This window comes from Kaistia soli DSM 19436 (assembly GCF_900129325.1).
Lineage (GTDB): Bacteria > Pseudomonadota > Alphaproteobacteria > Rhizobiales > Kaistiaceae > Kaistia > Kaistia soli.
In genome coordinates, this window is the sequence record NZ_FQUP01000007.1 from 115196 (window position 1) to 169216 (window position 54021).

The 54021-nt window shown below is 65.8% G+C and carries 57 protein-coding genes and 1 tRNA gene (2 of these 58 only partly in view); 19 read left to right on the forward strand and 39 right to left on the reverse strand.

What is annotated here, in order from left to right; all coding sequences use genetic code 11:
• The 11 genes from yegS to BUB39_RS22255 all read right to left on the reverse strand — a co-directional run.
• Window positions 1-109 carry the beginning of a lipid kinase YegS gene (gene yegS / locus BUB39_RS22205; RefSeq protein ID WP_073058079.1) on the reverse strand. 812 nt of this gene lie to the left of the window's left edge, so the window shows 109 of its 921 coding nt (coding positions 1-109); it begins with the start codon at window positions 107-109; the stop codon falls past the left edge of the window.
• Window positions 109-1611, reverse strand: a complete 1503-nt coding sequence (locus BUB39_RS22210; protein WP_073058080.1) for an aldehyde dehydrogenase family protein — start codon at window positions 1609-1611, stop codon at window positions 109-111. The genes yegS and BUB39_RS22210 overlap by 1 nt, the downstream gene beginning before the upstream one ends.
• Window positions 1608-2147, reverse strand: a complete 540-nt coding sequence (locus BUB39_RS22215) for a (2Fe-2S)-binding protein (RefSeq protein ID WP_244540348.1) — start codon at window positions 2145-2147, stop codon at window positions 1608-1610. The genes BUB39_RS22210 and BUB39_RS22215 overlap by 4 nt, the downstream gene beginning before the upstream one ends.
• Window positions 2116-5256 carry a molybdopterin cofactor-binding domain-containing protein gene (locus BUB39_RS22220; protein WP_073058081.1) on the reverse strand — a complete coding sequence of 1047 codons (3141 nt, stop codon included), beginning with the start codon at window positions 5254-5256 and terminating at the stop codon, window positions 2116-2118. The genes BUB39_RS22215 and BUB39_RS22220 overlap by 32 nt, the downstream gene beginning before the upstream one ends.
• A gap of 2 nt (window positions 5257-5258) precedes the next feature.
• Window positions 5259-6128 carry an aromatic ring-hydroxylating oxygenase subunit alpha gene (locus BUB39_RS22225; protein ID WP_073058082.1) on the reverse strand — a complete coding sequence of 290 codons (870 nt, stop codon included), beginning with the start codon at window positions 6126-6128 and terminating at the stop codon, window positions 5259-5261.
• A gap of 18 nt (window positions 6129-6146) precedes the next feature.
• On the reverse strand, window positions 6147-7520 hold the full coding sequence (locus tag BUB39_RS22230; protein ID WP_073058084.1) for an amidohydrolase family protein: 1374 nt from the start codon (window positions 7518-7520) through the stop codon (window positions 6147-6149).
• Between the two features lie 195 nt (window positions 7521-7715).
• Window positions 7716-9281, reverse strand: a complete 1566-nt coding sequence (locus tag BUB39_RS22235) for a GMC family oxidoreductase (RefSeq protein ID WP_073058086.1) — start codon at window positions 9279-9281, stop codon at window positions 7716-7718.
• Window positions 9281-9889, reverse strand: coding sequence for a thiamine pyrophosphate-dependent enzyme (locus BUB39_RS22240; RefSeq protein ID WP_073058088.1), 609 nt, complete (start codon window positions 9887-9889; stop codon window positions 9281-9283). Before BUB39_RS22240 ends, BUB39_RS22235 begins: the two co-directional genes overlap by 1 nt.
• Before the next feature lie 67 nt (window positions 9890-9956).
• Window positions 9957-10457 carry a thiamine pyrophosphate-binding protein gene (locus BUB39_RS22245; protein WP_073058090.1) on the reverse strand — a complete coding sequence of 167 codons (501 nt, stop codon included), beginning with the start codon at window positions 10455-10457 and terminating at the stop codon, window positions 9957-9959.
• Between the two features lie 94 nt (window positions 10458-10551).
• Entirely contained in the window at window positions 10552-11481 is a 930-nt protein-coding gene (locus BUB39_RS22250) for a LysR family transcriptional regulator (protein WP_073058092.1), read from the reverse strand.
• Window positions 11481-12293 carry an AraC family transcriptional regulator gene (locus tag BUB39_RS22255; protein ID WP_073058094.1) on the reverse strand — a complete coding sequence of 271 codons (813 nt, stop codon included), beginning with the start codon at window positions 12291-12293 and terminating at the stop codon, window positions 11481-11483. Before BUB39_RS22255 ends, BUB39_RS22250 begins: the two co-directional genes overlap by 1 nt.
• Window positions 12294-12346: 53 nt before the next feature.
• On the opposite strand from BUB39_RS22255, the gene BUB39_RS22260 reads away from it, so the two are divergent.
• Both BUB39_RS22260 and BUB39_RS22265 read left to right on the forward strand, forming a co-directional pair.
• On the forward strand, window positions 12347-12754 hold the full coding sequence (locus BUB39_RS22260; RefSeq protein ID WP_073058095.1) for a DUF2000 family protein: 408 nt from the start codon (window positions 12347-12349) through the stop codon (window positions 12752-12754).
• Window positions 12755-13021: 267 nt separating this feature from the next.
• Window positions 13022-13174 carry a DUF1127 domain-containing protein gene (locus BUB39_RS22265; RefSeq protein WP_073058097.1) on the forward strand — a complete coding sequence of 51 codons (153 nt, stop codon included), beginning with the start codon at window positions 13022-13024 and terminating at the stop codon, window positions 13172-13174.
• Between the two features lie 142 nt (window positions 13175-13316).
• On the opposite strand, the gene BUB39_RS22270 is transcribed toward BUB39_RS22265, so the two are convergent.
• Window positions 13317-14225 (reverse strand): LysR family transcriptional regulator, encoded by a 909-nt coding sequence (locus BUB39_RS22270; protein WP_244540349.1) that lies wholly within the window; start codon window positions 14223-14225, stop codon window positions 13317-13319.
• A gap of 84 nt (window positions 14226-14309) precedes the next feature.
• Here BUB39_RS22270 and BUB39_RS22275 point away from each other — a divergent pair, with 84 nt between their 5' ends.
• Complete coding sequence (locus tag BUB39_RS22275) at window positions 14310-15308, forward strand: NAD-dependent epimerase/dehydratase family protein (protein WP_073058099.1); 999 nt, start codon at window positions 14310-14312, stop codon at window positions 15306-15308.
• A 20-nt stretch (window positions 15309-15328) separates the two neighbouring features.
• On the opposite strand, the gene BUB39_RS22280 is transcribed toward BUB39_RS22275, so the two are convergent.
• Window positions 15329-16492, reverse strand: a complete 1164-nt coding sequence (locus tag BUB39_RS22280; RefSeq protein ID WP_073058101.1) for a hypothetical protein — start codon at window positions 16490-16492, stop codon at window positions 15329-15331.
• A gap of 125 nt (window positions 16493-16617) precedes the next feature.
• Complete coding sequence (locus BUB39_RS22285) at window positions 16618-17190, reverse strand: DUF1134 domain-containing protein (protein WP_073058103.1); 573 nt, start codon at window positions 17188-17190, stop codon at window positions 16618-16620.
• 287 nt (window positions 17191-17477) lie between these two features.
• Here BUB39_RS22285 and chpT point away from each other — a divergent pair, with 287 nt between their 5' ends.
• Window positions 17478-18134 (forward strand): histidine phosphotransferase ChpT, encoded by a 657-nt coding sequence (gene chpT / locus BUB39_RS22290; RefSeq protein WP_073058105.1) that lies wholly within the window; start codon window positions 17478-17480, stop codon window positions 18132-18134.
• A 165-nt stretch (window positions 18135-18299) separates the two neighbouring features.
• On the opposite strand, the gene ctrA is transcribed toward chpT, so the two are convergent.
• Window positions 18300-19001 (reverse strand): response regulator transcription factor CtrA, encoded by a 702-nt coding sequence (ctrA, locus tag BUB39_RS22295; RefSeq protein WP_073058107.1) that lies wholly within the window; start codon window positions 18999-19001, stop codon window positions 18300-18302.
• A gap of 478 nt (window positions 19002-19479) precedes the next feature.
• Between ctrA and BUB39_RS22300 the strand changes: the two genes are divergently transcribed.
• Window positions 19480-19899, forward strand: coding sequence for a flagellar export protein FliJ (locus tag BUB39_RS22300; RefSeq protein ID WP_073058109.1), 420 nt, complete (start codon window positions 19480-19482; stop codon window positions 19897-19899).
• Window positions 19900-19902: 3 nt separating this feature from the next.
• Here BUB39_RS22300 and BUB39_RS22305 read toward each other — a convergent pair whose 3' ends face one another.
• The gene (locus BUB39_RS22305) at window positions 19903-20541 is read right to left on the reverse strand and encodes a GNAT family N-acetyltransferase (RefSeq protein ID WP_073058110.1); all 639 of its coding nucleotides are present in this window, start codon (window positions 20539-20541) and stop codon (window positions 19903-19905) included.
• Window positions 20522-20830 carry a DUF3572 domain-containing protein gene (locus BUB39_RS22310; protein ID WP_073058112.1) on the reverse strand — a complete coding sequence of 103 codons (309 nt, stop codon included), beginning with the start codon at window positions 20828-20830 and terminating at the stop codon, window positions 20522-20524. The genes BUB39_RS22305 and BUB39_RS22310 overlap by 20 nt, the downstream gene beginning before the upstream one ends.
• 132 nt (window positions 20831-20962) lie before the next feature.
• On the opposite strand from BUB39_RS22310, the gene BUB39_RS22315 reads away from it, so the two are divergent.
• A complete protein-coding gene (locus BUB39_RS22315) occupies window positions 20963-21334 on the forward strand; it encodes a response regulator (RefSeq protein ID WP_073058115.1) in 372 nt (123 codons plus the stop codon).
• A complete protein-coding gene (locus BUB39_RS22320; RefSeq protein WP_073058117.1) occupies window positions 21334-22707 on the forward strand; it encodes a PleD family two-component system response regulator in 1374 nt (457 codons plus the stop codon). The genes BUB39_RS22315 and BUB39_RS22320 overlap by 1 nt, the downstream gene beginning before the upstream one ends.
• 141 nt (window positions 22708-22848) lie before the next feature.
• On the opposite strand, the gene rpmG is transcribed toward BUB39_RS22320, so the two are convergent.
• The 7 genes from rpmG to BUB39_RS22355 all read right to left on the reverse strand — a co-directional run bounded on the left by rpmG (window position 22849) and on the right by BUB39_RS22355 (window position 29531).
• Complete coding sequence (gene rpmG / locus BUB39_RS22325) at window positions 22849-23016, reverse strand: 50S ribosomal protein L33 (protein WP_073058119.1); 168 nt, start codon at window positions 23014-23016, stop codon at window positions 22849-22851.
• Between the two features lie 129 nt (window positions 23017-23145).
• Entirely contained in the window at window positions 23146-24336 is a 1191-nt protein-coding gene (locus BUB39_RS22330) for an MFS transporter (RefSeq protein WP_084527859.1), read from the reverse strand.
• A gap of 88 nt (window positions 24337-24424) precedes the next feature.
• A complete protein-coding gene (locus BUB39_RS22335; protein WP_073058120.1) occupies window positions 24425-24880 on the reverse strand; it encodes a DUF983 domain-containing protein in 456 nt (151 codons plus the stop codon).
• Window positions 24881-24981: 101 nt separating this feature from the next.
• Window positions 24982-25938 carry an ABC transporter permease gene (locus BUB39_RS22340; RefSeq protein ID WP_073058122.1) on the reverse strand — a complete coding sequence of 319 codons (957 nt, stop codon included), beginning with the start codon at window positions 25936-25938 and terminating at the stop codon, window positions 24982-24984.
• Complete coding sequence (locus tag BUB39_RS22345) at window positions 25935-26951, reverse strand: ABC transporter permease (RefSeq protein ID WP_073058124.1); 1017 nt, start codon at window positions 26949-26951, stop codon at window positions 25935-25937. The genes BUB39_RS22340 and BUB39_RS22345 overlap by 4 nt, the downstream gene beginning before the upstream one ends.
• Entirely contained in the window at window positions 26948-28405 is a 1458-nt protein-coding gene (locus tag BUB39_RS22350) for a sugar ABC transporter ATP-binding protein (RefSeq protein WP_073058126.1), read from the reverse strand. The genes BUB39_RS22345 and BUB39_RS22350 overlap by 4 nt, the downstream gene beginning before the upstream one ends.
• 100 nt (window positions 28406-28505) lie before the next feature.
• Window positions 28506-29531 (reverse strand): ABC transporter substrate-binding protein, encoded by a 1026-nt coding sequence (locus tag BUB39_RS22355; protein WP_073058129.1) that lies wholly within the window; start codon window positions 29529-29531, stop codon window positions 28506-28508.
• 381 nt (window positions 29532-29912) lie between these two features.
• Here BUB39_RS22355 and BUB39_RS22360 point away from each other — a divergent pair, with 381 nt between their 5' ends.
• From BUB39_RS22360 to dprA, 4 genes are all read left to right on the forward strand, one after another.
• Complete coding sequence (locus BUB39_RS22360) at window positions 29913-30893, forward strand: aspartate carbamoyltransferase catalytic subunit (RefSeq protein ID WP_073058130.1); 981 nt, start codon at window positions 29913-29915, stop codon at window positions 30891-30893.
• The gene (locus tag BUB39_RS22365) at window positions 30890-32209 is read left to right on the forward strand and encodes a dihydroorotase (protein ID WP_073058131.1); all 1320 of its coding nucleotides are present in this window, start codon (window positions 30890-30892) and stop codon (window positions 32207-32209) included. The genes BUB39_RS22360 and BUB39_RS22365 overlap by 4 nt, the downstream gene beginning before the upstream one ends.
• Window positions 32210-32248: 39 nt before the next feature.
• Complete coding sequence (plsY, locus tag BUB39_RS22370; protein ID WP_073058133.1) at window positions 32249-32845, forward strand: glycerol-3-phosphate 1-O-acyltransferase PlsY; 597 nt, start codon at window positions 32249-32251, stop codon at window positions 32843-32845.
• A 161-nt stretch (window positions 32846-33006) separates the two neighbouring features.
• Window positions 33007-34137, forward strand: a complete 1131-nt coding sequence (gene dprA / locus BUB39_RS22375) for a DNA-processing protein DprA (RefSeq protein ID WP_073058135.1) — start codon at window positions 33007-33009, stop codon at window positions 34135-34137.
• 16 nt (window positions 34138-34153) lie between these two features.
• Here the strand turns inward: dprA and BUB39_RS22380 are convergent, their stop codons facing one another.
• Complete coding sequence (locus BUB39_RS22380; protein WP_073058137.1) at window positions 34154-34354, reverse strand: hypothetical protein; 201 nt, start codon at window positions 34352-34354, stop codon at window positions 34154-34156.
• Window positions 34355-34666: 312 nt separating this feature from the next.
• Here BUB39_RS22380 and topA point away from each other — a divergent pair, with 312 nt between their 5' ends.
• The 3 genes from topA to BUB39_RS22395 all read left to right on the forward strand — a co-directional run bounded on the left by topA (window position 34667) and on the right by BUB39_RS22395 (window position 41578).
• Window positions 34667-37345 (forward strand): type I DNA topoisomerase, encoded by a 2679-nt coding sequence (gene topA / locus BUB39_RS22385; RefSeq protein ID WP_073058139.1) that lies wholly within the window; start codon window positions 34667-34669, stop codon window positions 37343-37345.
• Window positions 37346-37466: 121 nt separating this feature from the next.
• On the forward strand, window positions 37467-39839 hold the full coding sequence (gene rnr / locus BUB39_RS22390; RefSeq protein WP_073058141.1) for a ribonuclease R: 2373 nt from the start codon (window positions 37467-37469) through the stop codon (window positions 39837-39839).
• A 95-nt stretch (window positions 39840-39934) separates the two neighbouring features.
• On the forward strand, window positions 39935-41578 hold the full coding sequence (locus tag BUB39_RS22395; RefSeq protein WP_073058143.1) for an acyl-CoA dehydrogenase family protein: 1644 nt from the start codon (window positions 39935-39937) through the stop codon (window positions 41576-41578).
• Between the two features lie 87 nt (window positions 41579-41665).
• On the opposite strand, the gene BUB39_RS22400 is transcribed toward BUB39_RS22395, so the two are convergent.
• From BUB39_RS22400 to BUB39_RS22415, 4 genes are all read right to left on the reverse strand, one after another.
• On the reverse strand, window positions 41666-42010 hold the full coding sequence (locus BUB39_RS22400) for an ArsR/SmtB family transcription factor (protein WP_073058145.1): 345 nt from the start codon (window positions 42008-42010) through the stop codon (window positions 41666-41668).
• On the reverse strand, window positions 42007-42510 hold the full coding sequence (locus tag BUB39_RS22405; protein ID WP_073058147.1) for an SRPBCC family protein: 504 nt from the start codon (window positions 42508-42510) through the stop codon (window positions 42007-42009). The genes BUB39_RS22400 and BUB39_RS22405 overlap by 4 nt, the downstream gene beginning before the upstream one ends.
• Before the next feature lie 125 nt (window positions 42511-42635).
• Window positions 42636-43130 carry a Holliday junction resolvase RuvX gene (ruvX, locus tag BUB39_RS22410; RefSeq protein ID WP_073058149.1) on the reverse strand — a complete coding sequence of 165 codons (495 nt, stop codon included), beginning with the start codon at window positions 43128-43130 and terminating at the stop codon, window positions 42636-42638.
• Window positions 43131-43135: 5 nt separating this feature from the next.
• On the reverse strand, window positions 43136-43756 hold the full coding sequence (locus BUB39_RS22415; RefSeq protein ID WP_084527862.1) for a YqaA family protein: 621 nt from the start codon (window positions 43754-43756) through the stop codon (window positions 43136-43138).
• A gap of 140 nt (window positions 43757-43896) precedes the next feature.
• Here BUB39_RS22415 and BUB39_RS22420 point away from each other — a divergent pair, with 140 nt between their 5' ends.
• Window positions 43897-44598, forward strand: coding sequence for a metal-dependent hydrolase (locus BUB39_RS22420; protein WP_073058151.1), 702 nt, complete (start codon window positions 43897-43899; stop codon window positions 44596-44598).
• Between the two features lie 69 nt (window positions 44599-44667).
• Here BUB39_RS22420 and sciP read toward each other — a convergent pair whose 3' ends face one another.
• Window positions 44668-44943, reverse strand: a complete 276-nt coding sequence (sciP, locus tag BUB39_RS22425) for a CtrA inhibitor SciP (protein WP_026303994.1) — start codon at window positions 44941-44943, stop codon at window positions 44668-44670.
• A 320-nt stretch (window positions 44944-45263) separates the two neighbouring features.
• On the opposite strand from sciP, the gene mnmA reads away from it, so the two are divergent.
• From mnmA to BUB39_RS22445, 4 genes are all read left to right on the forward strand, one after another.
• A complete protein-coding gene (mnmA, locus tag BUB39_RS22430; RefSeq protein WP_073058153.1) occupies window positions 45264-46457 on the forward strand; it encodes a tRNA 2-thiouridine(34) synthase MnmA in 1194 nt (397 codons plus the stop codon).
• 9 nt (window positions 46458-46466) lie between these two features.
• The gene (locus BUB39_RS22435) at window positions 46467-47156 is read left to right on the forward strand and encodes a class I SAM-dependent methyltransferase (RefSeq protein ID WP_073058155.1); all 690 of its coding nucleotides are present in this window, start codon (window positions 46467-46469) and stop codon (window positions 47154-47156) included.
• 8 nt (window positions 47157-47164) lie between these two features.
• On the forward strand, window positions 47165-48124 hold the full coding sequence (locus BUB39_RS22440; protein WP_073058157.1) for a glycoside hydrolase family protein: 960 nt from the start codon (window positions 47165-47167) through the stop codon (window positions 48122-48124).
• Between the two features lie 90 nt (window positions 48125-48214).
• Window positions 48215-48291 (forward strand) — tRNA-Met (locus BUB39_RS22445).
• Here BUB39_RS22445 and BUB39_RS22450 read toward each other — a convergent pair.
• From BUB39_RS22450 to BUB39_RS22485, 9 genes are all read right to left on the reverse strand, one after another.
• A complete protein-coding gene (locus BUB39_RS22450; protein ID WP_175561929.1) occupies window positions 48270-49859 on the reverse strand; it encodes a recombinase family protein in 1590 nt (529 codons plus the stop codon). The two genes, BUB39_RS22445 and BUB39_RS22450, sit on opposite strands and share 22 nt — an antisense overlap.
• Before the next feature lie 203 nt (window positions 49860-50062).
• Window positions 50063-50266 carry a hypothetical protein gene (locus tag BUB39_RS25055; protein ID WP_084527866.1) on the reverse strand — a complete coding sequence of 68 codons (204 nt, stop codon included), beginning with the start codon at window positions 50264-50266 and terminating at the stop codon, window positions 50063-50065.
• Window positions 50267-50322: 56 nt separating this feature from the next.
• A complete protein-coding gene (locus BUB39_RS22455) occupies window positions 50323-50706 on the reverse strand; it encodes an HNH endonuclease (protein WP_084527868.1) in 384 nt (127 codons plus the stop codon).
• Entirely contained in the window at window positions 50703-51800 is a 1098-nt protein-coding gene (locus tag BUB39_RS22460; RefSeq protein ID WP_139251581.1) for a recombinase RecT, read from the reverse strand. Before BUB39_RS22460 ends, BUB39_RS22455 begins: the two co-directional genes overlap by 4 nt.
• An 83-nt stretch (window positions 51801-51883) precedes the next feature.
• The gene (locus BUB39_RS22465; RefSeq protein ID WP_073058161.1) at window positions 51884-52807 is read right to left on the reverse strand and encodes a PD-(D/E)XK nuclease-like domain-containing protein; all 924 of its coding nucleotides are present in this window, start codon (window positions 52805-52807) and stop codon (window positions 51884-51886) included.
• A gap of 175 nt (window positions 52808-52982) precedes the next feature.
• The gene (locus tag BUB39_RS22470) at window positions 52983-53342 is read right to left on the reverse strand and encodes a hypothetical protein (RefSeq protein ID WP_073058163.1); all 360 of its coding nucleotides are present in this window, start codon (window positions 53340-53342) and stop codon (window positions 52983-52985) included.
• On the reverse strand, window positions 53342-53521 hold the full coding sequence (locus BUB39_RS22475; RefSeq protein ID WP_073058165.1) for a hypothetical protein: 180 nt from the start codon (window positions 53519-53521) through the stop codon (window positions 53342-53344). The genes BUB39_RS22470 and BUB39_RS22475 overlap by 1 nt, the downstream gene beginning before the upstream one ends.
• The gene (locus BUB39_RS22480) at window positions 53521-53736 is read right to left on the reverse strand and encodes a hypothetical protein (protein WP_073058168.1); all 216 of its coding nucleotides are present in this window, start codon (window positions 53734-53736) and stop codon (window positions 53521-53523) included. The genes BUB39_RS22475 and BUB39_RS22480 overlap by 1 nt, the downstream gene beginning before the upstream one ends.
• Window positions 53736-54021: the 3' portion of a hypothetical protein gene (locus tag BUB39_RS22485; RefSeq protein WP_073058169.1), read on the reverse strand. The gene runs 29 nt beyond the window's last position; the window shows 286 of its 315 coding nt (coding positions 30-315); the start codon falls outside the window, past its right edge — the gene reads right to left on this strand; the stop codon is at window positions 53736-53738. Before BUB39_RS22485 ends, BUB39_RS22480 begins: the two co-directional genes overlap by 1 nt.

Genomic DNA, 54021 nt, shown 5'->3' on the forward strand with positions numbered 1-54021 from the left:
ATGTGACGCGAACGCTGACGACATGGCCGTCGGCGCGCACGGCATCGACAGCGTCATGCACGCGCGCCTCGCGGGCGACCTTGCCATGGACGATCAGTCGAAGATGCATCAGATCACCGCGCAGACGGTTTTCGTCTCGAGATAATTCTCGAGCCCCTGGGGACCATTCTCATAGCCCCAGCCCGATTCCTTGTGACCACCCTTTGGCAGTTCTGGCGAAAAATAGGAGTGGCAGTTGATCCAGACGGTTCCGGCGCGCAGAGCAGCCGCCATGCGATGGGCGGCGGAAAGGCTCTCCGTCCAGACACTGGCGGCAAGGCCATAACGGCTGTCATTGGCGAGCGCGAGGACTTCGCCGACATCGTCGAACGGCGTCACGGCGACGACGGGTCCGAAGATCTCTTCGCGCATCAAAGCCATGTCCGGCCGCGTGTTCACCACGACGGTCGGCCGGTAGAATGTGCCGTCCTGCTCGCCGCCGACGAGGACTTCTGCGCCGTCCGTGCGGCCGCCATCGACATAGGCGGCGACGCGATCGGCCTGGCGTCGGCTGACAAGCGGCCCGAGATCGACATTCGGATCAAGGCCATGGCCGAGGCGCAGCTTGCCCGCCTCTTCAGCCAGGCGCTCAACGAACTGGTCATAGATAGGCCGCGCGGCATAAATGCGCGAGCCGGCGACGCAGACTTGGCCACCATTGGCGAAGATGCCGCGCGCCGTGCCGGGAACCGCGAGACCGAGGTCCGCGTCGGCGAGCACGATCGCCGGCGATTTGCCGCCGAGCTCCAGCGTCAGCCGCTTGAGGTTGGTCTTGGCTGCGTCGAGCAGCGCCTTGCCGGTGAGTGTCGAGCCGGTGAAGGCGATCTTGTCGACGTCGGGATGGTTCGCGAGCGCCGCGCCGACGGTGCGGCCATGGCCGGTGACGATATTGACCACACCCGCCGGCAGGCCCGCCTCGATCAGCAGTTCGCCAAGCCGGAGCGCGGTGAGCGAGGTGTCCTCGGCCGGTTTCAGCACGACGGTGCAGCCGGCGGCAAGCGCAGGCGCCAGCTTCATCGAGGCCATCAGCAGCGGAGAGTTCCACGGCGTGATCGCCGCGACGACGCCGACCGGTTCGCGCAGCGTATAGGCGAAGAGCCTCTTGCCGGGCGGCTGATAGCCGATCGAGGTCGGGATCGTCTCGCCGAGGATCTTGTTGGCGAAGCCGCCATAATAGCGGAACTGGGCGACAGCGCCTGGAATCTCGCCAAAACGCGCGGTGCGGAAGGACTTTCCCTGGTCGAGCGTCTCGATTTCGGCCATGGCGTCGGCGTTCGCCTCGATCAGATCGGCGATGCGGAAGAGAAGCCGTCCCCGATCGGTTGGGCTCATGCCGCGCCAGACGTCGCTTTCGAAGGCGCGGCGGGCGCTCGCGACGGCCGCGTCGACATCGGCGGCGGTGCCTTCCGCAATCTCGGCCAGCGTTGCCCCCGTCGCCGGATCGATGCTGGCGAAAGATGCGCCGCCTGTGGGCTCGACCCAGGCACCGTCGATCAGCAGTTTCTTGCGGCCGCCGAGAAAGGCGCGCGCGCCCTCGCTCGACGGAGCCAGCGGGACGACATGGATGGTCATGGAGTCTGTCCTTCTGCCGCACCATTCCTGAGCGCGGCGAATTTCCGCGCGGCGCGCTCAGCGCCGCGCAGGATCGAATGATAGCCGGTACAACGGCAGATATTGCCTTCAAGAGCCGTCAAGATCGCTTCCCGCGCCGGGGCTTCGTCGCGGAGGAAAAGCGCCGTGAGCGACATCACAAACCCGGGTGCGCAATAGCCGCATTGGAACGCAACCTCCTCGACCAGCGCCTCGCGGACGATCTGGGCTGCGGGCATCGCATCGAGACCTGCAGGCGTGGTAATCGCGGTTCCGTCTGCCTGAAAGGCCATCAAGAGGCAGGCATTCGTGGCAGCGCCGTCGACAAGCACCATGCAGGCGCCGCAACGGCCAATATCGCAGCCGCGCTTGACGCCTGTGTGCCCGCAGTCTTCGCGCAGGATATCGACGAGCCGGCGATCCAGCGCGCCGCGGACGGTCACGGCCTCGCCATCGACCGTGAAGCAGACCTTCGGATGTTCCCATTCAGCGATCATCAGCAAGCCCTGCGAGCGCATCGAGAATGTCCTCGGGCCGGATCGGCGTGACGGCCGCATAATGGCCGATGGCGTCGGCAATGGCTGCCGCGATAGCCGGCGTGACCGCGCCAATGCCGATCTCGCCGACGCCGCGCGGCCCGTGCGGATCGCCGTCATCGAGATCCTCCAGCGCCGTGACCCGCATGTGCTCCGGCGCGTCGCGGATCGAGGGCAGCATATAGGTGTCGAGGTTGGCAGTCACATAGGCGCCGCCCTGCATCAGAGCGTCTTCTGTCAGCGTAAAGCCGAGTCCCTGTCCGCCGCCGCCTTCGATCTGGCCGAGATAGGCCGCAGGATCGACGATCGGGCCGGCGGCGACGTGCTGGTCAAGATCGAGCACGCTCACCATGCCCGTCACAGGATCGACGGCGACGCGGACCACCGCGGCACCGAAGCAGAAGACATAGCGGGCATTGCCATCCTTGTAGTCGGCGGTCGGGAAGTGGAAGGCCAAGGTTTCGCGCGGGCGCTCATCCTCCGTCAGGCCGCGGGCGAGTTCGGCAAAGCTCATGAGCAGCGCGCCGCTGTTCGAGCCCGCGTCGCGAATGCCGCCGGGCGCGAGTGCCAGTTGCTCCGCGGGCCGGCCGAGCTTCTTCGCGGCGAGCGCGCAGAGCGCGGCGGCGAAGGGCTTCCCCGCTTCCTGTGCCGTCCGCCAGATGACATAGGTGCCGCGCGCCGCGGTGGTCGAGCCGGATTCCGGGGTGAGCGCCGTATCGCCGACGACGGGAAGGACATCGCTCCGCGCGCAGCCGAGCGCGGCGGAAACGGCGGCCTCGATCGCCGGCATGACGCCCTGGCCCATCTCGTCGAGACCGAAGGCGGCCTCGATCCGGCCATCTGCGCGAAAGGCGAGGCGCCCGCCGCCGGGATCGGGCGGCAGCGAGCCGAGGCCAGTGCCCTGGTGGTGCAGCGCCATGCCGGTGCCGATGAGGCGACCTTTGTCATCGCGGCCGCGCGGCGCCTGCCAGAGCGGGTTCAGCGCCGCCTGGTCGAGCATTTCCGACAGGCGCTCGGTCGGGGCGACCGGATGGCCGAAAAAGCCGGGGTCGCCGGGCGCGCGCAGATTGCGCCTGCGAATCTCGACCGGGTCGAGGCCGGCAAGTATTGCGAGGCGGTTCATCTGGCTCTCGATCGCGAACACCATCTGGTTGGCGCCGAAACCGCGAAAGGCGCCGCAGACGCCGTTGTTGGTGTAGGCGAGCCGACCGCGGCTGACGATGTTGTCGATCCGATAAGGGCCGGCGACATGTTCGAGCGCGGTCTCCAGTACGGCCGGACTGAGCGAGGCATAGGCGCCGCACTCCGACGTGACATCGACCTGTTGCGCGATCAGCATGCCATTTTCGTCGCATGCCGTTTTCATACGGATTGTCATCGGATTTCGCCGGATTCCGGCGATAATCGACTCAGCGCGATCAAGCTGCAGACGGATCGGTCTTCCCGTTTTCAGCGCCAGAAGCGCCATGGCCGGCTGCACCGTGAGTTCGTCCTTGCCACCGAAGGCACCGCCGGTCGGCGAGGTGATGACGCGGATTCTGTCCTCGGGCAGGCCGAGGATGCGGGACAGCTGGAAACGGTCGCGCGAGCCATGCTGTCCGCCGACCGCGACCGTCAGCGTGCCATCGGCTTCGGGGATGACGGCGCCGCCCTCTGTTTCCATGAAACCGTGCATCTGGCGCGGCGTCACGTACACATCCTCGACGACATGCGCGGCGCGGGCGAAGGCAGCGTCGACGTCGCCGCGCCGATGATTGAGCTCAAGCCGGAGATTGCCGCCCGCATGGATTGCCGGCGCACCCGCCGCCATTGCCGCATCGAAGCTGTCGACCAGCGGCAGCGGTTGGTAGTCGACGCGGATGAGGGCGAGCGCCCGCGCCGCCGTTTCGGCGTCAATCGCTGCGACGGCGGCGACCGGATCGCCGGCGTGGCGAACCTTGTCGAAGCAGAGCGCTGGCTGATCCGGCTCGACGATGCCGAACGCGTTGAGCCCCTGGATATCGGCGGCGGTGACGACCGCTACGACGCCTGCCAGAGCCTCCGCCGCGCTGGTGTCGATCGAGCGGATGAGCGCGTGGGGAATGCCGGCCCGCAGGATGCGCCCGACCAGCATGTCAGAGCTGCGCCGGTCGGTCAGGTAGGTGAGCTTGCCTGACACCTTCGCGCTGATATCGGGGCGAACTGCCCAGCTGCCGGCGAGGGCTTCATGCGAGACCGTTATGCTGCCATGTGTGCCGCCCGGCGGCACCGGCCGCCGCATCGAGGCGGGATGCCTTGCCGGAGGTGCCGCTTCACTGCCGAGGCCAGCCGCGAGCGCATTGGCAGCGACGGACCGGCGATAGCGCGCGCTACGGAAGGCATCGGACTGCGTTGCAATATCGGCTGCGGCAATCGCGCGGAACGCCGTCCAGTCCATGCCGTCGACGGACTTGCCGGCGAGGAAAGCCTCGCTCGCGATGAGACGCTGCGGCCGGGTGATGCCGCCGCCCGCGGCGATGATCGGCGCGCCGAAAACACCGCTTTCAACGGGCGCTACGGCTGCGACGCCGATGATGCTCGGTGTGAAAGCGGCGCGAAGGCCGGTCTTGCGCGTGACAAAGCGCGCCTCTGCGGGCATCGGCCTGATCTGGATCGAGAGCAGCAGTGCGCCGGGGGAGAGATTGAACCAATCGAGGATCGGCCGTGTGGAGACGTCATCGCTCGCCAGCACCTCGATTGATGCGCCCAGCGCAACAAGCGCCGGCCAGAGACAGCCGACGCCGCCGGCGATATTGCCGCCGATGGTCGCAAGGTTTCGCACTGGCGCCGCCGCGACGGCCCGGATGGCCTCGGCGAGCAGTGGCCATCCGTCCAAAACGCGCATATCGCGCTCGATCGCCGCGAGCTGCGTCGTGGCGCCGATGCGAAGCGCGCTGCCCTCGACGTCGATGGTGGAAAGACCGAGGCGCGAGAGATCGACGAGGCGTTCGGGCTTGGCCTCGCCCCGTGCCCAGCCGAGCTGGATTAATGTGCCGCCGGCAATCGCGCGGCTGCCCGGCTCGGCGAGAAGGCCGGCGGCGTCCGCAATCGTTGCCGGTGTCACGACGCGCATCGTCAGGCGGCCCGGTTCGTCGTGCCGTAGCGGATGCCCTTCTCCTTCAGCCAGCGTCGATAGGCGATCGAAGAGGAGTCCGCACGCGTCGGGATTTCGGCGCGCGGTTCGAGCGGAAGCAGCAGCGGGCGCTGGTTCTCGACGATGATGCGGTCCTGCAGGAAGATCACCTGCTCGAAGCGCAGTAGCGCCGTCTGCGTGGAGAGGCTGTCGACGAGATACATCACCGGCTGGGCACGGCAGAGGTCTTCCTCGATCGGCTGAATAAACAGGGCGATCGCGTCAAGCCGGTTCGGCGATGTCGGGCAGACGCGATAGAGCATCACGATGAAGGGCGAGGGGACGCGATAGGTCAGGTGGACGAAATCGCCCTTGTCCTCGGTCGCGGCGATGCGAGGCTGGAAAAAGGTACAGTTCGTCGCCCAGACCTCGTCGACATCGCGCCTGATTTCGGACTGGTAGTGCGGCACCTCGGTATAAGGCTCGGCGCCGAGGATGTCGGTGTGAACAAAGGGAAAATGCGCCATGTCGAGGAAGTTCTCGACAATCCGGAGGCCGGATGCGCGCATCTTGACCCAGCCGCAGGGCACGAAGCGGCGGTCCGGTTCTGCGGCCTCGGGGATCTCGACGATAGCCCGCACCGGCGTCCCGAGCGAGGTCCAGACGCAGCCATAACGCTCGGCGACAGGAAGCGGCGGGCCGAGCGCTCCGTCTTCCTGCACCTCGCGGATCTCGGGTGCTCCGTCGGAAAGGCGACGGCTGACGATGTCCTGGCCGAGCAGCCGGTTTCGCATGGCCACTGCGCCTAGCTCAGCCGATGTTTCGACGGCGTACCAATCGTCCAGTGCGACGCGATCCGTGGTGCGGGTCATGTCCGTTCCTCGCCGTTGTCAGGCTTTCGTCCACTGCTTCGAGCCTTCGGCGTTCTCGGCAAGCCAGGCCTTGCGACGGGCGAAGAGGCCGGGCGCGACACTATGGGCGCGGGCGATCAACTCCTTGATATCCGCCGTCTTGAGCGTGCCGTTCTCGACCACCACCTCGCCGTCGATGACGGTCATGTCGACATCGCCGCCGCGCACGGCATGGACGAGATTGTGCTGGAGATTGAAATATTCGCCCGTGCCGAACAGTGGCGTCATGCGCGGCGTATCGGTGCGCACGGCGATGAAATCGGCCTTCTTGCCGACTTCCAGCGAGCCGATCTCCTGGTCGAGGCCGATCGCCTTGGCGCCGGTGATCGTGCCCATGCGCAGCACCGGCCAGCTGTCGAGCGCCGCAGCGTCGAGGCCCTTCAGTTTGCCGAGCAATGAGGCAACCTTCATCTCCTCGAACATGTCGAGATTGTTGTTCTCCTTCTCGCCGTCGGTGCCGATGCCGACCGCGACGCCGGCGGCCAGCATCGCCTCGACCGAAGCGATGCCGCTGGCGAGCTTCATGTTAGAAACCGGATTGTGCGCGACCGAGACGCCGCGCCGGCCGATCAGGTCGATCTCGCTTTCGTCGAGCCAGACGGCATGCGCGATCATGGCGCGCGGGGTCTCGAAGAAGCCGAGTTCATCGAGCACGAACATCGCGCGCTTGCCGTAGCGCTTGTCGAACTCGGCCGCCTCGATATTCGATTCCGAGCAATGCGTGTGGAAGCCGGTCTTGTAGCGCTTCGCCATCTCGATGGCGCGCTGCTGGCCGGCCTCGTCGGCATAGAAGAGATGTTCGAGGCCGACCCAGACATTGACGCGGCCACCGGCCTTGCCGTGCCAGTCCGCGATGGTGCGCTCGTTGTCGTCGAGGCTTTCGAAATAGTCGTAGTCGGGATGGGCGCCGACATAAGGCACCGCAACGAGGCGATTGCCGATCGTTTGCGCGGCGCGGGCGCTGCCATCCATGAAACGCCACATGTCGACCAATGTCGTCGTGCCGCCGAGGACGCTCTCTGCATAGCAGAGCAGCGAGGCAACCTCGGCTTCCTCGGCGTTCAGCACGCGGTGCATCGGATTGATATGCAGCGTCAGCCAGTCCCAGACCGGGAGATGTTCCGCCGTGCCGCGCAACAAGCCGGAATGCATGTGGGCGTTGACGAGACCGGGCATCAGCAGCCGGTCCTCGAGGCGGACCACCGCCGCATCAGGATGGGCTTTGGTCAGTTCACCGGCCGTACCGACTGCAGCGATGGTTTTGCCGGAAACGAGGATCGCGCCATCCGGGATGCTGCGATTCTCGGCATCCATGGTGATCAGGAAGTCAGCGGCGTAGATCGTATCGGTCATGAGGCCCCCCGGGTCCGGTTATGGTTTGAGACAGGGATCGGCCGGAAGCCTATCCGCCTGTCATTGCCGGGCTTGACCCGGCGATCCAGCCTTGCCTGCAAGGCGCGGGCCGATCCGATGCTGGAAGGAAGTCTGGATTGCCGGGTCAAGCCCGGCAATGACACAGCCTTGCCTTCGGCCAAGCCCTGAAGGGCTCTAGACATTCGCAGCCCTCGCCAGCACGAGGTCCGCCGCCCGCTCGGCGATCATCGTTACGGGCGCATGAGTGTTGCAGGTCGGGATCAGCGGGATCACCGAGGCGTCGGCGATGCTGAGGCCTTCGAGACCATGTACCTGCAATGATGGGTCGACGACGGCGTTCGCGTCGGTGCCCATCTTCGCGGTGCCGCAGGTATGAAAGAATGTCGAGCAGGCGTTGCGGACGAACACCTCCGTCTCGGCCCGGCTGAGCCGTCCGGCAGGCGCTGCATAGCCGGCAAAGAGATCGGCAAAGGCGTTGGTGCCGGCAAGGTCCATCACGAATTCGACGCCGGCGACCAGCGCATCGAGATCGTCCTGCTCGGCGAGATAGTTCGGCTGGACCTCGATGCGTCCGCCCGGTCCGGCCTCGAGCAATTTCAGATAGCCGATGCTCTTCGACCCCATCAGGCCGGGGGCGACCGCGAAGACGTCGCCCGAAAGATCGTGCGCCGCCGCGATCTCGGGGACGGCGCTGCGGCCCTGGATGCAGAAGGCGTGTAGATCAGGCTTTTCGAGGTCGGGACGGCTTTTCCAGTTGATCATCGAGCCGCCGCCATTGTCGCGCATCGGCGCGAGCGGTGCCTTGGCGCGGAAGTTCACCGCGCGGACCAGTGGGTGATCCTGCAGGTTCTTGCCGACGCCCGGCAGGGGCACGCTCACAGGGATGCTTAGGCGCTGAAGGTCGTCGGGGTCGCCGATGCCGGAATTCAGCAGGAGACGCGGCGTATCGATGGCGCCGAGGGCGAGGATGATCTCTTTATGGGCGCGCGTCGTGATCGGGGCGCCGTCGACGATGTGGGAGATGGACACGCAACGGTTGCTCTCGAAGCCGAGCGTGATCGCGAGCGAGCCGGTCAGGATCGTGAGATTGTCGCGATCGGCGACAGGGTGCAGATAGCCGCGCGCGGAACTCCAGCGCGTGCCGGCGGCGATATTGAAGTTGGAGAGCGTCGCGCCTTCGTTGATCGGGCCGTTCGGATCATCGACCGGAGGGACGCCGAGTTCGATGGCGCCATCGCGCAGGGCGATCGCCACCGGATGCGGATCGGCGCTGCGCTCGATGCGCAGCGGTCCGCTGGCGCCGCGAAGGTCGGTCTCGCCGTCCTCCCAGTCCTCGCAGCGCTTGAAATAGGGCAGGCAGCTCGCGAAGTTCCAGCCGGTCGCGCCCACCGCTTCCCAGGCGTCGTAATCGGATGGATGGCCGCGATACCACATCATCGCGTTGATCGATGACGAGCCGCCCAGCACCTTGCCGCGCGGTATGCCGATGACGCGGCCGCGGACATGCGCCGTCGGGGCATAGTCATAGCCCCAGTCATAAGGCCCACGCGTCAGGCTGACCCATTTCGTCGGATCCTCGATCGCGGCGACGCCGAGATCCAGCGGCCCGGCCTCGATCAGCAGGACCGTTGCGCCCGCGTCTGTCAGGCGGCGCGCCATGACCGAGCCGCCCGAGCCGCCGCCAAGGACAATGAAGTCATAGGCGGGTTGGAGCTCGGAGGCGGCGCGGGCATAGGCCATCAGTTGTGCTCGCTCGGCCCCATGATGGTGATGCCTTCGCTCGCCTCGACATGCCGAACGAAGATGTATTTGTCCTCGCGCCCGTCCGAATGCTTGCGCTTGATATCTGGCTGCACGGTGCCTGAAACCTTGGCGACGACGAGATAGGGAGTGTCCGCCGCAAGGCCGGCCGCGCAATGGGCGTCGAACTCATCGATCGTCCGGGCCGTGTGCGCCGCGTCGATGCCGGCGCCGCGGGCGATCGCGGCGATGTCGACGCGGCCGGAGGCGGTATGCGTCGGCGGACCGCCGATCGACTGGTACATCTCGTTGTCCCAGACAACGATGAAGAGGTTCTTCGGCTGCTCGTTGCCCACGGTGGCGAGGATGCCGAGATTGAACATCATGCCGCCATCGGTATCGAGCGAGACGATGCGCCGATGCGGCAGGCCGACGGCGAGACCGAAAGCCTCCGGCGTGACGCAGCCGAGCTGCTGCTGGAAGAGGCTCGCGGCGCGCATATGCGGGGCCGCGTTATACCATTCGTCGACGCTGGCGCCGAGCGAGAGGATCACCAGTTCATTGTCGAGCCGGGCGGCCAGCGCCTTCATGCAGTCATAGCGCTTCATCGAACGACGCTCCCGCCGAGGGCAATGGCTGCACGCGCCGCGAGCATGTTCATGCAGATCTGGCGCTTCATCGAACGACGCTCCCGCCAAGGGCGATCGCAGAATGATAGTAGGAGGCATAGGACCAGTCATAGGCGTCGGTGATGGCCCGCTCGATCTCTTCCTCTTCGCGGACGACGCGATAGGGAATGCGCAAGGCGTTCAGCACCGGCTCCATCGTGATACCGTGCGGGATTGCCCACCAGTTGTTCTCGCCGAGCTCGCCGCGATAGCTCATCAGCATGACGACCGGAATGCCGGCGCCAAGGCCCATGCGGGCGAGTGGCTCGACTGAGGCGCGGAGGCCTGAATTTTCCATCACGAGCACGGCGCGCTTGCCGGAAAGGAAGACGCCACCGCAGATCGCCGCGCCTTCGCCCTCATTGGTGACACGGATGGTGCGGATATCGGGATCGGCATCGAGCGCCGGATAAAGCGGCTTGAACAGCGAATCCGGCAGGTAGCAGGCAACCGTCACCCCGGCCTTCTTCAGGCCGCGAAGGACGGCGTCGACCGCGCTCTGTTGCATGGTGTCGGTTCCTCGTGATGGCCGAGCATCGCAAGCGCCTTGCGCACCGCATAGTCCTAAAATGACGACCTGGCTGTTGCGTCCAGCGCAACACTCAGGCGTCGGATCGGGCCGCCCGCTCCATGGCGAGGCTGAGCTGCGCGGCGAGGGCCGTCGCCGCCTCCGAGGTTTCGCCCTTGCCGCGCGTCACGAGGGTCAGGCGGCGCGGTTTCAGGCGCGGGTCGCGGATCGGGACAAAGGCGAGCCGTCCGTCGCGAACCTCGCTCTCGATGCCGACGCGGGTCTGCAAGGCGACGCCGAGGCCGCGACTGGCGAGGTCGACCATCAGTTCGATCGAGTTGGTGCGCATCCGCCTGACGACGCCGACCCCGGAAGCCTCCAGAGCCTCTTCGAGGGCGCGGCCGAGCGACAGGCTGTTGTCGGAGACGATGATGCGCTCGCCGGCCAGTTCATGCAGGCGAAGGCCAGTGCGTCCGGCAAAGCGATGATCCGGTGTCACCAGCGCGCCGATGCCGAGTTCCACGATCGTGAGGCGCTGCGTCGCCTTGGGCGCAGCGATGTCGAAGGCAATGCCGATCTCGCAGTCGCCCTCGGCGACGGCTGCAAAGGCGGCGCGGGAATCGACGACGCGCATGTCGACCGTGATCTCCGGATAACGCTGCCAGAAGATCGCCAGCGCATCCGCGGTCAGCCCGCGCGCGACGCTCTCGACCACCGCAATGGAAAAGGCGCCGCGGCGGAGGCCCTTGAGCTCGCCGAGTTCGCTCATTGCTCGCGCGAGTTCCGCGCCGCTCGCCCGGGCGCGGTAGAGCATCAATTCGCCCGCGCTGGTCAGCTTCAGCCGCCGCGTCGAGCGGTCGAACAGCGGCGTGTCGAGTTCTTCCTCGAACTGTGCCAGCGCGCGGCTGATGGACGAGGGCGCGACATTCAGCATGCGGGCGGCCTTGCGGATCGATCCGAGGCGGGCGACGAGCTGAAAATAATGCAGCCTCGGCGAGACGAGGCCGAGCCGGAGCGGATCCATCACGCTGTGCCCGCGCCCGCGGCCACCAAGCTGCGAAAACGGCCGGGCGTCATGCCGAAGCGAGCCTTGAAGGCGCGCGTCATGTGGCTCTGATCGGCAAAGCCGACGCGCGCCGCGACGTCCGACAGCGTCGCGCCGCCCGCGATCAATGCATGGGCCGCGGCGAGGCGGCGACCGATCAGGTATCGATGCGGCGAGGTGCCGGTGAGGTGGCGGAAGGCCCTGGCCGTCACGAAGCGGTCGATGCCGGATACGCGTTCGAGATCGGAGGAGCCGATCGGGCGGTCGAACTCCGCATCGAGCAGGCTTTTCACGCGCGCGACGGCCGCGATCGGCTGTGAGGTCCCATGGGGCTGGAGGCCGCTCCGCCGCGCCAGCAGCACCGCGAGTTCCGCAAGGAAGCCGTCGATGGCGAGGGGAGAAGCGGGACGCGGGAAGCCGGTGAAAATCTCCGCCAGAAGGTCGGCGAGGCGAGGATCGGCCGCGACTGCCTCGTCGACGAATGGATGCGCGCCGGGCTGGCCGAGCGCTTCGGCAATCCGCGCCGGCTCGACATAGATCATGCGGTAGAGGAAGCCGTCCGGCGCCGCGGCACGGCCGTCATGCAGTTCGTCCGGATGCAGCACCATGCACTGGCCGCGCCAACTGACCCGGCCCGCACCGCGATAGCGAAAGCCCTGCGCGCCCGCGAGCGTCACGCCGATGGCATAGGTCTCGTGCCGATGCGGATCATAGGCGTGGCCGCCGAAGCGGGCGACGAGCCGCTGGACGCCATCGGCGGCGGGTTCTGTCATGATGAAGTCGTCGGTCATTCACTGCACGATCGTTCAAGACGCGGCCGTCCGACGATCCTAGCCTTGTGACCATGCTTTACGCCACCAAGACTGCACTCGTGATCCTCGACGATCTCCTGCCCTGGCAGAAGGTCAATATCGCCGCCTTCCTGGCCGGGGGCCTCGCCGCCCGGCATGAGATCATCGGCGAACCCTATCGCGACGGCGACGGCAACGCCTATGCTGCACTGATCCGCGAGCCGGTGTTCATCTATGGCGCGGACGCCGCGGGCCTGAAGCGGACGCATGGACGCGCGCTTTCCCGTTCGCTCGAGATCGCGATCTATATCCGCGAGATGTTCGCAACCAGCCATGACGCCGCCAACCGGGAAGCTGTCGCAGCGCTACCGGCCGACGCGCTGGATTTCGTCGGCATCGGTCTGCATGGCGAGCGCAAGATCATCGACAAGGTGACGAGCGGCCTGAAGTTCATGGGGTGATCGGCAGCGGGTCATGCCGACATGAGGCTCAACCGCGCCAGCGATGTGGCCAGAATCCGGACATGATGTGGCGGTCCGTCTCTAGACCGGCGGAAGATGGCTATTGTGCGGCGCAACATGGAGCCGCAATGTGATATTGCTCTGCATCAAACGCAGGCCTGCCATGACTTTTCTCTGAGTGCTCATCTCCGGCGGACTGGCCTATCTTCCAATCATCGAAAGCGGAACGGCACTGGCCCGGCGCTTCCGGAAGAAGGACCGAATGAAATGGCAAATGGCATCGTTGCTTCCTACAAGAGCTGGCTGAAGTATCGCCAGACCTGCAATGAGCTCAACCGGCTGACCACCCGCGAGCTTGATGACCTCGGCATCGCACGCGGCGAAATCTCCAAGGTCGCCAAGCGCTCGGCCGGATACTGAGTTTCCAGAATTCGCCGGGAACGAACCTCCTCCCTCGTTCCCCGCGATTGGCGCGCGGCTGACCTCCTCCCCAGCCCAGCGCCCTTTATAGAGACGCCCGTCGACCTCCTCCCCGACGGGCGTCTTTTTTTGTCTTCAGTCGTCAGTCGGCCCGGCCTTTGACATAGGCCGCGAGTTCCTCGCCGAGATGATCGAAGACGAGGCGCATCCGCAGCACCGTCTTCAGGTCCTCGTGCATCGCCAGCCAGCATTCGAGCGGAAAATCGAACGCCTCCGGCAGGACGCGCACCAATTCGGGATCGCGCCGTGCGATCGGTGCCTGGCAGGCGCCGATGCCGATCCCGGCCCTGATCATCTGCAACTGCGCGACATCGCTGTCCGTCCTTAGCCGGAACGCCTGCCGATCCGGCAAAAGACCGCTCTGCTGCGCGGCGCGCACGGCAGGCGTTTCTGTGTCGAAGCCGATCAGCGTGTGCCCGACGAGGTCGGCAAGACGCTGCGGCGTCCCATGCGCGTCGAGATAGTCGCGCCGCGCATGCAGGCCGACCGCGATCGTGCCGATCCGCCGCTGCACCAGGGCGTCCTGCGCCGGCGTCGCCATGCGCACGGCGATGTCCGACTGGCGCCGCAGCAGGTTGTCGTTGGCATTGGACACGACAAGCTCGAGCGCGATGCGTGGGTGCCGGCGGGTGAAGCGTGCCAGGATTGGCGGGAGCACTTCCGTGCCTACGATCTCGCTGGCCGTGATGCGGACCGTGCCGCGGTCGTCGGCTGCCTCGCCCGAGGCGGTGCGCAACAGGGTCTCCGCGGCCGCTGCCATCGCCTCGGCATGCGGCCGCAGTTCTAACGCGGCTTCCGTCGGCTGCAGACCGGACTGGCTGCGCGTGAACAGCGCGACGCCGAGCGTCTGTTCGAGCTCGGCGACATGGCGCCCAAGCGTCGGCTGGGTCAGCTGCAGCTTGCGCGCCGCGGCCGAGAGGCTGCCCTCCGCAAGGACGGCGAGAAAAGACCGGCAATGATCCCAGGAGAGCTGCATTATAAAATAATGCATGCCTTTCATTCATCGTTCAACAATTTCGTTGCTGCGAGGCCGGTACTAGCTTGAGCTTCATCCTCAAGGCGATGGAGCAAGACAATGACCAAGACGATACTGGTGATCGGTGCAACCGGCGGGGTTGGCGGTGCTGTGGCGCGCGTCATGGCCGCGCGCGGGTGGACGGTTCGAGGCCTCGCCCGCGATGTCGCGGCAGCGCAGCGCCGTTGGAGCGGGCCTGCGATCGCATGGGTCGAGGGCGACGCGATGAAACCCGCGGATGTCGTGGCTGCGGCTGCCGGCGTCTCCGCGATCTTCCACGGCGCCAATCCGCCCGGCTACAAGAATTGGGCCGGCGTCGCGATGCCGATGCTGGACAGCACGATCGCGGCAGCGAAGGCGAATGGCGCGCGGATCGTCTTCCCGGGCACGGTCTATAATTATGGACCTGACGCCTTGCCGCTGGTTGCCGAGACCGCGCCGCAGAAGCCGGTGACCCGCAAGGGCCGCATCCGCGTTGCGATGGAGGCGCGCCTCGCGCAGGTGGCGTCGGAAGGCGTGCCGGTCATCATCCTGCGGGCCGGCGACTTTTTTGGCCCCTCGGTCGGCAATAGCTGGTTCGGCCAGGGCATCGTGAAGCCGAGGATGCCGGTGAAGGCAATCACCTATCCGGGAAAGCCCGATATCGGCCACGCCTTCGCCTATCTGCCCGATCTTGCTGAAACCTTCGCGCAGCTGATCGAGCGCGCCGACGAACTGCCAGTCTTCGCGCCGTTCCATTTCCGCGGCCACTTCTTCGAGCACGGGATCGCCATTGCCGAGGCGGTGCGATCCGTTATCGGAAAGCCGGAGATGAAGATCGGGCGCTTCCCCTGGTGGGCGATCTATGCCGGGGCGCCGTTTGTCGAGACGTTCCGCGAGATTTTGGAGATGCGCTATCTCTGGAAGGAGAGGCTGGAACTGGACAATGGCGAACTGGTCGCCTTTCTCGGGTCAGAGCCCCATACGCCGACGCCGATGGCGATCCGCACAGCGCTCGAAGGCTTGGGATGCCTGACGAAGGAGACAGCGGAGACGCGGCTGGCTCCCGCATTTCGCTGAAGCGTACCGAATGGACGCGGTCAACCCGCCTGCGAGGTCTGCTGCAGCGCCCGGATACGTTCGGCGAGGCTGATGGGCGCAATCGTACCCGTCGACCGCTCTCCCGGGACGCCCGCAGGTGCCGGAAGCATGGAGACGATGCTGCTCATTTCCATGAGCGCTGGGATGGGCTCGCTGGCGGGAAGAGAGGGGGCAGGCAGTGCGGCCGGGGCGGCCAGCCTTGCCACGGCCTCGCCGATTTCGAGCAGCTTGCGCCGCATCGCCGCGGTATCGCTGGCCGAAGGCTCGGAAGAGGCTTCGATCCTGAGATGCGTGGCTTCCAGCGCCGCGACACGGGCCTGCAAGGCGGTCTTCTCGTCACGAAGCACGGCGACACCCATGCTGGTCGCCTCGGCCTCGACAAGCCGTGCGGACAGCGCCTCGATGCGGCCGGTCGCTTCAGCCAATTGCTCGCGCAGCGCCGATTGCGCAACCGCGCCCGCCTTCGTCTCGACATCCATTGCGCGGCGCCCGGCCTCGGCGGCGCGGACTTGCTCGATCGCAGCTTCGCGGCGCACCTGCTCGCTCGCCAGCGCCGTGCGCAGTTCCGCCATTTCGGAGACGACGTCGTCGCCCGCCGACCGCGTGGCTGCCGCGATCTGACCCCGGAGATTGCCGAGCTCGGTGTCGCGCGCGACAAACTCCAACTTCTGCGCCTCGCGCTCGGCGATCACTGCCTCGATCTGCTGACGCGCCGCATCGAGCCGGCCCTCGATCTCGACAATGCGCTTCTCGGCGGACTTGCGGGCCTCGTCGGCCTCGGCCAGCTGGCGATCGCGGGTGGCGAGCGTCGTCAGCAACTGGTCGCGCTCTGTCTCCAGGACGCCGAGACCCTGCGCCGAAACGGAGCTCTCCGAAGTCAGATGCGTGACGATCTCGCGTTTCTGGCCGAGTTCGACTTCGCGCGCGGCAAGCTTTGTCTCCAGCCGCTCGACCGTCGTTTCAAGCTTGCGCAGCGAAACGGCAAAACCGGCGCGGAGCTGGTCCTTGTCGGCTGCGATTTCCGCCCGGGTCATCGGCAGCGTCATTTCGATGTCGCGGCGATTGAGACGAACCGCCCGGCGCCAGAACGGCGGAATGAGGACAAGCGCGACGAGGCCTGCTGCAAGCACGCCTAGCGCCACATACATCGCCGCTTCGATCACGCCGTGCTCCGTCGGTCCCGATCCGCGCGCCGCCCCGTCAGCCAGATGACACCGGGCGCGGCCGCGAGTCCAGCACTGGGCAGCCTAGTCGCCGAATCTCTCCGGAGCGTGAAGGCCGTCGCGCGTCAGAAGGGGTTCCAGGTCTGGTGGTCGGTGAACTTCATGTAGCCGACATTGACGCCAAGCCGCGCGCCGACGCCCGAGACGATCGGCACCACGAAGATATTGTCGCGCGAGAGCACCGTCATGCCAACACCGCCGACAAGGAACGCCGAACCGTTGATGCCGACGAAGCGATCATAGATCGCGTTCACCGAGGGCAGGTTGTAAATCAGCATCATCACCTTCGAGCCCTCGCCGCCGAAATCCCAGCCGATCGACGGGCCCTGGAAGAAGACGGGGTGCTTGCCGGCGTTCTTGGTATAGAGCGTGCCTTGACCATAGCGGACACCGGCAATGAGAGCGCCGCTGCCCTGTTCGCCGAGCACATAGCCGTTGGGCTGGCCATATTGCGCCATCGAATGCTCGACGACCGACGCGAGGCCGCCCGAGATTTCGCCGAAGAAGTTACCACCAGCCTTGACGATTTCGTCGACCGAATACTGCTCGGAGGACTGCGCGCTGGCCTGGCCGGACGACAGCAAGGCCGCGAGGGCCAGCATGCCGAGCCAGGACCCGAGTCGGAGGGCGAAGGACATGACGTGATCCCTTTCGAGCGTGAAGCGAATCCGCGTTGGTGGCGGATGCAGGTCAAAGCGTGCCCCAAGCGCCCGCCCTACGGCAACCCTTGCCGCGGCCTGCACAAGTGCGGCCCCTGAAGCCTGCATGTGATGACGCGAAAAAGCGGCCCCTTCGCGGCGGTTAGCGATGCGGGGGTGCTGGCCGGCAAGGCGCCGATGCGGTTGGCAGCGGCGGCGGGTCGGTGTATCCCCGTGCTGCGCTCCGAAAGGCGCGCGATTCGCAACCACATGTTTGGGGGACGGCGATGTCTGAGCCGGTCGAACTCGAGGCGCTCGACCTCGCGGCGTTGCTGTGCAGCCGCGTCTGCCACGACATCATCTCGCCGGTCGGCGCCATCAATAACGGGCTCGAGGTTCTCGACGAGGAGAACAACGAGGAGATGAAGGCGTTCGCCTTCGATCTCATCCGCAAAAGCGCCCGCCAGGCCTCCGCCAAGCTGCAATTTGCCCGCCTTGCCTTTGGCGCCGCCGGCTCTGCCGGTGCTGAGATCGATCTCGGCGATGCCGAGAAGGTTGCGCGCGGCTGGATGGATGGCGAAAAAGCCGAATTCTCCTGGACGGCGCCGCCGGCCCTAATGGCCAAGAACCGCGTCAAGCTGCTGCTCAATCTCGTGCTGCTGGCGGTTTCCGCAGTGCCGCGCGGCGGTCATATCAAGGTTGTGGTCGACGGCGCCCCGTCGGCACCCGATTTCAGCCTTCACTGCTCGGGTCCGAATGCGCGCATTCCCGCCGCCTTCGAAAAGCTCGTCCCCGGCCAGCTGATCGACGTTCACGTCGATGCGCATGCCGTGCAGCCTTATTATGCCGGCTTGCTCGCCCGCGCCTGCAACATGGATGTCGTCGCCGCGCTCGAGGGAACCGATGTGCTGATCACCGCCAAGACCCGCGTTCTTACCGACTGAAGCCGCGCTGCCGCGCCGCATGCGCGGGAGAGCCGCGTCTATCGATGGCGGCGAGGCGCTTGCCCCCCGGTCTTGCCGCGGCCATGCGATGTCTGCCGCCCAATCCATCAGGCAAAAGAAAACCCCGCCGGAGCGGGGTTCTGTGTTCTTCGACGTTGACGGGTCTCAGGCGCTGACGCGCATCGGGACCTCGTCCGGCTCGCGCAGCACATAGCCGCGGCCCCAGACCGTCTCGATATAATTGTGGCCGTTGGTGGCCGTTGCCAGCTTCTTGCGCAGCTTGCAGATGAAGACGTCGATGATCTTCAGCTCGGGCTCGTCCATGCCGCCATAGAGATGATTGAGGAACATCTCCTTGGTCAGCGTGGTGCCCTTGCGGAGCGAGAGCAGCTCCAGCATCTGGTATTCCTTGCCGGTCAGATGGACGCGGCTGCCATTCACCTCGACGGTCTTGGTGTCGAGATTGACCGTCAGGTCGCCGGTGTTGATGACCGACTGGGCATGGCCCTTCGAACGACGGACGATGGCGTGGATGCGGGCGACGAGTTCGTCCTTGTGGAACGGCTTCGTCATATAGTCGTCGGCGCCGAAGCCGAGACCGCGCACCTTGTCCTCGATGCCGGCAAGGCCGGAGAGGATCAGGATCGGCGTCTTGACCTTGGAGAGCCGCAGCGCGCGCAGCACCTCATAACCCGACATGTCCGGCAGATTCAGGTCGAGAAGAATGATGTCGTAATCATAGAGCTTGCCGAGATCGACACCCTCTTCGCCGAGATCCGTCGTGTAGACGTTGAAATTCTCGGACTTGAGCATCAGTTCGATGCTCTGCGCCGTGGCGCTGTCGTCCTCGATCAGCAAAACTCTCATACCAATCCCCTCATTGCCTATCCTGGGCTTGGCGTTCCGGTCCTTCGAACCGGCCGCCATGGGAAACGGCTCAACCCCGATTCGAAGCCTAACGAACAATGGTTAACAAATTCCGATTCGCGCCCACAAGCGGCTTGGACGAACGGGACGAAAATTCCTCCCGCCGCCTGAATTGAACGCCGTTCAGCACCCGAGGGCGTCGATAGGCGCAATTGCACGGATCGCAGTAACCAATTCGTCGGACTCCGCATTTTAGGATGGGTCAGCATCCGATGGGGTTTACCTGGCCTTAAGCCCTCCTTCGCCATGATTAACGCGAGACGTAAACGAAACGTTAGCGTGGAGCCGAAGGTTTAAGGTTTTGACAAGTGACTGGCACGCGCAGGCGGGTCGGTTGCGCCGCATCGGGGGCGGACGTGCAAGCACTTCGGAGCCGGCGTTGTGCCGGATTTGGGGGCTGAGGGGAGTTGTGGGTGTAATGAAGTCGCGTGAGAGCCTCATTCGGCTGAAGCGTTTCCAGGCTGAAGAGAAGCGTCGCCGCGTTCAGCAGATCGAACTCATGATCGCTGAATTCGAACGGATGGCGCGCGATCTCGAGGATCAGATCAAGATCGAGCAGGAACGGAGCGGCATCCGCGACCAGAGCCATTTCGCCTATCCGACCTTTGCCAAGGCCGCGTCGCAGCGGCGCGACAATCTGCTTGCCTCAGCCCAGGAACTGCAAACCCAGCTCGAAACGGCGCAGGACGAACTGCTCGCCGCGACCGACGAACTGCGCAAGCATGAACTGCTCGCCGAGCGCGACCAGGAGCGTGAGCGCGGTACTGGTGACGCCGATGCCAAGGAGCCGGCCCGCCGTGGCCGCCAGACGCTGGCCGGCGAGCGCCGTAGCGTCTGACCGTTATTCAGGCCCGCTCCCGGCCTCGGCTGGATCGATGAGCGGCACATGCGGCCCAGCTTCGCGCGGCAGGAAACCGTCGAGCCGCGGATCACGGGACACTTCGATCGCGAATTTCCAAGGCCGAAATCCCATGCGCTGATAGAAGGGCAGGGCGGCCGGATGATCGAAATGGCAGGTGTGCAGCCAGACGCGTTCGGCACCGCCGCCAAAGGCACGATCGAGCACGTCTGACATCAGTCCGCGCGCCGCGCCTGTTCCGCTTTCGGACGCCACCACGCCGAACATCGCGACTTCGAGCGAGTGCACATCCTCCGAATGCTGCAGCTCGGCAAGGCCGAGTGGCTCACCGTCCCTTTCGAGAAACAGGATCTCGGCGCCCGGGCGGCCGAGCTGCGCCAGGAGTTCGGCATCCGACATCACGGCGCGCGAGAACCACAGCCAGGCTTCGCCGATCCGTCGATAGAGATCGCGATAGGCGGCAAGATCGGGCGTCTCGAGCAGTCGCACCGTCAATCCCGGCGGCAGCGGGGCGACGCGGCCGGCCTTGCGGTCGTTCAACTGAAGATAGGTGACGACATTGGCGATCAGTCCCGGCGGGAGATCGGTATAGCCATCGAGATCAAGCGGAATGGTCGCCATCGGACATCTCACGGTCGAGCAGGAAGCGGGCGGCGGCGAACATGGTCGGCCGGATATTGTCGCGCGCGGCGAGGACGAGCAGAAGCGGTTCGTTCTCGAGGAAATATTCGAGCACAGCGGCAAGGAAGCCGGGATCGGCAGCGGCGGTGCGCAGCGTCTCGGGTCCGATGCCGGCCAGCGCCAGGAAGCGGCCGAGTTCCTCGGGCTCGCTTGCAAGAAAGGCGAGCGCCTTGATCGCAAGCTGCTCGGCGCCCTCCAGCGACATCGGCGGTTCGCGGTCGCGGATCATGTATTTTCCTTTCCGAAACGAATCGTCGCTAGAACTTAGCGCGAAGTGAACCAGGTGGGGCCGACACCAGCGGCGCCGGGATGTTGCGTTTCCGCGAGGCTGGTGAGGCTGCGCGGCAGAGGCTGAGTTCGCATGGCGAAGACCGTTCTGGTCGTGGAAGACAACGAGCTCAACATGAAGCTCTTCCACGACCTTCTCGAAGCGCATGGCTATAACATCATCCAGACCCGCAACGGCCTGGAGGCGCTCGATCTCGCCCGCCGCCATCGGCCGGATCTGATCCTGATGGACATCCAGCTGCCCGAGGTCTCCGGCCTCGAGGTGACGAAATGGATCAAGGAGGATGACGAGCTCCGGTCGATCCCGATCATCGCCGTCACCGCCTTTGCGATGAAGGGCGACGAGGAGCGAATTCGCCAGGGCGGCTGCGAAGCCTATCTCTCCAAGCCGATATCGGTGACCAAGTTCATCGAAACGGTAAAGGCCTATCTCGGAGACGCCTGATGACCGCCCGTGTCCTCGTCGTCGACGACGTCGCGATCAATGTCAAATTGCTCGAGGCGATTCTGACCGCCGAATATTTCGAGGTCGTGACGGCGTCGAACGGTGTTGACGCGCTGGAGGTCTGCGCGCGCGGGCAATGCGATATCGTCCTGCTCGACGTGATGATGCCGGGCATGGACGGGTTCGAGGTCTGCCGCAGGCTGAAGCAGAACCCGCTCACCGCGCAGCTTCCGGTGATCATAGTCACCGCGCTCGACCAGCCTTCGGACCGTCTGAAGGGCCTCGAGGCGGGCGCCGACGATTTCCTCACCAAGCCCATTAATGAACTCGCCCTCATCACGCGTGTGAAGAGCCTCGTCCGGCTGAAAGCGCTGACGGACCAGTGGCTGCTGCGGGCCGGGCTCAGTAGCGAAATCGGGCTGACCGATCCCTTCGAAGGCGTCATCGCCTCCGGCGACCACGGCACCATCCTGCTCGTGGAGGACAAGGACTCGCGGCGAGCCCGCATCACGCAGAGCCTTGTCGAAGCCGGCCATCACGTCGATGTCGAAACCGACCCGCAGGAGGCGCTGTTTCGAGTCATCGAGGGCACCCACGACCTCGTCATCGTTAGCCTCGATCTCGCTGATTTCGACGGCTTGCGGCTCTGTTCGCAGATCCGCTCGCTGGAGCGGACGCGCCTGCTGCCGATCCTCGTGATCGCGCAGTCCGATCAGACGCACCGACTGGTCCGCGGTCTCGATCTCGGCGTCAACGACTACCTGATGGCGCCGATCGACACCAATGAGATGCTCGCCCGCGTCCGCACGCAGGTCCGACGCCACCGCTTCATGGAGCGGCTGCGCGACAGCGCCCATCTCACCATGGAGATGGCGATCACCGACGGGCTGACGGGGCTGCACAACCGGCGTTATCTGGAGCGCCACCTCGCGGGCCTCGTCGACCAGGCCTCGCAGCGCCAGCGGCCGCTCAGCCTGCTGATTCTTGACATCGACTTCTTCAAGCAGGTCAACGACACGCATGGCCATGATGCCGGCGATGATGTGCTGCGAGAGTTTTCTCGCCGCATCCGCCGCACCGTGCGCAGCGTCGATCTCGTCTGCCGGCTCGGCGGCGAGGAGTTCGTCGTGGTGATGCCGGATACGGACATTCGCGATGCGGCGATGGTTGGCGAACGCATCCGCGAGCGAATCGCGAGCCAGCCCTTCCTGATCGAGGGCGGCGAGGAGCAGATCGCTATCACCGTCTCGATCGGGCTTGCCGCCCGCACCGGGGGTGGCGATGCGCAGGATACGCTGCTGCGGCGCGCCGACGACGCGCTCTACAAGGCGAAGCGCGAAGGTCGCAACCGCGTCAGCGCCGCCGTCGCCTGAGAAGCGGCGGATTGGATTGATCGCTCGCGCTGGGGTGAGTTACCCGCCGCGCCGAAGGCCGGAGCTGCCACGTTCCCCAAACGAAAAGGCACCGCAGAGCGGTGCCTTTGAAGCGCGAGACGGACGCTGTGGCGTCGCGACTTACTTGATCTTGGCTTCGCGGAACTCGACGTGCTTGCGCACGACGGGATCGTACTTCTTGACCGCGAGCTTCTCGGTCATCGTGCGGGAATTCTTCTTCGTGACATAGAAGAAACCGGTGTCCGCCGAGCTGACGAGCCGGATCTTGATGGTGGTGGCCTTGGCCATGACAAACCTCTGCATGGTGCCGGCCGGGCATGCCCCGCCGACTGGAAATGTGGGCGCACCCTACGGATATGCGTTCGAAAGTCAAGGAAGCTTGCGACTGTCGGCGCCATCTGGCGAAGGAAAACGGCGTCAGGTCGCGGCAGCCCTGTGGATGCGGGTGATGGCAAGCAGGATATAGGCGCAGAAGAACACGCCAAGCGCGATCTCGAACCCGTGTGGATCGACCGCGTCCATCGCGACGCCGATCGAGGCTGGCCCCACAAGGGCGCCAAGCGAATAGCAGAAGATATAGGCAGCATTAGCAGCCGCGAGATCCTCGCCGGTGAACCGCGAGCCGAGATGGGCGAGGCCGACCGTATAGAGCGAGCTGACTGCGCCGCCCCAAATTCCGAGCGTCACCATGAAGGGCCAGAAGTCGGTCGAAACGAGTGGCAGCACGGCGGTGCCGGCAAGGCCGAAGCAGGCGATGCAGAGCAGGAGCTTCCGCCGGTCGACCCGGTCGGACAGGAGCCCCATCGGCATCTGCAGCAGGATATTGCCGATGGTCGCAGCGATGCCGAGCAGGATCACGGTATCGCGGTCGTGGCCGACGCGTTGTCCATAAATGGGCAGCAGAGCGAAGGCGCCGCTCTCGACGACGCCGAACAGAAGCGCCGCGCCGGTGGCGATCGGGGCGAGGACCAGGAAGCGGGCGAAGGAACCGCTCGGGCGATGGCCGAGCTTCGGGGCAACCTTGAGGCCCGCCAGCACCGGCAGGATTCCGAGCGACAGGACCAGGGCTCCGGTGATGAACGGCATCAGGCCGCGCGTGCCCGTCAGCGAGAGGATGACCGGGCCGAGCGCGAAGCCGGCCGAAAGCACCGAGACATAGATGCCCATGATGATGCCGCGCCGTTCGGGCGGGGCGGCGCTCGAAATCCAGAATTCGGACAGGACGAAGGTAATGGTCAGCGCGGCGCCGGCAACGAGTCGGAGCGGAAACCACAGCCAGAACGGCGCGAAGTAGAAGACGGGCAGGCAGGCGGCGAGAACGAGGATCGACAGCATCAGCGTCTGGCCGGTGCCGAATCGCGTCGCGAGGCGCGAGACGAAGGGCGTGATGCCGAGCGAGGCGAGGCCCCAGAACGCCGTGTTGAGGCCGATCCAGGTGGATGAGATGCCGCGGTCTTCGAGCGTCAGCGCGAGGAGCGGCAGCGTGATGGAAAAGCCGAGTCCAACCGCCGCGATCGAACCGATGGCCGCGACGAGGCCAGCCATGCCCCCGCCAGCGGCGCCGTGGTCAGGAACGCTGTCGCGGCCGGGAATGACCTCGCCTGTCATGGAAAAACCTCAGGGACAGATGGCTCGGGCAAGCGCCGCTAAGCCGGGCCGCGGGGTCAGCCGACGGCACCACCGGGGCGGTGGCGGTTCAACTGAGGTCCGGCTGCCAGGGCGCCTTGGCGTCTTCATCCGGAACGTGGTCCGGATCGAAGCCATGCATATACAGCGCCCATTGCAGGCCGACGACGGCGCCCTTGATCGGACGCAGCAGCGCCAGTGTCAAGATCAGCGTCAGGGGTAGCCAGATGACGAGATGGACGAAATTGGACGGATGGAACGCCGTTTCGACGATCAGGATCAGGGGAACGATGATATGCCCGACGGCCATGATCGTGAAATAGGGCGGGGCATCGTCGGCGCGCTGATGCGAGAGATCCTCGCCGCAGGCTTCGCAGCGATCGACGACCGTCAGATAACCGTTGAAGGCACGGCCCTTGCCGCAGGCAGGGCAGCGGCAAAGAAAGCCGCGCGCCATCGCGTTCCATGGCGAGCGGCGCGGCCGGGCGGCCGTGGCCTCGCTGGCCTGTCCTGTCCACTCGCTCATCGAAGGTCTCCTTCACACCTTCATATCGCGGCGGCCGGGCGACAAACAAGGGAACGCGTCAATCGGCCCCGCCGGAGCGGGCAGGGCCGGTGGCCAGAGGTCTATCGTGCGGGACGGCGGGCGCTCGCGGCCACGATGACGGCGATGATGATGAGCCCGGTCGCGAGATAGCGCATGCCGGCACCGAAGCCATAGGTGTTGAGCATCGTGACGACGAGGAACAGGAACAGCGCCGCACCCCAGAGGCCCGGGACATTCGAATTGCCGCCGGCGACCGACGAGCCGCCGATGACGACGAGCGCGATCGAGGTCAAGAGATATTCCTCGCCCATCGACAGCGAGGAACCGCCGGAAAAGCCGGAAAGCAGATAGCCGCAGAGCCCGGCGAAGACGGCGCTCATCACATAGGCCGCGAAGCGCGTCCGGCCGACATCGATGCCGGCGAGGCGCGCGGCGCGGATGTTCTGGCCGATCGCCGTGACCCAGCGGCCATAGAGGGTCCGGCGCAGGACCAGTTCCATGACGGCCGCGAGCACGATGATGCAGATCGCCAGCACTGGCATGCCGAACAGCTGCGCCGTCGTGAAATCGGCCAGCATGGGCGGCGGCTTGATGCGGATGCCGCGGCCATAGGCGATCGCCGCCGACTGGATCAGGAAGCTTGATGACAGCGTCGCGATGATCGGGGGAATGCGCAGCAGCCAGATCAGGGCATAGTTGACAATGCCGACGGCGGCGCCGCAGGCGATCGCCACTAAAAGGCCGGCGAGGATCATGCCGTCCTGCGTGTCCATGATCTTGGTCGCGACGGCGCCGGCCAGCGTGATGGTGGCGGGGATCGACAGGTCGACATTGCCCGGCCCCAACGTCACCACATACATCTGGCCGATGCCGACGATGACCGAGAAGGTGGCGAAGGTGAAGGCAGCCGTCAGCACCTCGCCGGCACCACGGCCGCCGGTGAAGAGGATCGTCACGAGCCAGACCGCGATCGCCGCGACATAGGCCCAGAGCCATGGCCGGCCGGCGAGGCGGCGGAGAAAGGCGGCGGCGTTCATCGGTTGCGCTCCGCTCGGTCGATCAGGGTTCGGGCGGCCAGCACAACGATGAGAATGGCGCCCTGCGCGCCGATCTGCCAGTCGGGCGAGATGCGCATGAAAGACAGCATCGAGCCGGCGAGGGTCAACGTGGCAGCGCCCATCACGGCACCAACAGGCGAAATGCGGCCGCCGACGAATTCACCGCCGCCGAGGATGACGCCGGCGATCGAAAGCAGCGTGTAGCGCAGCGCGATATTGGCATCGCCCGACGTGGTGAGCCCGACGAGCGAGAGGCCCGCCAGCATGCCGAAGAAGCCGGCGAGCGCGAACATCGCCGCTTTGACGCGGAGAAGCGACCATCCCGCGCGCTCGATCGCCTTGGGATTGCCGCCGGCCCCGCGCAGAACCGCGCCATAGGACGTCCGCATCAGGAGGATATGCGCGATGACCGCGATCACGATGGCGGCGATGATCGGAAACGGGATGAAGGCGGGCTTCAGCGTCATCATCTGGCGGATCCAGGCCGGTGCCTGACCGCCGGGGACCGGCAGGATCAGCACCGAAAGCCCGAGCCAGACGAAGGACATGCCGAGCGTTACGACGATCGAGGGCAGGTTTCGCCAGTGGATGAGCGCGCCGAGCGCGGCATAGACGAGGATGCCGAAGGCGAGCACCACGACCCCGGCCAGCGGCGTCTGCATGATCCAGGGCAGCACGGCCGGCAACGCGCCTGAGGCCTGCAGATCTTTCACGAGCGGCAACGCCGCAACCCCGCCGGTCAGCATCGTCGCGCCGACGCAGGCGACGAAGCCGACATAGGTCCCGATCGAGAGATCGAGATCATTGACGGTGATGACGCACATCTGCGCGATCGTCGCCAGCGCGATGGGTATCGCGAGGTTCAGCATCAGGTTGAAGCCGACATAGCTGATGGCGCGGGGTTGCAAGGCATAGATCGCGACCAGGAGCACGACCAGCGAGATCGCCGGCAGCAGCATCCGAAGGTTCCGCGCGAATGACGTGCCCGTCATGCGACGTCCTCGAACGAGGCGTGCAACACGCGTTCCTCGGTCAGTTCGCCGCGCGTGAGATCGGCGACGATGCGGTGGTCGCGGAAGACATAGACATGGTCGCAGTGCTTCAACTCGTCCATTTCCGTCGTGTACCAGAGGAAGGTCCGCCCGCGCTCGGCCTCGGCGCGGATCATGCCGTAGACCTCCTGCTTCGTGCCGATGTCGACGCCGCGCATCGGGTCGTCCATCAGCACGGTTTCGGCGGTCGAGCCGAGTGCGCGGGCGAAAAGCGCCTTCTGCTGGTTGCCGCCCGAGAGCGACAGGATCGGATTGTGCATATCCGGCGTGCGAATGCCGATGCGGGACCGCCAGTCGTCGGCCATGGCATCGGTCTTGTCGCGGTCGATCAGGATGCCGCTGCGCAGCCGCTTCAACGATGTGATGGTGATGTTCTCGGCAATCGACCAGAGCGGGAAGACGCCGTCGGTCTGGCGGTCGCCCGCGACCAGCGCCGAGCCGCCTTCGACCGTGATGCCCGGCGCGCGGTGGCGCGCGGCGTCGAAGATGCGGATGAGCATTTCCGATTGCCCTTGGCCGCCGAGGCCGGCAAGCCCGACAATCTCGCCGCGATGGGCAACCAGTTCGTTGCCCCCGGTTCGGGCGCGGGCGCGAATGCGCGGAGCGCCCTGGCGGCGCCCTGCGGCCATATCGCGGGTGCCCGCTTCCTCATGCGCAACCGTGCCCATCGCTGCGACAAGGCTGGTGCGCGTGAATTCGGCCGCCGGCCGCTCCGCAACGACGCGGCCATCCTTCATCACGATGACGCGGTCGGCGGCGGCGAGGATTTCGCCGAGGAGGTGTGAGATCAGGACGACGCAGCCGCCCTCGGCGACGAAGCGGCGGACATAGGCGAGGAGCTGGCTGGCGAGATGCGCGTCGAGCGAGGATGTCGGCTCGTCGAGGATGACGAGCCGTGCCGGCGCATCAGTGACCGTGAAGGCGCGGGCGATCTCAACCATCTGCCGCCGCGCGATCGGCAGGTCGCCGACGATGTCGCCCGGGCCGATGCCGTGGTTAGGAAACACCTGGTCGAGCTGCTCGACGATCAGCCGTCCGGCGCGGCCGCGCCAGCCGAAGCCGGACAACGCGCGATGCATGACGCGGGCGTTCTCGGCGACCGTCAGGTTGGGGCAGAGCGACAGTTCCTGGAACACGCAGCGGATGCCGTTAGCCTTGGCGGTCGCGATCGTGTGCGGGCCGGCCGATTCGATGCCGTCGATCAGCATCCGTCCCTCGGCGCCGAAGACGCCGGCGAGCAGGTTCATCAGCGTCGACTTGCCGGCGCCGTTATGACCGACAAGGCCGATGCATTCGCCCGGATGACAGGCGAGGTCGACGCCCTGCAGGGCGCGCACGGCGCCGAAGCTCTTTCGGACATCCTCTAGGCGGATGATCGGCGCGCCGACGGGCATGGAAAGCGGCAACTCCTGAGGCGGCGTTAACGCCGTCGACCAAAGCGATCGCCGCCGCTGGCGCGGAGCCAGCGGCGGCGGATGTCAGCAGCGCGTGCCGCTACTTCTTGGCGGCGGCGTCGACGACCTTCTGAGCATCTTCGGCGGTGTATTCGACATTGGCGACGCCACCCTTTTCGGTGGTCTCGAGCGCCTTATCGAGGCCGGCCTGATCGACGCGCAGGAACGGCACGACGAGGTCCTTCGGGACCTCCTTGCCGTCGAGGATCTGCTGGGCAACCCAGAAGGCCAGCGTCGAGACGCCCGGGGCGATCGAGGCCGAATAGGTCTCGTAGCCGTTGGCGTCCTTCTGCTCCTTCCACCAGGCAAGCTCGTCCTGGCGGTTGCCCATGATGATGGTCGGGATCTTGCGGCCAGCGGCCTTGAACGCCTGCGCGGCGCCATAGCCGTCGCCGCCCTGCGTCACGACCGCGACGATATCGTCCGGCAGCGACGGCAGGATGCCGGCAACAGCCGCCTGGGCCTTCGCCTGGTCCCAATCGCCATGCACGGAGCCGACGATCTTGAACTGCGGGTTCTCGGCGACGCCTTCGTGGATGCCCTTCGAGATCTCATCGTCGACGAAGACGCCCGCGAGGCCACGGATCTCGAGGACATTGCCGCCCGACGGGAACTTCTCCTTCAGGAAGGATATCTCATCCTTGCCCATCTGCTTGAAATTGACCGCGATGCGCCAGGCGCAGGGCTCCGTCACGATGCCGTCGAAGGAAACGACGGTCACGCCGGCATCGCAGGCTTCCTTGACGGCGCCGTTGAGCGCGTCGGGCGAAGCGGCGTTGATGACGATGGCATTGTAGCCCTGCAGCACCAGGTTCTGGATCTGCGCGGCCTGCTCGGTCACCTGATTCTCGGCGGTGGTGAACGGATCCGCCGCGGCGACGATGCCGGCCGTCACGGCTGGCTTCGTCACCTTGTCCCAGCTGCGCAGCATCGCCTGGCGCCAGGAATTACCGGCATAATTGTTCGAAAGCGCGATCTTCTTGTCCTTGGTGTCGGCCAGAGCCGATCCGGCGCCGAGCGCGGCCACCAGGGCCAGAAGCGAAACAGTCCCCACAAAGCGGGTCATGATGATCTCCTCCCTCATGTCGCGCTTGTTATGACCGCAGCCTCCCCGCCGACGGTCGCACGACTTGGCCTCATGGAGGCGAAGCGGCCCATCAATGTCAAGTCTTCGGCGCTGCAAGCTGTTGGCGTGCACGCGGCTGTTATCACAACGAAAAAGCCGTCGCAGGCGCAGCCGGCTTACTTCTGTCGCAACGGTCTGAGCGTCTCGTCGTCCAACCAATACTGTTCGGCCGGGGAGGCGTACTTTTTTGCACGCGAAGCCGGCTCTGTTCCTCATCCTAATGGTATCGGACGGCTATGGCGCTTGTCGTGGGTATCATCGGGCATGGCAGCATGGCTGCCTTGTCGAGCCGGCGCTTTCCCCCTATAGGGGTCACTTCAAATGACACGAAATCCTTCAACGGTCGCGGACCAGCCCGCGGCGGTGTTTGCGCACCGCCATCTGCTGGGCATCGAGGGTCTCACCCCTCCGGAAATCGTCGCGCTGCTCGATCTCGCCGAGGAGGCTGTCGATGTCAGCCGCCAGGTCGAGAAGAAGAAATCGGTGCTGCGCGGCCGCACGCAGATCAACCTCTTTTTCGAAGCCTCGACGCGCACCCAGTCCTCGTTCGAGCTTGCCGGCAAGCGGCTCGGCGCTGATGTCATGAACATGTCGGTCGGCTCGTCCTCGGTGAAGAAGGGCGAGACGCTGATCGACACGGCAATGACTCTGAACGCCATGAACCCGGACATTCTCGTCGTCCGGCATCACGCGGCGGGCGCTGTGCATCTGCTGGCCCAGAAGGTCGGCTGCTCGGTGATCAATGCCGGCGACGGCGCGCATGAGCATCCGACGCAGGCTTTGCTCGATGCGCTCACCATCCGACGCCACAAGGGCAGCTTCAACGAGCTGATCGTCGCGATCTGCGGCGACATCCTGCATTCGCGCGTCGCCCGCTCCAACATCCTGCTGCTCAATGCGCTTGGCGCGCGGGTCCGCTGCATCGGCCCGTCGACGCTGCTGCCAAAGGCGCTGGACCGGCTCGGCGTCGAGATCTTCACCGACATGAAGGCGGGGCTTGCCGATGCCGACATCGTCATGATGCTGCGGCTGCAGCGCGAGCGCATGGATGGCTCCTTCGTACCGTCGGTGCGGGAGTATTTCCACTTCTTCGGCCTCGACCAGGAGAAGCTCGACTATGCCAAGCCCGATGCGCTGGTGATGCATCCCGGCCCGATGAACCGCGGCGTCGAGATCGACTCGGCCGTCGCCGACGGCGCGCAGAGCCTCATCCGCGAGCAGGTCGAGATGGGCGTCGCCGTCCGCATGGCGGTGCTGGAGGCCCTGGCGAGCCATCTCCCCAACCAGCCGAGCTTCGCATGAGCGCCAGTCCGCTGCGATCCGAGCCGCGTCCGCTCGTCCTCTCCAATGCCCGCATCGTCGATCCCGGCCGGCAGATCGATGCACTCGGAACCGTCGTCGTCATCGATGGACTGATCGTGCATGCCGGGCCGGGCCCGACGCCCTCGCTGCCCGAAGGCGCGGAGATCGTCGATTGCCGGGGCCGCGCCGTGCTGCCCGGCCTGGTCGACATGCGCGTCTTTGTCGGCGAGCCGGGTGCCGAGCATCGCGAGACCTTCGCCTCGGCGGGCCAGGCGGCCGCCGCGGGTGGCGTCACCACCATCGTCACGATGCCGGACACAGAGCCGGTTATCGACGATGTCGCGCTCGTTGATTTCATCGCCCGCCGCGCCCGCGATACCGCGTCGGTGAACGTGCTGCCGATGGCCGCGCTGACCAAGGGGCTCAAGGGGCGCGAGATGACCGAGTTCGGCCTCCTGAAGGCGGCTGGCGCGGTCGGCTTCACAGATGGCCGCCATTCGATCACCAATGCGCTGGTGCTGCGCCGGGCGCTCACCTATGCGCGCGATTTCGGCGCGTTGATCATGCATCATCCGGCCGATCCCGATCTCGTCGGCTCTGGCGTCATGAATGAGGGCGAGACCGCGACGCGGCTCGGCCTGCCGGGCATTCCGCGCGAGGCCGAGATCATCATGCTGGAGCGCGACATCCGCATCGCTGCGCTGACTGGCGGGCGCTATCACGCGGCGCAGATTTCGTGTGCCGAATCGCTCGCCGTCATCCGCCGCGCCAAGGCGGCCGGCTTGAAGGTGTCCTGCGGCGTCTCCGCCACGCATCTCGCCCTCAACGAGCGCGATGTCGGCCCCTACAGGACATTCTACCGCCTTTCGCCGCCGCTTCGCGCCGAGGATGATCGTCGCGCGATGGTCGAAGGTGTCGCGGACGGCTCGATCGACGTGATCGTGTCGAGCCACGATCCGCAGGACGTCGATACGAAGCGTCATCCTTTTGCCGAGGCTGCCGATGGTGCCGTTGGGCTGGAGACGCTGCTCGCCGCGGCGCTGAGGCTGGTCCACAACGGCGAGGCCGAGCTTGCGGCGGTTGTCAACGCGCTTTCGACACGGCCGGCTGCACTGCTCGGGCTCGAGTCGGGACGACTGGCGCCCGGAGCGCCCGCCGACCTGATCCTGGTCGATCTCGGCATGCCGTGGATCTGCACGACCGAGGCGCTGCATTCGCGCTCCAAGAATACGCCTTTCGAGGGTGCACGCTTCGAGGGCCGCGTTTTGAGAACCATCGTCGCGGGACGCACGGTGTATCGTTTCGGCGACGCCTGAGCTACCAGAGGCGATCGGGAACTATCGGGGGAGACACGCATGGGAACCCAGGGCGTTCAGATCTTGGCGACACTGATCCTTGGCTATCTGCTGGGCTCGATCCCCTTCGGGCTGATCCTCACCCGTCTTTTCGGTGCCGGCGATATCCGGGCGATCGGCTCGGGCAATATCGGCGCCACCAATGTGCTGCGCACCGGTCGCAAGGGCCTCGCCGCAGCGACGCTGATCGGTGATGCGCTGAAAGGGACGCTGGCAGTGCTCATCGCCAGCAGGATCGGCGAGGGCAACGCGCTCATTGCCGGTTTCGCGGTTGTCATCGGCCACATCTTCCCGGTCTGGCTCGGTTTCAAAGGCGGCAAGGGTGTCGCGACCTTTCTCGGTGTCCTGATCGGTCTCGCCTGGCCGGTGGCGATCGGCTTTGCGGTCGTCTGGCTCGCGGTGGCGGCGCTGTTCCGATTTTCCTCGCTTGCCGCACTCGTCGCGACACTGGCGACGCCGATCGCGTTCGTAGTCCTCGGCCAACGGCCCCAAGCAATCCTCTTCGTTGTTCTTGCTGCGATCGTCTGGTGGAAGCACACCCCCAATATCGTGCGCCTCCGCGCCGGGACCGAAGGCCGGATCGGCGACAAAGGCTGACACCGGCTTAAGAACTCCACAACCTTTTCGTGTTGTCGGGTTGCATTGCCCCTTCCGCTTTTGTGATGACCCCGCCAAACTCACTTTCTTAATGTGCGGCGTCGCAAGCGGGGGTTGAAGATGACCGGTTGGGTGGGTGATCGCGGTCGCGGGTTCGCTCGGTGAGCGGCGTCGGGCCAACGCCGGGACTGACCGAAAGCCAGAGGCTCAACTGGTTGCGGCTGATCCGCAGCGAGAATGTCGGACCGGCAACGTTTCGCGATCTGCTCCGGCATTTCGGCTCGGCGGGAGCGGCGCTCGAAGGGCTGCCGGATCTGGTGCGACGCGCCGGAAAGCCGATCCGGATCGCTGGGCTCGACGACGCCGAGCGCGAGATGGAGGCACTCGCCGCGATGGGCGCGCGCCTCGTCGCGATCGGCGAGGCGGATTATCCCGAGTGGCTGCGCGCAATCGATGCGGCGCCACCTCTTCTGGCGATCAAGGGTGCCGGTGCGGCGCTGACGGGACGGCCGATGATCGCTATTGTCGGCGCCCGCAACGCCTCCGTCGCCGGCCGCAAGATCGCGGCGATCCTCGCCCGGGATCTTGGCGAAGACGGCTTCGTCATCGCTTCCGGGCTTGCCCGCGGCATCGACGCTGCCGCGCATGACGCGGCGCTTTCCGGCGGAACGGTCGCCGCTTTCGCCGGCGGGCTCGATCGGCTCTATCCGCCGGAGCATGCCGATCTCGCCGCGCGGATCATCGCCTCTGGCGGCGCGCATGTGTCGGAGATGCCCTATGGCTGGGAACCGCGCGCGCGCGACTTCCCGCGGCGCAATCGTCTCGTCTCAGGCATGTCAGCGGGCGTCGTGGTGGTCGAGGCCGCCGAGCGCTCCGGTTCGCTGATCACCGCCCGGCTGGCGGGTATTCAGGGCCGAACCGTCTTCGCCGTGCCCGGCTCGCCGCTTGACCCGCGCTCGACCGGCTCCAACCGGCTGATCAAGGAAGGCGCCCATCTCGTCACCGCGGCGCGTGACGTCGCCGAGATCGTGGCGCCGATGCTTGGCCGCGTCATCGCGCCGCCGCCCGCATGGAGCGAAAACGACATCGTGGAACCTGTGACGCTGCATACGCCAGACGAAGGCGACCGCGCGATCCTCGTCGAGGCGCTCGGCCCGGTGCCGACGACGATCGACGACATCATCCGCTTCACGGGGCTCAGCACGCCCACCGTTCAGGTCCTGTTGCTGGAACTCGATCTTGCCGGGCGGATCAGCCGCCATCCCGGGCAGCGCGTGTCGCTCATCGATTGAGACGGGGTCGGGCGGATCAACTCCGCTCCTGGCTGGTCACCGCCCGCGATTCGTCTTCCACCATCGAGAGGAGGTAGGCGAGAAAGGGCAGATCGGCGCGTTGCGCGATGGCGCGAAGCTCGCTCGACATCCGGCCGATATAGCGCGCCGCTTCTGCCCGATCCGCGGTCTCAGGAGCCTCGATGGCGCGGCTGCGAGTGGAATCTGTCTTCGGCATTCCCATATCCCGTCCCCAGTCGATCACGATCGCCGAGCTCGTTCATAAGTTGCATTATGTCACAACTACAATCAATAGCCGCAATGGCCGCATCGCGTCGACGCCTGATTGTCCCGAAGACGCCAACAGGAGGTCGATCACGGTCGATTGATTGACAGGCCAGCCGCTTTCCGGGATTGTCCTGCGCGACTTCGCCCGGGAGCCGCCCCGAGACAAGCGGGCTCGGGCTGCGGCGTCGATCCGGCGCGACCCATTCCCATTTTCCGCCGTTCCGGGCCCCTTGGTCCGGCCGGCCTTGCGCAAACGGCACCGATGAATCTCGTCATCGTCGAATCGCCCGCAAAGGCGAAAACGATCAACAAATATCTCGGCTCGGCCTATCAGGTCGTGGCTTCCTATGGACATGTCCGCGACCTGCCGTCGAAGGACGGCTCGGTGTCGCCTGACGATGATTTCGCCATGCTCTGGGAGGCGGACCCGAAATCGGCGAAGCGCCTGTCCGACATGGCCACCGCGGCCAAGTCCGCCGATCGCATCATTCTCGCAACCGATCCGGACCGCGAGGGCGAGGCCATCTCGTGGCATGTGCTCGAGGTTCTGAAGCAGAAGCGCGTCCTGAAGGACAAGCCTGTCGAGCGCGTGGTCTTCAACGCCATCACCAAGCAGGCCGTGCTCGACGCGATGAAGAACCCGCGCCCGATCGATGCGGCGCTGGTCGATGCCTATCTCGCTCGCCGCGCCCTCGATTATCTCGTCGGCTTCACGCTGTCGCCGGTGCTCTGGCGCAAGCTGCCCGGTGCGCGGTCGGCCGGCCGCGTTCAGTCTGTGGCGCTGCGTCTCGTCTGTGATCGTGAAAGCGAGATCGAGAGCTTCAGGAAGCGCGAATACTGGTCACTCGTCGCCCGTCTGGCCACGCCACGCGGCGATGAATTCGATGCGCGCCTCGTCGGGGCGGATGGCAAGAAGATCAGCCGCCTCGATGTCGGCACCGAGGCTGAGGCGGCGGCGTTCCGCACCGCGCTTGAAGCCGGCCGATTCACGGTGGCCGATGTCGAATCGAAGCCGGCCAAGCGCCATCCGTTTGCGCCGTTCACCACCTCGACGCTGCAGCAGGAGGCGAGCCGCAAGCTCGGCTTCGCGCCGAACCGCACCATGCAGCTCGCCCAGCGCCTCTATGAAGGCGTCGATATCGGCGGCGAGACGGTCGGTCTCATCACCTATATGCGAACCGACGGCGTCGACATGGCGCCGGAAGCCGTTGTCGCCGTGCGCCAGGTGATCGGTGCCGACTTCTCGCCGCGCCATCTGCCGGATGCGCCGCGCCGCTATCAGGTCAAATCGAAGAACGCGCAGGAAGCGCATGAAGCGATCCGTCCGACATCGCCCGACCGTCGTCCCCGCGATGTCGCGCGTTATCTCGATGCAGACCAGGCCAAGCTCTATGAGCTGATCTGGAAGCGCACCATCGCGAGCCAAATGGAATCGGCCGAGATGCAGCGCACCAGCGTCGACATCCTGGCCGAAGCAGGCGGGCGCAAGCTCGATCTGCGGGCGTCGGGACAGGTCGTCACCTTCGATGGCTTCCTCGCGCTCTATAACGAAGACAAGGACGAGGAGGGCGACGAGGAAGACGGCCGCCTGCCTCGGATCGACAAGGGCGAGCTGCTCGAAAAGCGCGCGATCACCGCGGCACAGCATTTCACCGAGCCGCCACCGCGCTACAGCGAGGCGTCGCTGGTGAAGCGCATGGAGGAGCTCGGCATCGGCCGTCCGTCGACCTATGCCGCGACGCTCACCGTGCTGCGCGACCGCGAATATGTGCGCATCGAGAAGAAGCGCCTCGTCCCAGAGGACAAGGGCCGGCTTGTGACGGCCTTCCTCCAGAGCTTCTTTTCCCGCTACGTCGAATATGATTTCACCGCCGATCTCGAAGGCAAGCTCGACCAGATCTCGGCCGGCGAGATCGCCTGGAAGGATGTGCTGCGCGATTTCTGGACGCAGTTCTCTCTCGATGTCGGCGAGACCAAGGAGCTGCGCGTCGCGCAGGTTCTCGATGCGCTCAACGAGTTGCTCGGCCCGCATATCTTCCCGGAAAAGGCAGACGGCAGCGACCCGCGCGCCTGTCCGGCCTGCGGCAACGGCAAGCTGTCGCTAAAGCTCGGCAAGTTCGGCGCCTTTGTCGGCTGCTCCAACTATCCGGAGTGCCGCTACACGCGGCAGTTGGTCGTTCAGGGCGATGAAGGGGCTGGCGAGGCCGGCGAGAACGGCGCGATGCTCGGCGCCGATGGCACGCGTGTCCTCGGCAAGGACCCGGAAACGGGCCTCGAGGTCACGCTGCGCGCTGGCCGGTTTGGTCAGTATGTGCAGCTGGGCGAGGCCGAGGGTACCGAGAAGCCCAAGCGTTCCAGCCTGCCGAAGGGTTGGGACGCGGCGAGCATCGATCTCGACCGGGCGCTCGCGTTGCTTTCGCTGCCGCGCACGGTCGGCATTCACCCAGAGGACGGCAAGCCGATCCAGGCGGGTCTCGGCCGCTATGGGCCGTTCGTCCTGCATGACGGCAAATACGCCAATCTCGATGGGATCGACGAAGTGTTCGCCGTCGGCCTCAACCGCGCCGTCACGGTGCTGGCAGAGAAGCAGGCCAAGGGTCCGCGTGCAGCGCGTGGTGCCGAACCCTTGAAAACGCTCGGCGACCATCCGACCTTAGGCGGACCGGTCACGGTTCATTCCGGGAAGTATGGCCCTTACGTGAAGCATGGCGCCGTCAATGCCACGCTGCCGAAGGATACGCCGCCCGAAACCGTCAGCATGGATGTCGCGGTCGCGCTGATCGCCGAACGCGCCAGCAAGACACCGACGAAACCCGTCCGCGCTGCCAAGAGCGCCACGACCAAAGCGCCGGCCGCCAAAAAGACGGCCGCTGCGAAGAAGGCCCCCGCCGCCAAGAAGGCGCCGGCAGCCAAGACCAAGAAGGCCGCGCAAGCGTCCTGATCCCGCCGCCTGTTGCCAGGTGACGCGCACCCCGCCATTCTGACCGGCAGCAAGCCCGCCGGAATGGCGGCGCGCGGCCGGCCGTGGCGGCCCCCCGCATTTCATTGGAAAAAGAGACAACTTGGCCAAGAAGCCAGACCACCCCATTTCAAAAGGTTCCCGATCGGCGGCGCGTGGCGCCCCGGTCGTTCCCGACGCGAACGGCCTGCCGTCGCGCGAACAGATCCTCACCTTCATCGCCGAGCATCCCGGACAGGCCGGCAAGCGCGAGATCGCGCGCTTCTTCGGCGTTTCCGGCGGCGCGCGCATTGCGCTGAAACGCATGCTGAAGGAATTTGGCGAGGAAGGCCTCGTCAGCAAGGAGCGCAAGCGCCTCGCGCCGGCCGGCACGCTGCCGGCCGTCAGCGTCCTCCTGATCGTCGAGCGCGACGCGGACGGCGATTTCGTCGCCCAGCCGGTGTCGTGGAACGATGACAAGACCGGCGTGCCGCGCGTGCTGCTGGTGCAGAGCCGCGGCCGGCCGCTGGTCCCGGCACCGGGCATCGGTGACCGCGTGTTGGCGCGTGTTTCGCCTGATGCAGCCGCCGAATCCGGTTTTCCCTATACGGCCCGCGTCATCAAGGTTCTCGAAAAGCGTGCCCCGTCGATCCTCGGCGTCGTTCGGAGCACCATCGACGGCGAGCGGCGCATCGAGCCGGTCGATCGCAAGCAGAGCGAATATTCGCTTGCCGCCGAAGATCTCAACGGCGCCAAGGATGGCGACCTCGTCGCGATCGAGGTCAAGCGCATGACGCGCTATGGACTTTCGGCGGCCCGGGTCATCGAGGTCATCGGCGCGATGCACAGCGAGAAGGCCGTCAGCCTGATCGCGATCCATGCGCACAACATCCCGCATATCTTCCCGCCGCCTGTTCTCGAAGCGGCCGAACGGGCGCAGCCGGCGCCGATTTCGGGCGTGCGTGAGGATTGGCGGCCGATGCCGCTTGTCACCATCGATCCGGCCGACGCCAAGGATCATGACGACGCGGTGCATGCCGAACCGGACAGCGATCCTGAAAATCCCGGCGGCTTCATCGTCACGGTCGCGATCGCCGATGTCGCCTGGTATGTGCGGCCCGGCTCGCCGCTTGACCGCGAGGCGCTGAAGCGCGGCAATTCGGTCTATTTCCCGGATCGCGTCGTGCCGATGCTGCCGGAGCGGATTTCGAACGACCTCTGCTCGCTGCGTGAAGGCGAGGATCGTCCGGCGATCGCCGTTCGCATGCAGTTCACCGCCGAAGGCAAGAAGAAGTTCCACTGGTTCCACCGCATCATGATGCGGTCGGCGGCGAAGCTCTCCTACCAGCAGGCGCAGGCCGCCATCGACGGAAGGCCCGACGACAAGACCGGGCCGCTGCTCGATCCGGTGCTGAAGCCGCTCTGGGACGCCTATGCCGTGATGAAGCGCGGCCGCGACCAGCGCGAACCGCTCGATCTCGATCTGCCGGAACGCAAGGTGATCGTCGGCCCCGATGGCGCGATCGAGCGCATCGTGGTGCCGGAGCGGCTCGATGCGCATCGCCTGATCGAGGAATACATGATCCAGGCGAATGTCGCGGCGGCGGAGACGCTGGAGCGCAAGAAGTCGCCTCTGGTCTACCGGGTGCACGACGCCCCATCGCTGGCGAAGCTCGAGTCGCTGCGCGAATTCCTCGCCTCGATCGAGATGAACCTGCCGCGCGGCGGCAATCTGCGACCGGGTCATTTCAATACGATCCTCGGCAAGGTGAAGGACACCGAGCACCAGGCGCTCGTCAATGAAGTGGTTTTGCGCTCGCAGAGCCAGGCCGTCTACAGTCCGGAGAATATCGGCCATTTCGGCCTCAACCTCCGCCGCTACGCGCATTTCACCTCGCCGATCCGCCGCTATGCCGACTTGATCGTGCATCGCGCGCTGGTGCGTTCGCTGGAGCTCGGCGAGGGTGGGCTGCCCGACGGCGCAGAGACGGATCTCGAAGCAATCGCGCAGGAGATTTCGGGCGCCGAGCGCCGGGCCATGGCGGCCGAGCGCGAGACGATCGATCGCCTCGTTGCGCATTGGCTCGCCGACCGCATCGGCGCGATGTTCAGCGGCCGCATCGCCGGCGTCACCCGCTCGGGCCTCTTTGTGAAGCTGGACGAGACTGGGGCCGACGGCTTTGTGCCGATCGGCTCGATCGGCGCCGATTTCTTCGACTATGACGAGGCGCGCCATGCCGTCATCGGCAGCCGCACCGGCGAGATGCACCAGCTCGGCGACCGCGTCGAGGTGAAGCTGGTCGAGGTCGCGCCGATTGCCGGAGCGCTTCGCTTCCAGCTTGTCTCTGATGGCCGGCATGTTCCAAAGGGCGAGCGCCGGGTCGTCGAGCGCGGCTTCCGTAACGCGATCGGCCGCCCTGGCGGCAAGCCCAGGCCGGGTGCGCCCGTGGGCGCCAAGGCTGGTGGCAAGCCGCGAGCGGGGACAAAGCGGCGCTGAGCGGACGGGCAGGGGACGAGACAGCGATGTCTTTTCCGCCTATTAACAGGTGCGGCCGCATGGTGGCTACCTGAGGCTGAGGGACAGGGGCAGGCATGGTCGCGCCGGATTTCGAGACGCACGAGGTCGGCAACCAGGTTCCGCCGCGGACCGGTGTCAATCTCTACGTCTCCGATCCCGTTCTCGCCGCGCTCGTCGAGGATTTGCCGCCGCCCGTCGTCGACAGCCTGACGCAGCACGGCGCTCAATGGGGCTCGGCCGAGATGGCCGATCTCGCGCGCCTCGCCAACACCGTGCTTCCGCACCTGAAGACGCATGATGCCAACGGGCGCCGCGTCGATCTGGTCGAGTTTCATCCGGCCTATCACGCCTTGATGCGGCGCTCCGTCGGCGCCGGGCTGCATGCCTCGATCTGGGATGCGGTGGGCGATGAATCCAGTGTGCGCGCCGTGGCACGTGGCGCGCGGATCTACATGACGGCGCAGGTCGAACTCGGCCATCTCGGCCCGCTGTCGCTCACAAGCGCCACCGTGGCCTCGCTCGGACATTCGCAGCCGCTTGCCGAGGCGTGGCTGCCGCTGCTGCGCTCGCGGCGCTATGACTCTCGCCCCGTGCCGACCGGTCAGAAGACCGGCGCGCTGATCGGCTTCGCGACGACCGAAAAGCAGGGCGGCTCCGATCTTCGCGCCTCCTCCACACGTGCCGACTCGATGGGCGACGGTACTTTTCGCCTGGTTGGGCACAAATGGTTCGTGTCGGCCCCGATGAGCGACGCACTGCTCGTCCTCGCGCAGACGCTCGAAGGCCTGTCGCTCTTCCTGGTGCCGCGCTTCCAGGCCGACGGGAAGCGCAATCCGCTTAAGCTGATGCGGCTCAAGGACAAGCTTGGCACGCGCTCCAACGCGGTCGCGGAAATCGAGCTTCCCGGCTCGATCGGGGTGATGGTCGGCGAGCCGGGACGCGGTGTCTCGACCATTGCGGAGACAGTGACGCTGCTGCGCGTCGACGATGCGCTCGCGGCGGCGGGCGTCGCCCGCGCGGCGCTGGCCGAGGCGGTGCATGTGGTGCGTCACCGCCGCGCGTTTGGATCACCGCTCATCGACCAGGCGCTGATGACGCGCGTGCTCGCCGACATGGCGCTCGACGTGACGGCGGCGACCGCGCTGGTGTTCCGCCTCGCCGAGGCCGTCGACCACTCGCAGGACAATCCTGCGGAGGCGGCCTTCGCTCGGCTGATGACGCCGGTGGTGAAATACTGGGTCACCAAGATCGCTCCCGCCATCGTCATCGAGGCGATGGAGTGTGCCGGCGGCAACGCCTATGTTGAAGACAGCCTTCTGGCGCGGCTCACGCGCGATGTTCTGGCGCTGCCGCTGGCCGATGGACCGGGCAATGTCCTCAGCCTCGATGTCCTGCGCGTCCTGCGCCGATCGCCCGAGCCGCTCGATGCCGTGCTGAAGGTGATCGAGGATGGTCTCGGCAGCGCCGCCCGCTCGACGCTCAATGTGCTGCGTGCGGCGACGGCGGTGGCACTGGCCGACGAAGGCTCGGCGCGCATCCTGACCGAGCAGCTTGCGATGACCGTTGCCGCAGCGGCGCTTCGCCGCCGTTTCCCGTCGGTGATTGCCGATGCCTTCCTCGAAACGCGGCTCGGAAAGCCTTGGCGCTCGACATATGGCATGCTCGACGCGCGCTTCGACGCCCGGGCCTTTGTGGACTATGTCGTGCCGCGGATGTGACGTTGCGGGTCTGGCGGGCAGGAAGCCGGGCCGTCATCCGAGCTTGTGGCCGAAAGCCCATGCCGTGCAGGACGGCGCTGACCTCGATCAGCCTTCCACCAGTGACTTGAGCCGCGCCAGGCGGTCCTCCCACTCGGCGGACACCTGGTCGAGATATCGCCTTGCGATCACGAGTTGCTCGACACGCAGTCGCCAGAACCGATCCCGGCCAACGCGAAAGCTCTCCACGAGGCCGGCTTGCTCCAGCACGCGAAGGTGCTTGGTGATGCCCTGCCGGGTGACGCCGCTTCCGGGGCCGTTCAACCGGCTCGTCGGGAGAGGGCCGTCCTCCCCCAGACGTTCGACGATCGAAAGCCGCCACGGATCGCCTAACGCGGCGAAAATCGGTGCTGTATTCTCCGGACGCTGAAGGGTGGCGTGGACGCTCGTCACGGCGCGTCCCGTTTGCCGTCCAGGGCGAGATATTTCGCGACAAGCTTTGCCTGGTGCTCCCAGCCCCCGTCATTCGCCTCGAGCGCCGATCTGCGGCGGTCTATCGGAAGCTGGTCGAATCCGCTTTCGGTTATGGTGAGGAGGGTGCCGCCTTCGACATCGGCGAGCTGGAAGGTGACAAGCGTCGTCGGCTCGGTGTCATAGCTCTTCGACGGATCAACGGCGAATGGGTGCCAGCGAAACGAAAACAGATGCATGGGATCGATCTGCTCGATCCTGATGCGGAAGATGGTTCCGCGATACGGCTCCTGCAGTTTTGCGACCTCGGGATCGACCTCGGTCGGAACAATATGGCCGACCGCTTCGTGACCGGCAATGAACGGCCCGTCGATCCGGACTCCGAACCAGATCCCGAACTCGCCGGATTCGGTGAGCGCATTCCAGACGCGCTCACGCGTGGCACGGAGAACAATCTCCTTTTTGATCTCGTCGGTGGTCATGCGCAACCTCCAGGTTGCGTCATTTTTGGCATATCCTGTGCGATGGAGCAACCATATGGTTGCTCGTCCAATAAGACCTCAGAAGTCTCGGTCGGTGCGGGGCCGGGAGCGGAAGAGCTGTCTGCTTAGTCGTCGCCCGCGAGATCCGCGGCGATCTTGGCGAGGCGGTCGAGCGCGCCCTGGAGGATGAAGGCGGCGGCCATCTTGTCGACCAGTTCGCCGCGGCGTTTACGGCTGGTGTCCGCCTCGAGCAGCGTTCGCGTGACGGCGACGGTCGACAGCCGCTCGTCCCAGAAGACGACGGGAATGTCGATGAGCGGCAACAGGTTGCGCACGAAGCTGCGCGTCGCCTGGGCGCGGGGACCTTCCGAGCCATCCATGTTGAGCGGCAGGCCGATGACGATCGCGGCAGGCTTGTGCTTCGCGATCAGCTTGCCGAGTTCCTCGACATCGAGCGTGAACTTGCGCCGGACGATGAGGACCAGAGGTGAGGCCATGCGGCGGCCGAGGTCGGAAATTGCGACGCCGATGGTCTTGGTGCCGAGATCGAGGCCAAACAGCGCCGCGGTCTTGTCCAGCCGCGGCGCGAGATCGGCGATGTCGAGAAGAGAGGCTGCCATCCCGCTCAGATATAGATGATCGCGACGAAGCCGAGAATGACGAGGATCGTGCCGCCGATCATCACCTTGGTGAAATGCTCGTCGATCATCGCGCGGGCCTGCGGGCCGAAGCGATAGAAGAGCCAGGCGACGATGAAGAAGCGGAGGCCCCGCGTCAGCGCTGCCGCGACGATGAAAGTAACGAGATTAAGGTGCACCACGCCGGAGGCGATGGTGACGAGCTTGAACGGGATCGGCGTCAGTCCCTTGGCGACGATGATCCAGCCGCCCCATTCGTCGAAGCGGAGCTGGAAGTTATGGAACGCCTCTTCGAGATGGTAGAAGGCAATCACCGGCTGGCCGATGACCTCGTAGAGACCTGCGCCGATGGCATAGCCTGCGAGGCCGCCGAGAACTGACGCAATGGTGCAGACGAGAGCTGCACTCAGCCAACGGTCGCGCCGGGCGAGCACGATCGCAGCGAGGACAGGATCAGGCGGAATCGGAAAGAACGAGGCTTCGGCGAAGGAGACCACCGCCAGCAACCAGAGCGCATGCGGTCCTGCCGAGAGCACCATGACGCGGTCGAACAGCCGCTTCAGGAAGCTGCGATTGCCGCGGTCCGCCGTCGTTTCCAGATCCGTCACCTGACCTCCTTGCGATCCTGACGCCATTGCCCAATCGGTCGTTGCGCGCATTAGGCGCAACTGTTCACCGGACGTGCACTGGTCGGCGTCCGGCCGCAACCCCATAATCCCGACACCAACAACGACAGGGTGTCGATTTCATGAAACTGACCTGGCTCGGCCACGCCGCGTTCCGCATCGAGATCAAGGATGCGGTCATTCTCATCGACCCGTTTTTTACCGGCAACCCCAAATTTCCGGGCGATCATGCCGCAGCGAGCAAAGGCGTCACGCATATCGTCCTGACCCATGGCCATGGCGATCATGTCGGCGACACCCTGGCGATCGCGAAAGCGACCGGAGCGAAGGTAATCGGCGATGCCGACCTCGTCAGCTTTCTCGCGCGGCAGGGCGTCTCGAATGTCGATCCGATGAATTCGGGCGGGACGGTCGACCAGGGGCCGTTCCGCGTCTCCTATACGGTCGCGCATCATTCCTCGGCGATGATCGACGACAACGGCGTCTCGCATTCGCTCGGCCATCCGCATGGCGTCGTGATCCGCGCGCCCGGCGAAAAGACGCTCTATCACGCCGGCGACACCGACATCTTTTCCGACATGGCGCTGATCGACGAGATCTATCAGCCGAAGATCGGCATCCTGCCGATCGGTGACCGCTTCACCATGGGCGGCGCGGTCGCGGCGATGGCGGCGCGGCGCTTCTTCCATTTCGAGACGGTGATCCCTGGCCATTATGCCAGCTTTCCCATGGTCGACGCGACCGCGGATGCCTTTATCGACGGCATGAAAGGCGCCGAGACCAAGGTGGTCGTGCCGGTAGTCGGCGAGGCGATGACGCTCTGACACAAACGAAAGAGGCCGGCACTTGGCCGGCCTCAATCGCCCATGGGGTGGGAGAACGGGTTTGGGAAACTATTGACGATATTGCTGGATGCGGGTCGTGCGCAGGCCGGCGAGGCCGTGCTGGTCGATCGACTGCTGCCAGGAGATGAATTCCTCGACCGTCAGCGTGTAGCGCTGGCAAGCCTCTTCGAGGCTCAGCAATCCGCCGCGAACGGCTGCGACCACCTCGGCCTTGCGGCGGATGACCCAGCGCTTGGTATCGCGCGGCGGCAAGTCCGCGATCGTCAACGGACTACCATCCGGCCCGATGACATATTTTACCCGCGGACGCATCTGATCGGTCATTCTACTCTCACACTCAACCTGACCTTGTCGTAAGGCGAGACTAGAGCTCGGCCCTTAAATTTTGGCTAAGCCGAACGTCGAAATTCGATGAGATTTCTTGCAAATTGCAAGCAAACGTCGCGTTTTGCGACGCCGCTTCCCGGGTCATCGCGGCCCGCAACCTTCTCGAACCGCCCCCTTCCACGGACCGCACGCGCATCGCAGTCTTGAACATCGAGGCATCGCGGCTATATTCCGGCGAACCTCCGTGGCGCGAGCCGCAATCGAAACGCCCAGGTCGCCGGCCGCATCGAAACCGGTCGACCCCAACGACAGCGGTCATGCCGAACAGCCTCGATCTTCCCGGGCTTCCCAAGGACAACCGCATCGTCGTGGCCATGTCCGGGGGGGTCGATTCCTCAGTCGTCGCAGGACTGCTGAAGCGCGAGGGCTATGACGTCGTCGGCATCACGCTGCAGCTTTACGATCATGGCGAGGCGACGCACCGGAAGGGCGCCTGTTGCGCCGGCCAGGACATTCATGACGCCCGCCGCGTCGCCGAGCGCCTCGACATCCCGCATTACGTCCTCGACTATGAGTCGCGCTTTCGCGAGGCGGTGATCGATCGGTTCGCCGACAGCTATATCGCCGGCGAGACCCCCGTGCCGTGCATCGCCTGCAATCAGACGGTCAAATTTTCCGATCTGCTGGCGACCGCGCAGGGGCTTGGCGCCGCGGCGCTCGCGACCGGGCACTACGTCGCGACGCAGCCGCTGCCCTCCGGCCATCGCGGTCTCTTCCGTCCGGCCGATCTCGATCGCGACCAGAGCTATTTCCTGTTCGCGACCACGCAGGCGCAGTTGGATTTCGTGCGCTTTCCGCTCGGTGGCCTGACCAAGCCGGAGACGCGCGCGATCGCTCGCGAGCTTGGGCTTGAGATCGCCGACAAGCACGACAGCCAGGACATCTGCTTCGTGCCCGGAGGTCGCTATGCCGACGTGATCGCCCGGCTGCGGCCCCACGCGGCCGAGCCCGGCGAGGTCGTGCATCTCGACGGTGCCGTTCTCGGGCGTCACGAGGGGATCATCCATTATACGATCGGCCAGCGCCGCGGCCTCGGCGTCGCGGCCGGGGAGCCGCTCTACGTCGTGGCGCTCGACGCTGCGAGGCGGCGCGTCATCGTCGGACCGCGTTCGGCGCTTGCCGTCCGCCGGCTGGTGTTGCGCGACGTCAACTGGCTCGGCGACCGACCGCTGTCGGATCATGGCGCCGAGGGTGTCGAGATCTTTGCCCGCGTGCGCTCGACGCGTTCGCCGCAGCCGGCCCGGCTCGTCTCCGCGGGCGGGGTCGTCGAGGTCGAGCTGCTCGGCGAGGAAGCGGGTGTCGCCGCCGGCCAGGCCTGCGTCTTCTATGCGGGCGAGGAAGCCGGGACGCGCGTTCTTGGCGGCGGCTGGATCGAACGCAGCCGGCGCTCGGAAGGGGCCGAGGCGGCGCTGGCGCGCCTCGCTGCTGCCGAGCCGCTGGCGACGAACTAGGGAGTTCGCATGCCGGATCTGTTCGAAGACGTTGCGCGCCGATTCAAATCCTTTTCAGGCGGCAGAAGCCGCGGCTGGCGGATGGACGATGGCGCGGTCAAGGCCGCCTATGCGCGCTGGGCGCCCGTCTATGACTGGGTGTTCGGGGTCGTCTTCAATTCGGGGCGCCGCGCCGCGGTCGACGTCGTCAACGAACTGCCGGCCGGCCGTGTCCTCGAATGCGGCGTCGGCACCGGCATCTCGCTGCCGGATTATCGCCGCGACCACCGCATCACCGGTGTCGACCTCTCGCCAGAGATGCTCGACCGGGCTCGCGCGCGGGTCAGCACCGAACGGCTCGGCCATGTCGAGGCGCTTGAAGAAGCCGATGCCGGCGATCTCGCTTTCGACGACGCAGCCTTCGACACCTCCGTCGCGATGTTCGTCATCACGGTGGTGCCCGACCCGTCGGCGGTCATGTCGGAGCTGGCCCGCGTCACGCGGCGCGGCGGCGCGGTGATCCTCGTCAGCCACTTCGCCGACCAGAAGGGCTGGCGCAAGATGATCGGTGAAGTGTTCGCGCCTCTCTCGGCCGCGCTTGGCTGGCATACGGATTTCCAGCTCGGCCGCATCATGGGCCGCAGCGACCTACGCCTTGCCCAGAAGCGGCGCGTCGGACCGCTCGGCTTCTTCACGCTCCTCGTCTTCGAGCGCCTCTAGGGATCCCCATGTCTCGCCCGATCTATGCCGACCCGGTGCATGACGGCGCCGCCGACCCGGTCGTGGTGCAACGCGCCGGCACCGATGAATGGTGGATGTTCTACACCAACCGCCGCGCCGACCTCGGCGGGGAGGGGGCTGGCTGGATCCATGGCAGCGCGATCGGCTACGCCGTTTCGACGGACGGCGGACGCAACTGGGACTATCGCGGCACGGTCGAGGGGCTCGACGATCCCGCGGATGCCGGCCTCAACACCCATTGGGCGCCTGAAGTCATCCGCGCTGGCGATCGCTATCACATGTATCTCAGCTACATGCCGGGAACGGGCGAAGGCGCTACCGAGCCCGATCGCCGCATCGTGCATTTCACGAGCCCCGATCTCGTCGCATGGACGCGCCAGGGCGTCCTGCCGCGCAGTTCGCACAATGTCATCGATGCCGCCGTGGCGCGCACGCCAGACGGGCTCTACCGCCTCTGGTACAAGGACGAGGCGCAGGGCTCGAGCACCTGGTCGCTGACCAGCCCCGATCTTTATGACTGGACGATGGAGGGGCAGGTTCTGCCCGGCTCGCCAGACGCGCCGCCGCATGAGGGTCCGAACGTCTTCTTCCTGTCCGGCTTTTGGTGGCTGATCGTCGATGAATGGCGCGGCCAGGGCGTCTATCGTTCCGATGACGCCATCAACTGGCGGCGCCAGGGCCTGATCCTGGCCGAGCCGGGCTTGGACCCGGACGACAGGCGCTTTGCGCGGCACGGCGACGTGGTCACGCAGGGCGACTGGGCGGCGTTGTTCTATTTCACCCATCCGCACTGGGCCGAGACGGAGACGCCGGTGCCGGTGACCTTCGAGGAGCGGCGCACGGTGATCCATGTCGCGCGGCTCCATGTCGAGGACGGCCGGCTGCTGGCGACGCGCGACATCGACGGCGTGACCCTCGATCAGGCTCTCGGCGAAGGGGCCTGTTGAGCGGCTGGGGGCGAAACGCGCATCGCTCTTGACAGCACTTTGCCGCCCTCCCTATAAGCGCGGCACCAATGTTCGCCCATGGCGACGTGTGGCGGGGTAGCTCAGCTGGTTAGAGCAGCGGAATCATAATCCGCGTGTCGGGGGTTCAAGTCCCTCTCCCGCTACCACCATTCCCCCCCTGATGCTTTGCCGCCGGGTTTGTGAGGCTGGCGAGATGTCCGGCAACAGATATTTCGATGTCCCCGGTGCCGGCCTGGGGTGGATGCACCGTGACGGTTTCGATCATATCGCGCAGCGCGGACTTCGACTCTGCTTCCAGGGTGCCGTCACCTTCGGCGATTGCCTGCTCCAGGCGGCTCAGTTTGCGGCGATAGTCCGCGACGGTTCCTGAGTGAAGAGCAACGATATTCGGGGGCTCGTCCGTGGCAGCGAGGTCCGCTGCAGCTCGCTCCCGTTCAGCACGCATGGCAGGCAGCCGCTGAACGGCGTCGGCCTCGCTGATGACGCCGCGGATGGCGAGGTCCGTCATTCTCTGCAGGTCCGAGTCGATTCGTGAAAGTGTCCGCTCGCAGTCGGATCTCGATCGGATCGTCGCAGCAGCAAGGCGCTGCCGCTCGTCATTGTAGACGCTCACGTACCATCTGATGGCCTTATCGTCGGCGAGTTGCTCGCGCAAGCCGCCTACAACGGCGCGCTCAATCCGGCCGAGAGGGTAGGGGCGTCGGTTGCTGCAAGCGTCGGCTTCCTTGGCGCGCGTGCACATGATCCGTATGCCGCCCGTCGTTCGATCCTTCACGGACATGCCGGCGCCGCAGCAGCCGCAGCGCAGAAGGCCCGACAGAAGGTGTCGCGCCTTCCGGTGGAGATGAGGGCGCTCGCCGCCTCGGGACGCCTTCCGGTTGTTGGCAGCATCGAAGGTCGCTTTGTCGATGATGGCGAGGTGTGGCGCTTCAGCCCTCTGCCAATCCGCCTCCGCATTGACCCGCGAGATTCGGCGCCCAGTGTCAGGATCCTTCACCATGCGAACGCGGTTCCAGACGATCTCGCCCGCATAAAGCGGATTCAGGATGATCCCGTGACCGCGCTGCCGATTGCCGTTGATCGTCGATGCGGCCCAGTAGTTGCCGCGCGGCGGCGGCACGCCCTGCTGATTGAGGATGGACGCGATCTGCCGAGGGGAATGTCCCTCGAGATAGAGCGTGAAGATGCGGCGAACGATGATGGCTTCATCTGGCACGATCTCGAGTCGGCCCGGTTCACCAGGCACCGCGTGGTAGCCATAGGCGCGGCCTCCGGCGTGCCGGCCGCTGCGGACAACGCCAGCCATGCCACGTCGCGTCTTTGCGGCCAGGTTCTTGAGGAACATGGCCGACATCGTGCCCTTGAGGCCGACATGCATGTCGGAAATCTCGCCGTCGGCGACGGTCCACAGCTTGAGGCCGAGAAAGCCCATGCGCTCGTGCAAGCGGGCGATGTCGCCCAGATTGCGACTGAAGCGGTCCATATCTTCGGCCAGGACGATCTCAAATCCGCCCTCAAAGGCGAGGCCCAGCATGCGCGCATAGTCAGGGCGGCCATGCACGGAAGAGCCGGACGCCGCCCGATCGGCGAAGACGGCAGCGACGTGCCAGCCATGCCGATCGGCGTAGGTTCGGCAGAGTGCAATCTGATCGTCGACGCTATGGTCGCTCTGCAGGTCGCTGGAGAACCGGGCGTAGATCGCCGCTCTGGTCATCTGGTCGTCCATTCGGGTTTCGAGCGATGGCGGCGCGATGATCGCGACGCGCGGCTTCGCGCGCAAGGGCGGCAATCAGGCGGGCAACACCCTGATCTATGCCGGCCGGGGGTGAGAGGTGGCTGGAGATTGCATTCATTGCCGCAGTCCATCGCTGGCCAATCGATGCCGCTCGGCGGCTTCCGGTACCGATGCGCCCATGGCTATGCCATCGCCTCTTTCATGGTGCGGCCGGTGGCGAGATGGACTTCGCGGAACAGCCCCTTGCCCTGTGCGCCGACCTTCCTGGCCGGGACGCAGTTCGGAAAGCGGATGCCGACCAAGGCCGAGACTTCGCGATCCCCGAACCCGAAACTTGCAAGGTCTGATGACGTCGAGCCCGTGGGGCTGGGAACGTAGAGCCACATTCACTTGGCTCTCCGTGTAGCGCCGCAGAGCAGATCGGCAGCGAGGATCTTGGGTGTCACACTGCTGCCTCCCTCGCCGTGCGGGCGCGCTTTTGGAAGCCGCGCCCAGGTATCGGCTTGCCTTTCGGATAGATGCCGAGGTGCTTCGCGCGGATCCGTGCGACCTTGGACTTGATCGCGACGTCTCCGGCGGTCTTCTCGCGATGCTTGTCGCGTAGGGCGGGAGCGAGGTTGCTTTCCCGGTTCTCGCCGCCGTTGATCAGCGCAACGACATGATCGCAATCCCATGCTTCGCCTGGAGCGATCTTGCGGCCCGAGATGTGGCAGACGCCGCCATGTGCCAGGAAGACCCGCGCCCTAACCCGAGCCGGGATCGGGCTGTCGGGCGTGGCACCGATCCACTCGGATATCCGACGGCCAGCAATCGCTCCGGCCCTCACGTCAGCAGCCCCTCGATCCGAGCATCGGCGTCTTCGACGCTCATCTCGCCAACGACGCGCTTTGTCTCGATGGCATAGATCGCCTGCACCGCGGCGTGCCCCGGGGTGTTCTCCGCATAGCGACGGCCGGGGTTCTCCTTGCCGAACTTCTCGCGCAGGGCGAGGAGGTCCTTCGGTGATTGCCCAGGGCGGAGCGCGGTGGCGAACCTGCCGAGGAACGCCCGATCATCAGCGGAGAGAGATGCCATAGGGGCAGCAGATGGCTCTCTCTCCGCTCTTCCATCCTCGCCGGTGGGAGGCTCGGATAGGTTCGGTTGGGTTGCGGCGGTGGACTTACTGTCTCGGTCCTGCCCCGCCCCGGAAGCCCCTGCCTCGGGGGCTTCCTGATCCGATTCCTTTCCGGTCGCGGGGCTTGTTGCCGCGGGGGCGGTGGCTTGATCCGCGCCGGGCGACGTAGGGGCTTCGGTGTTGGTCTTGCTCCCCGTGACGGCCGCAGCGATTTCCGTCTCGACACGCGCCGATGAGAACCCGCCTTCGCCCTTGGTTGCGGCGAGGCGCTCGGCCATGTTGGACGGCGTCACGTCGCGAGCGCGGTCAGCTCGGTACTCTTCCAGCTCGTCGGGGGCATAAACGCCGAGGAGAACCTCCGGCGTGTAGCGGCGAGCCCACGACCGGATGCTGTAGTAGCCGAGCTGCTGCTGGGGGTCAGTCTTCCAGAGCGGCGAGTTCTTCGTCTTGATGTCGCCTTCGCGCGGGCTGACATAGACCTTCACCGAGCCATCGAGCATTTCGCACGTCACCGTGCAGACGAGATCCGCTCCGGCACCGGAGAAGGCATAATCAGGCCGGCGCTTGATCGGTGCGCGGGTGTAGACGACGGCCGCGATGAGCTGCGCCTCATAGGCGATCATGTCGTTGACGCTGTAGGCCTTCGCCGCGACCGCGAACGGGTCCATTTCCCAGCGAAGCGCCTGCATCGTCACGGCCATGCATGCGCCGGGGTTTCCGCGCAGGTGCTTGGGGATCGCGTGCTGCGACCGGGACATGAGATCGGCGAAGGCGACGACGTCGCCGAAGGTCTGAGGCAGCAGCATGCCGCCGCCGCCGACTGACGCGATCTCGATAGTCTTGTAGGATTGGATCGGCTCGCGCGCCGGCGTCGTCGTGGCGATGTCGGTCACGCTGCAATCTCCTGCTGAATGAAGGCGCGGCGGTCCGCAGCACGGCGGCGCGCGAATTCGGAAAGTCCGATCGGGGCGAGATCGGAAAGGGAGCCGCCGGGGCCGGGCCAACGGCCGTTCTTGAGGCACTTGGCGAACAGCTGGAGCGCGGCGCGGAGGTCCGTCTCCGCTTCGGCAATGTCGTCGTGGCGGATCACGCGGATCTCGACGCAATGCGGCGGGCTCTTCTCAACAAAGACGAGCGCGAAGTCCGTCATGTCGATATCGAGGACAGCCTTCGCGGCCCACTTCACGAGCGCGGCCTGCATGTCGTACCGGCGATCGGAGACGGCGCGGGACAGGTCCTCTGGCGCTACGCTCGCGGCGGTTTTCAGGTCAGCGAAGTCGCCCGAGCTGGTCGGGATCGCATCGGGGCGGGCCTTCAGCCAGATGCCCGTTTCGGTATCCTGCCAGATGAGGCTTTGCTCGATTGCGCCATCGAGGATTCCGCGGGCGACCAGCGGATGCGCGGCTAGGCTGGCGTGCATGCCGCGGATGCTCTCGATCTCACCCGGCGACAAGACCGTCCGGCCGACTTCGATCTGAGCGGCCCGCCAAGCTTTCGCCGCGCCGGTCCTCCAGTCCTTCCAAGCGTCAGGCCGGATTGCGAAGAGGCGATCGAAGCCTTGTTCGCCCAACAGCAGGTGATGAGCTGCGCGGCCAAGGATCAGTTCATCCTTGTCGGCCGGTTCTGCACGGTCTGGATTGAGGCTGGACGTCGCCCAAAAGTGCGCGGGGCTTTTCGAGAAGATCTCGCGAAGCCCGCTCGAGGAAATGCTCGGCCCCTCGGTGCATTGCCCGTGATAGCGCTCGATATCGAGATCGGCGTAGCAGCCGGCGGTGTCGATAAGGCCGAGCGGCGCCTTGATCGCGTTGATCATGTCGGATTTCCTTGTGGGATCGCTCAGCGCCCGCCCGGGCGGCGCCAGTACTCGTCGTATTCGGACCTCTCGGCGCTTCGGCCGCCGAAGCTCCGGTGCGCCGCGATGGCGAGGCACGTGATGCAGGCGAGCGCGGTAAGCCCGATGCACAGCCAGAGGACGGCGTCGCCATGGTTCATGCTGTGACCCGACCTTCGATGATGTCTTGGCCGAGCATGTCGAGATCGATGCCGCGCAGCTCGCGAAGCCATGTCATCAGCGCGCCAAGGATCAGCGCATGCGACCGCCTGGCATCGGGATCGCTCCGCCCGGCGCGCTCGGCAAAATGGAACTCCTCGCCGATCGCCTCCTGCTGCGTGATCCAGCGCTCTAGGTCGGCGACGCGGCGACGATGGTTGTCGACCTTGACGAGCTTGCCGAAATAGGCGGCGAGCATCTCGTCTGCTGACTGGTCGCCGGTCGCGTTGATGGGCGGGGCGGCGAGGGGCGGACGGGACCCGCGATAGGCCCCGAGGGCCTCGGTGAGGTTCCGCATCACTGCACCCCATACCCGCCGGCGAAGGCGGCACAGAGCGCGATGGCGATCATCACCAGCGTGATGATGCTGACGGTCTCGCGATAGTCATCAGGCGCGTCGACCGGGATGCGGAGCGCGATCAGAAGGCCGAAGAAACCGGAGAGGCCCGACAGGATGAGATAAGCGAAGGTTAGCATCACGCGGCCTCACGAGTTGCGGTTTCGCCGGTGACGGCAGGAAGCTTCTCGACGCGGAAGCCGAGTTCGGCGGCGAGCTGGCGGAAGTGCCGCTCGGCGCTCTTGTCGTGGAAAGCGACGCTGCCTTGGTCCGAGCTGGCATGAGCCATCAGGAGGGCCTCAGCCGTCGCATGGGCTTCGAGATAGGCCCGATAGTGGGGGATGCTGTTCGCCATCACGCGGCCCTTCCTGCGAAGGAAAAGCGGGCATCAGGGTCGAGCGCGCCGCGGCCGATGAAGGCGACGTTCTCGCCCGCCATGACGGTCGAGACGAACGCCGCGTCCACCTCGGCCATGGACGAAATCTCGATACCTAGAGCGACGAACGCGCTGTTGCTGGACTGGAGGAGATCGACGCCGTTCACGAACACGGCCGTGACAGTCAGATCGAACTCGGCACCGGCCGAAACCTGAACCTCGAGCTCGGCTTCGACCTGCAGCACGAACTTGCCGTGCTCGGTC

What these genes read in the sequence shown, in the direction of transcription:
- BUB39_RS22210 (WP_073058080.1), bottom strand. Translation starts at nt 1,611, where the DNA reads ATGACCATCCATGTCGTCCCGCTGGCTCCGTCGAGCGAGGGCGCGCGC.
- BUB39_RS22215 (WP_244540348.1), bottom strand. Translation starts at nt 2,147, where the DNA reads ATGCGCTCGCAGGGCTTGCTGATGATCGCTGAATGGGAACATCCGAAG.
- BUB39_RS22220 (WP_073058081.1), bottom strand. Translation starts at nt 5,256, where the DNA reads ATGCGCGTCGTGACACCGGCAACGATTGCGGACGCCGCCGGCCTTCTC.
- BUB39_RS22225 (WP_073058082.1), bottom strand. Translation starts at nt 6,128, where the DNA reads ATGACCCGCACCACGGATCGCGTCGCACTGGACGATTGGTACGCCGTC.
- BUB39_RS22230 (WP_073058084.1), bottom strand. Translation starts at nt 7,520, where the DNA reads ATGACCGATACGATCTACGCCGCTGACTTCCTGATCACCATGGATGCC.
- BUB39_RS22235 (WP_073058086.1), bottom strand. Translation starts at nt 9,281, where the DNA reads ATGGCCTATGCCCGCGCCGCCTCCGAGCTCCAACCCGCCTATGACTTC.
- BUB39_RS22240 (WP_073058088.1), bottom strand. Translation starts at nt 9,889, where the DNA reads ATGAAGCGCTATGACTGCATGAAGGCGCTGGCCGCCCGGCTCGACAAT.
- BUB39_RS22245 (WP_073058090.1), bottom strand. Translation starts at nt 10,457, where the DNA reads ATGCAACAGAGCGCGGTCGACGCCGTCCTTCGCGGCCTGAAGAAGGCC.
- BUB39_RS22250 (WP_073058092.1), bottom strand. Translation starts at nt 11,481, where the DNA reads ATGGATCCGCTCCGGCTCGGCCTCGTCTCGCCGAGGCTGCATTATTTT.
- BUB39_RS22255 (WP_073058094.1), bottom strand. Translation starts at nt 12,293, where the DNA reads ATGACCGACGACTTCATCATGACAGAACCCGCCGCCGATGGCGTCCAG.
- BUB39_RS22260 (WP_073058095.1), top strand. Translation starts at nt 12,347, where the DNA reads ATGCTTTACGCCACCAAGACTGCACTCGTGATCCTCGACGATCTCCTG.
- BUB39_RS22265 (WP_073058097.1), top strand. Translation starts at nt 13,022, where the DNA reads ATGGCAAATGGCATCGTTGCTTCCTACAAGAGCTGGCTGAAGTATCGC.
- BUB39_RS22270 (WP_244540349.1), bottom strand. Translation starts at nt 14,225, where the DNA reads ATGCATTATTTTATAATGCAGCTCTCCTGGGATCATTGCCGGTCTTTT.
- BUB39_RS22275 (WP_073058099.1), top strand. Translation starts at nt 14,310, where the DNA reads ATGACCAAGACGATACTGGTGATCGGTGCAACCGGCGGGGTTGGCGGT.
- BUB39_RS22285 (WP_073058103.1), bottom strand. Translation starts at nt 17,190, where the DNA reads ATGTCCTTCGCCCTCCGACTCGGGTCCTGGCTCGGCATGCTGGCCCTC.
- chpT (WP_073058105.1), top strand. Translation starts at nt 17,478, where the DNA reads ATGTCTGAGCCGGTCGAACTCGAGGCGCTCGACCTCGCGGCGTTGCTG.
- ctrA (WP_073058107.1), bottom strand. Translation starts at nt 19,001, where the DNA reads ATGAGAGTTTTGCTGATCGAGGACGACAGCGCCACGGCGCAGAGCATC.
- BUB39_RS22300 (WP_073058109.1), top strand. Translation starts at nt 19,480, where the DNA reads ATGAAGTCGCGTGAGAGCCTCATTCGGCTGAAGCGTTTCCAGGCTGAA.
- BUB39_RS22305 (WP_073058110.1), bottom strand. Translation starts at nt 20,541, where the DNA reads ATGGCGACCATTCCGCTTGATCTCGATGGCTATACCGATCTCCCGCCG.
- BUB39_RS22310 (WP_073058112.1), bottom strand. Translation starts at nt 20,830, where the DNA reads ATGATCCGCGACCGCGAACCGCCGATGTCGCTGGAGGGCGCCGAGCAG.
- BUB39_RS22315 (WP_073058115.1), top strand. Translation starts at nt 20,963, where the DNA reads ATGGCGAAGACCGTTCTGGTCGTGGAAGACAACGAGCTCAACATGAAG.
- BUB39_RS22320 (WP_073058117.1), top strand. Translation starts at nt 21,334, where the DNA reads ATGACCGCCCGTGTCCTCGTCGTCGACGACGTCGCGATCAATGTCAAA.
- rpmG (WP_073058119.1), bottom strand. Translation starts at nt 23,016, where the DNA reads ATGGCCAAGGCCACCACCATCAAGATCCGGCTCGTCAGCTCGGCGGAC.
- BUB39_RS22330 (WP_084527859.1), bottom strand. Translation starts at nt 24,336, where the DNA reads ATGACAGGCGAGGTCATTCCCGGCCGCGACAGCGTTCCTGACCACGGC.
- BUB39_RS22335 (WP_073058120.1), bottom strand. Translation starts at nt 24,880, where the DNA reads ATGAGCGAGTGGACAGGACAGGCCAGCGAGGCCACGGCCGCCCGGCCG.
- BUB39_RS22340 (WP_073058122.1), bottom strand. Translation starts at nt 25,938, where the DNA reads ATGAACGCCGCCGCCTTTCTCCGCCGCCTCGCCGGCCGGCCATGGCTC.
- BUB39_RS22345 (WP_073058124.1), bottom strand. Translation starts at nt 26,951, where the DNA reads ATGACGGGCACGTCATTCGCGCGGAACCTTCGGATGCTGCTGCCGGCG.
- BUB39_RS22350 (WP_073058126.1), bottom strand. Translation starts at nt 28,405, where the DNA reads ATGCCCGTCGGCGCGCCGATCATCCGCCTAGAGGATGTCCGAAAGAGC.
- BUB39_RS22355 (WP_073058129.1), bottom strand. Translation starts at nt 29,531, where the DNA reads ATGACCCGCTTTGTGGGGACTGTTTCGCTTCTGGCCCTGGTGGCCGCG.
- BUB39_RS22360 (WP_073058130.1), top strand. Translation starts at nt 29,913, where the DNA reads ATGACACGAAATCCTTCAACGGTCGCGGACCAGCCCGCGGCGGTGTTT.
- BUB39_RS22365 (WP_073058131.1), top strand. Translation starts at nt 30,890, where the DNA reads ATGAGCGCCAGTCCGCTGCGATCCGAGCCGCGTCCGCTCGTCCTCTCC.
- plsY (WP_073058133.1), top strand. Translation starts at nt 32,249, where the DNA reads ATGGGAACCCAGGGCGTTCAGATCTTGGCGACACTGATCCTTGGCTAT.
- BUB39_RS22380 (WP_073058137.1), bottom strand. Translation starts at nt 34,354, where the DNA reads ATGCCGAAGACAGATTCCACTCGCAGCCGCGCCATCGAGGCTCCTGAG.
- topA (WP_073058139.1), top strand. Translation starts at nt 34,667, where the DNA reads ATGAATCTCGTCATCGTCGAATCGCCCGCAAAGGCGAAAACGATCAAC.
- BUB39_RS22395 (WP_073058143.1), top strand. Translation starts at nt 39,935, where the DNA reads ATGGTCGCGCCGGATTTCGAGACGCACGAGGTCGGCAACCAGGTTCCG.
- BUB39_RS22405 (WP_073058147.1), bottom strand. Translation starts at nt 42,510, where the DNA reads ATGACCACCGACGAGATCAAAAAGGAGATTGTTCTCCGTGCCACGCGT.
- ruvX (WP_073058149.1), bottom strand. Translation starts at nt 43,130, where the DNA reads ATGGCAGCCTCTCTTCTCGACATCGCCGATCTCGCGCCGCGGCTGGAC.
- BUB39_RS22420 (WP_073058151.1), top strand. Translation starts at nt 43,897, where the DNA reads ATGAAACTGACCTGGCTCGGCCACGCCGCGTTCCGCATCGAGATCAAG.
- sciP (WP_026303994.1), bottom strand. Translation starts at nt 44,943, where the DNA reads ATGACCGATCAGATGCGTCCGCGGGTAAAATATGTCATCGGGCCGGAT.
- mnmA (WP_073058153.1), top strand. Translation starts at nt 45,264, where the DNA reads ATGCCGAACAGCCTCGATCTTCCCGGGCTTCCCAAGGACAACCGCATC.
- BUB39_RS22435 (WP_073058155.1), top strand. Translation starts at nt 46,467, where the DNA reads ATGCCGGATCTGTTCGAAGACGTTGCGCGCCGATTCAAATCCTTTTCA.
- BUB39_RS22440 (WP_073058157.1), top strand. Translation starts at nt 47,165, where the DNA reads ATGTCTCGCCCGATCTATGCCGACCCGGTGCATGACGGCGCCGCCGAC.
- BUB39_RS22450 (WP_175561929.1), bottom strand. Translation starts at nt 49,859, where the DNA reads ATGACCAGAGCGGCGATCTACGCCCGGTTCTCCAGCGACCTGCAGAGC.
- BUB39_RS25055 (WP_084527866.1), bottom strand. Translation starts at nt 50,266, where the DNA reads ATGTGGCTCTACGTTCCCAGCCCCACGGGCTCGACGTCATCAGACCTT.
- BUB39_RS22460 (WP_139251581.1), bottom strand. Translation starts at nt 51,800, where the DNA reads ATGCTGCTGCCTCAGACCTTCGGCGACGTCGTCGCCTTCGCCGATCTC.
- BUB39_RS22465 (WP_073058161.1), bottom strand. Translation starts at nt 52,807, where the DNA reads ATGATCAACGCGATCAAGGCGCCGCTCGGCCTTATCGACACCGCCGGC.
- BUB39_RS22470 (WP_073058163.1), bottom strand. Translation starts at nt 53,342, where the DNA reads ATGCGGAACCTCACCGAGGCCCTCGGGGCCTATCGCGGGTCCCGTCCG.
- BUB39_RS22475 (WP_073058165.1), bottom strand. Translation starts at nt 53,521, where the DNA reads ATGCTAACCTTCGCTTATCTCATCCTGTCGGGCCTCTCCGGTTTCTTC.
- BUB39_RS22480 (WP_073058168.1), bottom strand. Translation starts at nt 53,736, where the DNA reads ATGGCGAACAGCATCCCCCACTATCGGGCCTATCTCGAAGCCCATGCG.